This is a genomic window from Kitasatospora sp. NPDC048194, from assembly GCF_043202455.1.
In the GTDB taxonomy this organism is placed as follows: domain Bacteria; phylum Actinomycetota; class Actinomycetes; order Streptomycetales; family Streptomycetaceae; genus Kitasatospora.
Genome location: NZ_JBIDAK010000009.1, coordinates 1 through 57,671, shown reverse-complemented (window position 1 = coordinate 57,671; position 57,671 = coordinate 1). Strand labels below are relative to the sequence as shown.

At 73.6% G+C, this 57,671-nt stretch carries 43 protein-coding genes, 2 tRNA genes, 1 pseudogene and 1 riboswitch; of the genes and pseudogenes, 35 read left to right on the top strand and 11 right to left on the bottom strand.

From position 1 onward, the window contains the following. Nucleotides 1-26 precede the first annotated feature (26 nt). The 6 genes from ACGF07_RS13880 to ACGF07_RS13855 all read left to right on the top strand — a co-directional run bounded on the left by ACGF07_RS13880 (nucleotide 27) and on the right by ACGF07_RS13855 (nucleotide 7,127). Nucleotides 27-458: a hypothetical protein gene (locus ACGF07_RS13880; RefSeq protein ID WP_350739278.1), complete on the top strand. Its 432-nt coding sequence runs from the start codon at nucleotides 27-29 to the stop codon at nucleotides 456-458. Nucleotides 459-614: 156 nt separating this feature from the next. Next, nucleotides 615-2,234 carry a methionine--tRNA ligase gene (metG, locus tag ACGF07_RS13875; RefSeq protein WP_392898334.1) on the top strand — a complete coding sequence of 540 codons (1,620 nt, stop codon included), beginning with the start codon at nucleotides 615-617 and terminating at the stop codon, nucleotides 2,232-2,234. After that, entirely contained in the window at nucleotides 2,234-3,142 is a 909-nt protein-coding gene (locus ACGF07_RS13870) for a TatD family hydrolase (RefSeq protein ID WP_392898331.1), read from the top strand. The genes metG and ACGF07_RS13870 overlap by 1 nt, the downstream gene beginning before the upstream one ends. Nucleotides 3,143-3,281: 139 nt before the next feature. Continuing rightward, on the top strand, nucleotides 3,282-4,187 hold the full coding sequence (gene rsmA, locus ACGF07_RS13865; protein WP_392898328.1) for a 16S rRNA (adenine(1518)-N(6)/adenine(1519)-N(6))-dimethyltransferase RsmA: 906 nt from the start codon (nucleotides 3,282-3,284) through the stop codon (nucleotides 4,185-4,187). Next, complete coding sequence (locus ACGF07_RS13860; protein ID WP_392898325.1) at nucleotides 4,184-5,101, top strand: 4-(cytidine 5'-diphospho)-2-C-methyl-D-erythritol kinase; 918 nt, start codon at nucleotides 4,184-4,186, stop codon at nucleotides 5,099-5,101. The genes rsmA and ACGF07_RS13860 overlap by 4 nt, the downstream gene beginning before the upstream one ends. A gap of 202 nt (nucleotides 5,102-5,303) precedes the next feature. Then, nucleotides 5,304-7,127, top strand: coding sequence for an ABC-F family ATP-binding cassette domain-containing protein (locus ACGF07_RS13855; RefSeq protein WP_392898323.1), 1,824 nt, complete (start codon nucleotides 5,304-5,306; stop codon nucleotides 7,125-7,127). A 136-nt stretch (nucleotides 7,128-7,263) separates the two neighbouring features. On the opposite strand, the gene ACGF07_RS13850 is transcribed toward ACGF07_RS13855, so the two are convergent. Next, complete coding sequence (locus ACGF07_RS13850) at nucleotides 7,264-9,138, bottom strand: FUSC family protein (RefSeq protein WP_392898320.1); 1,875 nt, start codon at nucleotides 9,136-9,138, stop codon at nucleotides 7,264-7,266. Nucleotides 9,139-9,454: 316 nt separating this feature from the next. On the opposite strand from ACGF07_RS13850, the gene ACGF07_RS13845 reads away from it, so the two are divergent. The 4 genes from ACGF07_RS13845 (at nucleotide 9,455) to ACGF07_RS13830 (ending at nucleotide 14,689) form a co-directional block, all read left to right on the top strand. Further along, complete coding sequence (locus tag ACGF07_RS13845; protein WP_392898318.1) at nucleotides 9,455-10,021, top strand: hypothetical protein; 567 nt, start codon at nucleotides 9,455-9,457, stop codon at nucleotides 10,019-10,021. Nucleotides 10,022-10,062: 41 nt separating this feature from the next. Continuing rightward, a complete protein-coding gene (locus ACGF07_RS13840) occupies nucleotides 10,063-11,682 on the top strand; it encodes a WXG100 family type VII secretion target (protein WP_392898315.1) in 1,620 nt (539 codons plus the stop codon). A gap of 156 nt (nucleotides 11,683-11,838) precedes the next feature. Then, nucleotides 11,839-13,170, top strand: coding sequence for a S8 family serine peptidase (locus ACGF07_RS13835; RefSeq protein ID WP_392898313.1), 1,332 nt, complete (start codon nucleotides 11,839-11,841; stop codon nucleotides 13,168-13,170). Between the two features lie 184 nt (nucleotides 13,171-13,354). Further along, complete coding sequence (locus tag ACGF07_RS13830) at nucleotides 13,355-14,689, top strand: MFS transporter (RefSeq protein WP_392898310.1); 1,335 nt, start codon at nucleotides 13,355-13,357, stop codon at nucleotides 14,687-14,689. 106 nt (nucleotides 14,690-14,795) lie between these two features. Here ACGF07_RS13830 and ACGF07_RS13825 read toward each other — a convergent pair whose 3' ends face one another. Further along, nucleotides 14,796-15,392 (bottom strand): flavodoxin family protein, encoded by a 597-nt coding sequence (locus ACGF07_RS13825; RefSeq protein WP_350739246.1) that lies wholly within the window; start codon nucleotides 15,390-15,392, stop codon nucleotides 14,796-14,798. Between the two features lie 167 nt (nucleotides 15,393-15,559). On the opposite strand from ACGF07_RS13825, the gene ACGF07_RS13820 reads away from it, so the two are divergent. The 5 genes from ACGF07_RS13820 (at nucleotide 15,560) to ACGF07_RS13800 (ending at nucleotide 19,908) form a co-directional block, all read left to right on the top strand. Continuing rightward, nucleotides 15,560-16,105, top strand: a complete 546-nt coding sequence (locus ACGF07_RS13820) for a winged helix-turn-helix transcriptional regulator (protein ID WP_392898307.1) — start codon at nucleotides 15,560-15,562, stop codon at nucleotides 16,103-16,105. Between the two features lie 171 nt (nucleotides 16,106-16,276). Next, nucleotides 16,277-16,352: transfer RNA gene (locus tag ACGF07_RS13815), tRNA-Thr, on the top strand. A 226-nt stretch (nucleotides 16,353-16,578) separates the two neighbouring features. Next, nucleotides 16,579-17,247: a LuxR C-terminal-related transcriptional regulator gene (locus tag ACGF07_RS13810; RefSeq protein ID WP_392898305.1), complete on the top strand. Its 669-nt coding sequence runs from the start codon at nucleotides 16,579-16,581 to the stop codon at nucleotides 17,245-17,247. Nucleotides 17,248-17,547: 300 nt separating this feature from the next. Further along, entirely contained in the window at nucleotides 17,548-18,510 is a 963-nt protein-coding gene (gene galE, locus ACGF07_RS13805; RefSeq protein WP_350739238.1) for a UDP-glucose 4-epimerase GalE, read from the top strand. A gap of 600 nt (nucleotides 18,511-19,110) precedes the next feature. Further along, entirely contained in the window at nucleotides 19,111-19,908 is a 798-nt protein-coding gene (locus ACGF07_RS13800; protein WP_392898598.1) for a LuxR C-terminal-related transcriptional regulator, read from the top strand. Nucleotides 19,909-19,973: 65 nt separating this feature from the next. Here ACGF07_RS13800 and ACGF07_RS13795 read toward each other — a convergent pair whose 3' ends face one another. After that, nucleotides 19,974-20,471, bottom strand: a complete 498-nt coding sequence (locus ACGF07_RS13795; protein WP_350739233.1) for a MarR family transcriptional regulator — start codon at nucleotides 20,469-20,471, stop codon at nucleotides 19,974-19,976. A 111-nt stretch (nucleotides 20,472-20,582) separates the two neighbouring features. On the opposite strand from ACGF07_RS13795, the gene ACGF07_RS13790 reads away from it, so the two are divergent. Next, nucleotides 20,583-21,431, top strand: a complete 849-nt coding sequence (locus ACGF07_RS13790) for a methyltransferase domain-containing protein (RefSeq protein ID WP_392898300.1) — start codon at nucleotides 20,583-20,585, stop codon at nucleotides 21,429-21,431. Between the two features lie 80 nt (nucleotides 21,432-21,511). Here the strand turns inward: ACGF07_RS13790 and ACGF07_RS13785 are convergent, their stop codons facing one another. Next, on the bottom strand, nucleotides 21,512-22,114 hold the full coding sequence (locus ACGF07_RS13785; protein WP_350739313.1) for a TetR/AcrR family transcriptional regulator: 603 nt from the start codon (nucleotides 22,112-22,114) through the stop codon (nucleotides 21,512-21,514). 191 nt (nucleotides 22,115-22,305) lie between these two features. Further along, complete coding sequence (locus ACGF07_RS13780; protein WP_392898297.1) at nucleotides 22,306-23,418, bottom strand: fatty acid desaturase; 1,113 nt, start codon at nucleotides 23,416-23,418, stop codon at nucleotides 22,306-22,308. Between the two features lie 247 nt (nucleotides 23,419-23,665). Here ACGF07_RS13780 and ACGF07_RS13775 point away from each other — a divergent pair. From ACGF07_RS13775 to ACGF07_RS13750, 6 genes are all read left to right on the top strand, one after another. After that, nucleotides 23,666-23,736, top strand: a tRNA-Gln gene (locus ACGF07_RS13775). A 141-nt stretch (nucleotides 23,737-23,877) separates the two neighbouring features. Next, the gene (gene glmU, locus ACGF07_RS13770; protein ID WP_392898294.1) at nucleotides 23,878-25,332 is read left to right on the top strand and encodes a bifunctional UDP-N-acetylglucosamine diphosphorylase/glucosamine-1-phosphate N-acetyltransferase GlmU; all 1,455 of its coding nucleotides are present in this window, start codon (nucleotides 23,878-23,880) and stop codon (nucleotides 25,330-25,332) included. A 200-nt stretch (nucleotides 25,333-25,532) separates the two neighbouring features. Next, nucleotides 25,533-26,510: a ribose-phosphate diphosphokinase gene (locus ACGF07_RS13765; RefSeq protein ID WP_350739221.1), complete on the top strand. Its 978-nt coding sequence runs from the start codon at nucleotides 25,533-25,535 to the stop codon at nucleotides 26,508-26,510. A 362-nt stretch (nucleotides 26,511-26,872) separates the two neighbouring features. Continuing rightward, nucleotides 26,873-27,460, top strand: coding sequence for a 50S ribosomal protein L25/general stress protein Ctc (locus ACGF07_RS13760; RefSeq protein WP_392898291.1), 588 nt, complete (start codon nucleotides 26,873-26,875; stop codon nucleotides 27,458-27,460). A gap of 116 nt (nucleotides 27,461-27,576) precedes the next feature. Continuing rightward, the gene (pth, locus tag ACGF07_RS13755; RefSeq protein WP_392898288.1) at nucleotides 27,577-28,164 is read left to right on the top strand and encodes an aminoacyl-tRNA hydrolase; all 588 of its coding nucleotides are present in this window, start codon (nucleotides 27,577-27,579) and stop codon (nucleotides 28,162-28,164) included. Between the two features lie 140 nt (nucleotides 28,165-28,304). After that, nucleotides 28,305-28,628 (top strand): hypothetical protein, encoded by a 324-nt coding sequence (locus ACGF07_RS13750; protein WP_350744661.1) that lies wholly within the window; start codon nucleotides 28,305-28,307, stop codon nucleotides 28,626-28,628. A gap of 62 nt (nucleotides 28,629-28,690) precedes the next feature. Here the strand turns inward: ACGF07_RS13750 and ppc are convergent, their stop codons facing one another. Next, nucleotides 28,691-31,501 carry a phosphoenolpyruvate carboxylase gene (gene ppc, locus ACGF07_RS13745; protein ID WP_392898284.1) on the bottom strand — a complete coding sequence of 937 codons (2,811 nt, stop codon included), beginning with the start codon at nucleotides 31,499-31,501 and terminating at the stop codon, nucleotides 28,691-28,693. Between the two features lie 260 nt (nucleotides 31,502-31,761). On the opposite strand from ppc, the gene ACGF07_RS13740 reads away from it, so the two are divergent. Continuing rightward, nucleotides 31,762-33,030 (top strand): sensor histidine kinase, encoded by a 1,269-nt coding sequence (locus tag ACGF07_RS13740; protein WP_392898281.1) that lies wholly within the window; start codon nucleotides 31,762-31,764, stop codon nucleotides 33,028-33,030. 53 nt (nucleotides 33,031-33,083) lie between these two features. On the opposite strand, the gene ACGF07_RS13735 is transcribed toward ACGF07_RS13740, so the two are convergent. Both ACGF07_RS13735 and ACGF07_RS13730 read right to left on the bottom strand, forming a co-directional pair. Continuing rightward, nucleotides 33,084-33,767 carry an SUKH-3 domain-containing protein gene (locus ACGF07_RS13735; RefSeq protein WP_392898278.1) on the bottom strand — a complete coding sequence of 228 codons (684 nt, stop codon included), beginning with the start codon at nucleotides 33,765-33,767 and terminating at the stop codon, nucleotides 33,084-33,086. After that, complete coding sequence (locus ACGF07_RS13730; RefSeq protein WP_350744657.1) at nucleotides 33,695-34,156, bottom strand: YwqJ-related putative deaminase; 462 nt, start codon at nucleotides 34,154-34,156, stop codon at nucleotides 33,695-33,697. Before ACGF07_RS13730 ends, ACGF07_RS13735 begins: the two co-directional genes overlap by 73 nt. Nucleotides 34,157-34,806: 650 nt before the next feature. Between ACGF07_RS13730 and ACGF07_RS13725 the strand changes: the two genes are divergently transcribed. The 5 genes from ACGF07_RS13725 to ACGF07_RS13705 all read left to right on the top strand — a co-directional run bounded on the left by ACGF07_RS13725 (nucleotide 34,807) and on the right by ACGF07_RS13705 (nucleotide 45,843). After that, nucleotides 34,807-35,808: an SMI1/KNR4 family protein gene (locus ACGF07_RS13725; RefSeq protein ID WP_392898275.1), complete on the top strand. Its 1,002-nt coding sequence runs from the start codon at nucleotides 34,807-34,809 to the stop codon at nucleotides 35,806-35,808. A gap of 67 nt (nucleotides 35,809-35,875) precedes the next feature. After that, on the top strand, nucleotides 35,876-38,653 hold the full coding sequence (locus ACGF07_RS13720) for an SUKH-4 family immunity protein (protein WP_392898274.1): 2,778 nt from the start codon (nucleotides 35,876-35,878) through the stop codon (nucleotides 38,651-38,653). A gap of 265 nt (nucleotides 38,654-38,918) precedes the next feature. Then, nucleotides 38,919-40,268 (top strand): hypothetical protein, encoded by a 1,350-nt coding sequence (locus ACGF07_RS13715; RefSeq protein WP_392898271.1) that lies wholly within the window; start codon nucleotides 38,919-38,921, stop codon nucleotides 40,266-40,268. Nucleotides 40,269-41,067: 799 nt separating this feature from the next. Then, nucleotides 41,068-44,724, top strand: coding sequence for a transcription-repair coupling factor (mfd, locus tag ACGF07_RS13710; protein ID WP_392898269.1), 3,657 nt, complete (start codon nucleotides 41,068-41,070; stop codon nucleotides 44,722-44,724). A 78-nt stretch (nucleotides 44,725-44,802) separates the two neighbouring features. After that, complete coding sequence (locus tag ACGF07_RS13705; protein ID WP_350746347.1) at nucleotides 44,803-45,843, top strand: MazG family protein; 1,041 nt, start codon at nucleotides 44,803-44,805, stop codon at nucleotides 45,841-45,843. A 46-nt stretch (nucleotides 45,844-45,889) separates the two neighbouring features. Here the strand turns inward: ACGF07_RS13705 and ACGF07_RS13700 are convergent, their stop codons facing one another. Beyond that, nucleotides 45,890-46,315 carry an SDR family NAD(P)-dependent oxidoreductase gene (locus ACGF07_RS13700; RefSeq protein ID WP_392898266.1) on the bottom strand — a complete coding sequence of 142 codons (426 nt, stop codon included), beginning with the start codon at nucleotides 46,313-46,315 and terminating at the stop codon, nucleotides 45,890-45,892. Nucleotides 46,316-46,671: 356 nt separating this feature from the next. On the opposite strand from ACGF07_RS13700, the gene ACGF07_RS13695 reads away from it, so the two are divergent. From ACGF07_RS13695 to ACGF07_RS13665, 7 genes are all read left to right on the top strand, one after another. After that, nucleotides 46,672-47,961: a cytochrome P450 gene (locus ACGF07_RS13695; protein ID WP_392898265.1), complete on the top strand. Its 1,290-nt coding sequence runs from the start codon at nucleotides 46,672-46,674 to the stop codon at nucleotides 47,959-47,961. Nucleotides 47,962-48,171: 210 nt separating this feature from the next. Next, a riboswitch (cyclic di-AMP (ydaO/yuaA leader) is annotated at nucleotides 48,172-48,341 on the top strand. 1 nt (nucleotide 48,342) lies between these two features. After that, nucleotides 48,343-49,107 carry a transglycosylase family protein gene (locus ACGF07_RS13690; RefSeq protein ID WP_392898262.1) on the top strand — a complete coding sequence of 255 codons (765 nt, stop codon included), beginning with the start codon at nucleotides 48,343-48,345 and terminating at the stop codon, nucleotides 49,105-49,107. A 280-nt stretch (nucleotides 49,108-49,387) separates the two neighbouring features. Next, nucleotides 49,388-50,674, top strand: coding sequence for a phosphopyruvate hydratase (gene eno, locus ACGF07_RS13685; RefSeq protein WP_350746359.1), 1,287 nt, complete (start codon nucleotides 49,388-49,390; stop codon nucleotides 50,672-50,674). A 105-nt stretch (nucleotides 50,675-50,779) separates the two neighbouring features. Further along, complete coding sequence (locus ACGF07_RS13680) at nucleotides 50,780-51,277, top strand: septum formation initiator family protein (protein WP_350746362.1); 498 nt, start codon at nucleotides 50,780-50,782, stop codon at nucleotides 51,275-51,277. After that, nucleotides 51,249-51,917, top strand: coding sequence for a DUF501 domain-containing protein (locus tag ACGF07_RS13675; protein ID WP_350746365.1), 669 nt, complete (start codon nucleotides 51,249-51,251; stop codon nucleotides 51,915-51,917). Before ACGF07_RS13680 ends, ACGF07_RS13675 begins: the two co-directional genes overlap by 29 nt. Before the next feature lie 2 nt (nucleotides 51,918-51,919). After that, on the top strand, nucleotides 51,920-52,855 hold the full coding sequence (locus ACGF07_RS13670; RefSeq protein WP_350746373.1) for a Ppx/GppA phosphatase family protein: 936 nt from the start codon (nucleotides 51,920-51,922) through the stop codon (nucleotides 52,853-52,855). A gap of 428 nt (nucleotides 52,856-53,283) precedes the next feature. Beyond that, nucleotides 53,284-54,651, top strand: coding sequence for an NAD(P)/FAD-dependent oxidoreductase (locus tag ACGF07_RS13665; RefSeq protein ID WP_350746368.1), 1,368 nt, complete (start codon nucleotides 53,284-53,286; stop codon nucleotides 54,649-54,651). A 293-nt stretch (nucleotides 54,652-54,944) separates the two neighbouring features. Here ACGF07_RS13665 and ACGF07_RS13660 read toward each other — a convergent pair whose 3' ends face one another. Continuing rightward, nucleotides 54,945-57,506 (bottom strand): ABC transporter permease, encoded by a 2,562-nt coding sequence (locus tag ACGF07_RS13660; RefSeq protein WP_392898258.1) that lies wholly within the window; start codon nucleotides 57,504-57,506, stop codon nucleotides 54,945-54,947. Between the two features lie 48 nt (nucleotides 57,507-57,554). Beyond that, a pseudogene (locus ACGF07_RS13655) lies at nucleotides 57,555-57,671 on the bottom strand (ABC transporter ATP-binding protein); the annotation flags it as partial.

Genomic DNA, 57,671 nt, shown 5'->3' with positions numbered 1-57,671 from the left:
CGCCCGACGGGCACTGGGAGAAGGCTATGAGCGACACGATCGGTAGCCCCCGCAGTGGCAACGCACTGGGCGCACCCGGACTGTCCGGGCGGCCGCACACTCCCGTCGAGACCGTACGGGAGGCCTACTCCTTCGCGTGCCTGCGCTGCGGGTACGGCTGGGAGCAGGCGTACGACATCGAGCACCACGTCGCCAAGGACGGCCACGTCGTGTTCGAGTACCACGCCAACGGTGTCCGGGTACCGTCTCCGCTGCTCAAGCCGACCTGCCCGGGGTGCGGCGGCCACACCGTCCGGATCATGCGCGAGGGCCGGGTGGCCTCCGCCGACCAGCCCTGGCAGCACGCCCCCGGCTACCCGGCGCACGCCGAGCCGGCCGGGGCGCCCCCGGTGCCCAGGCCCGAGAAGGACAAGCCGCGCGGACGCTGGGCCCGGTTCTGGTCGCGGCTGCTGGGCTGACCGCCGGCACGGGGAGCGCAACCGGGCCGCCCACCGCGAGCAGCGCGGCGGGCGGCCCGGCGGGTGCGGACCGCGGGGTGCGGCCCGTTGCGCCGGGGCGATCGCGGGGGCAATGCGGTCGAGGCGGGTGTTCGGGCCCGACTAAGCTTTCCGACCATGGCGGCCACTGCAGAGCACAGCACCACCGGGGCGAGCGCCCCGGCGTACTACGTTTCCACCCCGATCTACTACGTCAACGACCGTCCGCACCTGGGCCACGCGTACACCACGGTGGCGGGCGACGTCCTCACCCGCTGGCACCGCCAGCGCGGCGAGAAGGTGTGGTACCTGACCGGCACCGACGAGCACGGCCAGAAGATCATGCGGACCGCCGAGGCCAACGGCGTCAGCCCGCAGGAGTGGTGCGACAAGCTGGTCGAGGAGGCCTGGAAGCCGCTCTGGAAGCACCTGGAGATCGCCAACGACGACTTCATCCGCACCACCGAGGAGCGGCACACCGCCCGGGTGCAGGAGTTCGTCCAGGACCTGTACGACAAGGGCGAGATCTACAAGGGCGGCTACTCCGGCCCGTACTGCGTCGGCTGCGAGGAGTTCAAGCTCCCCGCCGAACTGCTGGACGGCGCCACCGAGGACGAGAAGCTCTGCTCCGTCCACAAGCGGCCGGTCGAGTGGCTGGAGGAGGAGAACTACTTCTTCCGCCTCTCCGCCTACGGCCCCAAGCTGCTGGAGTTCTACGCCGCCAACCCGGGCTTCATCCAGCCCGCGCCGGCCCGCAACGAGGTGCTGCGCTTCGTCGAGCAGGACCTGAAGGACCTCTCGATCTCCCGCTCCACCTTCAACTGGGGCGTCCCGCTGCCCTGGGACGAGAAGCACGTCCTCTACGTGTGGGTGGACGCGCTGCAGAACTACATCACCGCGGCCGGCTACGGCAGCGACCCGGAGCGCTTCGCCGAGCTGTGGCCGGCCTCCGTCCACCTGGTCGGCAAGGACATCCTCCGCTTCCACGCCGTCATCTGGCCCGCCATGCTGATGGCCGCCGGCCTGCCGCTGCCCAAGCGGGTCGTCGCCAACGGCTGGCTGATGGTCGGCGGCGAGAAGATGTCCAAGTCCAACCTGACCGGCATCGCGCCCACCGACCTCACCTCGCACTTCGGCGTGGACGCGTACCGCTACTACTTCCTGCGGGCGATCCCGTTCGGCACGGACGGCTCGTTCTCCTGGGAGGACTTCACCGCCCGGTACACCTCCGAACTGGCCAACGACTTCGGCAACCTGGCCTCCCGGACCGCCGCGATGGTCGGCAAGTACTTCGGCGGGGAGCTGCCGGCCCCGGCCGCGCACGGTGCGGCCGAGCAGGCCGTCGCCGACGGGCTCGCCGCGGCCGTCGCCGCCGCCGACCTGAAGATCGGCGAGGAGCTGGACTTCGCCGGCGGCCTCGCGGCGATCTTCGAGTTCGTCAAGCAGGTCAACGGCTACCTCACCGAGCAGGAGCCGTGGAAGGTCGCCAAGGACGACTCGGCGGAGGGCCGGGCGCGCCTGGCGACCATCCTCTACACCGCCGCCGAGGCGCTGCGCGGCACCGCCGTCCTGCTCAACCCGGTGATGCCGGCCACCGCCGAGAAGCTGTGGGCCTCGCTGGGTGCCGCCGAGGGCCTCGGCGCGCTCGCCGAGCAGACCGTCGCCACCGCCGGTGACTGGGGCCGGCTGCCCGCCGGCGCCACCGTCACCAAGGGCGAGATCCTGTTCCCCCGCCTGGAAGAGAAGCCGGCCTCCTGATGCCCGCCAAGGACGACGACCGGTCGACCCCGCCGCCGCTGCCGGAACCCCTGGCCGTGGCGGTGGCCGACTCGCACACCCACCTCGACATGCAGGCCGGCACCCCGGCCGAGGGACTGGGCCGGGCCGCCTCGGTCGGCGTCACCACGGTCGTCCAGGTGGGCTGCGACGTGCCCGGCTCACGCTGGGCCGCCGAACTGGCGGCCCAGTACGAGCAGGTGCACGCGGCCGTCGCCCTGCACCCCAACGAGGCGCCGCGGATCTTCCTCGGCGACCATGGGGGCACCTCCCAGCCCTCTGGGGCTGGGGGAGGCTGGTCCGGCCAGCGGCGCCCGGCGGGCGGCCGCGCGGCGCTGGACGAGGCGCTCGCCGAGATCGACGCCCTGGCCGCGCTGCCGCAGGTGCTCGCCGTGGGCGAGACCGGCCTGGACTACTTCCGCACCGGGCCGGAGGGCGTGGAGATCCAGAAGGAGTCGTTCCGCCGCCACATCGAGATGGCCAAGCGGCACGGCAAGGCCCTGGTCATCCACGACCGGGACGCCCACGAGGACGTCATCGCCGTCCTGCTGGCCGAGGGCGCCCCGGACCGGACCGTCTTCCACTGCTACTCCGGCGACGCCGAGATGGCCAAGGTCTGCGCCGAGCACGGCTGGTACCTCTCCTTCGCCGGCCCCGTCACCTTCAAGGCCAACCAGCCGCTGCGCGACGCCCTGCTCGCCACCCCGCTGGACCGGATCCTGGTCGAGACCGACGCGCCCTTCCTCACCCCGCACCCGTACCGGGGGCGGCCCAACGCCCCGTACCTCATCCCGGTCACGGTGCGGTCGATGGCCGCGACCCTGGGGCTGCACGAGGACGAGCTGTCGGCGGCGATCGCGGAGAACACGGCCCGGGCCTTCGGGTACTGAGCCGGGCGGCCTCCGGTCCGGCGGGTCCGGGCGGTGATCCGGATCGGCGGGTCCGGGCGGTGATCCGGATCGGCGCGTCCGGGCGGTGATCCGGATCGGCGCGTCCGGGCGGCGCCCTCCGCGCCCGTATCCTTGGCGCGTGAGCACCACCGACCCCACCCCTGACAGCCGCCCCCAGCCCCCGGCCGGGGGAACCCCCTTGCTGGGCAGCGCCGACATCCGGGAGCTGGCGGCCGCGTTCGGCGTGAAGCCGACCAAGCAGCGCGGGCAGAACTTCGTCATCGACGGCAACACCGTGCGGCGGATCGTCCGCGCCGCCGAGGTGACGGAGCAGGACGCGGTGGTGGAGGTCGGGCCGGGGCTCGGCTCGCTCACGCTGGCGCTGCTCGAGATCGCCCGGCACGTCACGGCGGTCGAGATCGACCCGGTGCTGGCCCGGCACCTGCCGGACACCGTCGCGGCCCGGATGCCCGGTCGTGCGGACTCCTTCGACCTGGTCCTCAGCGACGCCATGGAGGTCACCGAGCTGCCCGGGCCGGCGCCCACCGCACTCGTCGCCAACCTGCCGTACAACGTCGCCGTGCCCGTCCTGCTGCACATGCTGGCGACCTTCCCCAGCATCGAGCGGACCCTGGTCATGGTGCAGAGCGAGGTCGCCGACCGGCTCGCCGCCAAGCCCGGCAACAAGGTGTACGGCGTCCCGTCGGTCAAGGCCAACTGGTACGCGGACGTGAAGCGGGCTGGGGCGATCGGGCGCAACGTGTTCTGGCCCGCCCCCAACGTCGACTCCGGGCTGGTCTCGCTGATCCGCCGCGAGCCGCCGAAGACCACCGCCAGCCGTGAGGAGGTGTTCGCGGTCGTCGACGCCGCCTTCGCCCAGCGGCGCAAGACCCTGCGCGCCGCCCTGGCCGGCTGGGCCGGCTCCGCCGCCGGGGCGGAGCAGGCGCTCGCCGCCGCCGGGATCGACCACAAGCTGCGCGGCGAGATGCTGACGGTGGAGCAGTTCGCCGCGATCGCCGAGCACAAGCCCAAGGACATCGCGTGATCACCGTACGGGTGCCGGCCAAGGTCAACGTCCAGCTCGGAGTCGGCGGACTGCGCGCCGACGGCTTCCACGACCTGGCCAACGTCTTCTTCGCCGTCGCGCTCGGCGACGAGGTCACGGCGAGCGAGTCGTCCGACGGCATCACGCTGTCCTGCTCCGGGCCGGACGCCGAAGCCGTCCCGCTGGACGACAGCAACCTCGCCGCCCGCGCGGCCCGGCTGCTCGCCGCCCACCACGGGATCGCCGACCCCGCGGTGCACCTGCACATCGCCAAGGCCATCCCGGTCGCCGGCGGCATGGCCGGCGGAAGCGCCGACGGCGCCGCCGCGCTGGTCGCCTGCGACGCGCTGTGGAAGCTGGACACCCCCGTCGGGACGCTGCTGGAACTGGCCGCCGAACTGGGCTCCGACGTGCCGTTCGCCCTGGTCGGCGGCGTCGCGCTGGGCCGCGGCCGCGGCGAGATCCTGGAGCCGCTCGCCGCCTCCGGCACCTTCCACTGGGTCTTCGCGGTCGCCGACGGCGGCCTGTCCACCCCCGCCGTCTTCCGCGAGTGCGACCGGCTGCGCGAGGAGGCCGGCACCGGCTCCGGCGACACCGACGTCCCCACCCCCGACGCCGACCCGGCCCTGCTCGCCGCGCTCGCCCAGGGCGACGCCGTCGCCCTCGCCGCCGCGCTCGCCAACGACCTGCAGCCCGCCGCGCTGTCGCTGCGTCCCTCGCTGGCGGCCACCCTGCGGGCCGGCACCGAAGCGGGAGCGCTCGGCGCCCTGGTCTCCGGCTCGGGGCCGACCTGCGCGTTCCTGGCCAAGGACGCCGACGCGGCCGCCGCCGTCGCCGAGGCGCTGCGCGCCTCCGGCACCTGCCGCACCGCGCACGCCACGTACGGGCCGGTACCGGGGGCGTCGGTGCTCTGAGTCCGTCGTTGTACGGGCCGGTACCGGGGGCGTCGGTGCTCTGAGTCCGTCGTTGTACGGGCCGGTACCGGGGGCATCGGCGCTCTGAGTCCGTCGTTCGGGTCACCGCCAGCCCATTAGGCTGGGGTGACCGGGGTGCCCCCGAGACGGGGGCGGGCCCAGCCCCCACCCCGCAACCGCCGAACCCAGGAGCGCAGCACACGTGGCCGTCAACCTCGCCACCATCGAGTCCGTCACGAAGGTCTACGGCACCCGCGCCCTGCTGGACGCGGTCAGCCTGGGCGTGAGCGAGGGCGACCGGATCGGCGTCGTCGGCCGCAACGGCGACGGCAAGACCACCCTGATCCGGATGCTCGCCAAGCTGGAGGAGCCCGACGGCGGCCGGATCACCTGGAACGGCGGCCTCCAGCTGGCCGTCCTCACCCAGCACGACTCGCTCGACCCCACGGCCACCATCCGGCACGAGGTCATCGCCGACCGCGCCGACCACGAGTGGCTCGGCGACGCCCGCATCCGCGACATCATCGAGGGCCTCTTCGGCGGCCTCGACCTGCCCGGCTTCACCGACGGCCTCGACACCGTCATCGGCCCGCTCTCCGGCGGCGAGCGGCGCCGCATCGCCCTCGCCAAGCTGCTGCTCGGCTCGCCCGACCTGATCGTCCTGGACGAGCCCACCAACCACCTCGACGTCGAGGGCATCAACTGGCTCGCCCAGCACCTGCAGAAGCGCCGCTCGGCACTCGTCTGCGTCACCCACGACCGCTGGTTCCTCGACCAGGTCTGCACCCGGATGTGGGACGTCCAGAACGGCGAGGTGCACGAGTACGAGGGCGGCTACTCCGACTACGTCTTCGCCCGCGCCGAGCGCTCCCGGATCGAGGCCGTCGAGGAGCAGAAGCGCCAGAACCTCGCCCGCAAGGAACTCGCCTGGCTCCGCCGCGGCGCCCCCGCCCGCACCTCCAAGCCGCGCTACCGGATCGAGGCCGCCAACGCCCTGATCGCGGACGTGCCGGAGCCGCGCGACAAGAGCGAGCTGAGGAAGTTCGCCAACGCCCGCCTCGGCAAGACCGTCTTCGACCTGGAGAACGTCACCGTCAAGGCCGGCCCCAAGCTGCTGCTGGAGAACCTCACCTGGCAGCTCGGCCCCGGCGACCGGATCGGCCTGCTCGGCGTCAACGGCGCCGGCAAGACCTCGCTGCTGCGCGCCCTGCGCGACGCGTACGCCTCCGAGGGCGACGTGCAGCCGGCCTCCGGGGTGATCAAGGTCGGCAAGACCGTGCGGCTCGCCTACCTGTCCCAGGAGGTCGCCGAGCTGGACCCGGCCACCCGGGTGCTGCAGGCCGTCGAGCAGGTCCGCTCCCGGGTCGACCTCGGCAAGGGCCGGGAGATGAGCGCCGGTCAGCTCTGCGAGCAGTTCGGCTTCGGCAAGGACAAGCAGTGGACGCCGGTCGGCGACCTGTCCGGCGGCGAGCGGCGGCGGCTGCAACTGCTGCGGCTGCTCATGGACGAGCCCAACGTGCTGTTCCTCGACGAGCCCACCAACGACCTGGACATCGAGACGCTCAACCAGCTGGAGGACCTCCTCGACGGCTGGCCCGGCTCGATGATCGTCATCAGCCACGACCGGTTCTTCATCGAGCGGACCACGGACGTGGTGCACGCGCTGCTCGGCGACAGGAAGATGCGGATGCTGCCGGGCGGCGTCGACGAGTACCTGGAACGGCGGGCCCGGATGGCGGCCGCAGCCGCCGCGACCCCCGCTGCCGCCGCCCCCGCCCCGGCCGCCGAGGCCGGCGCCGCCCCCGGACTGTCCGGCGGGGACCTGCGGGCGGCGAAGAAGGAGATGCAGAAGCTGGAGCGGCAGATCGCCAAGCTCGACGAGAAGGAGTCCAAGCTGCACGCCCAACTCGCCGAGCACGCCGCCGACTTCTCCAAGGTCGCGGAGCTGGACGGGCAGCTGCGCGCCGTCCGGGAGGAGAAGGAGGAGCTGGAGATGACCTGGCTGGAGCTGGCCGAACAGGTCTGAGGCGCTGCTTGCCGGGGCGGGTCTGAGCCGGTCCCTGGCGGGCCGGTACGGGCCTGGGTCACTCCCTGCCGGGCGGGTCTGAGTCACTCCTGCCGGGTCGGTACGGGTCTGGGTCACTCGGCCGAGCAGGCCTGGGTCACTCCCTGCCCAGCAGGCTCTCCAACTCGTCCGCCGCACGGCCCAGCGCGCTGAGCGCCGGGTCGTGCGGCGCCGTCGGACGGGCCGTCGGCCCCGTCGGCGGGCGGTGCTCCCGGGCCGCGGCCGCCAGTTCGTCCAGGGCCCGGCGCACCCGGTCGGTCTCCACCGGATCGGGCACCCGGCCGCCGTACCGCACCTGCGCGGCGAAAGCCGCCACCGCGCCGCCCAGCCGCTCCAACGCGGCGGTCGCCGGCAGCCACTGCTCGGCCAGCCGCCCGGTGGGCGGCGGTTCCGCCAGCCCCTGCCGCACCTCCTGACGGGCGTCCGCCAGCGAGCGGTAGGCGGTGCGGCGCAGCCAGACCCCTCCGGAGCCCTGTCCGGTCACCGCGTCGAGATAGGCCCGCAGGGCGGTGGTCGCAGCCGCCAGGCGCGGCTCGATGCGGTGCCGCGGGCGTTCCGGCCACAGCAGGTAGCCGAACAGCAGCACCACCGCACTCGCGAGGACCGAGTCCAGCACCCGGGGCCAGAACTCCACGTCACTGCGCTGCCCGCCGAGTTGGAGCAGCAGCAGCGCCATCGGGGTCATCACCACGGTGTTCAGCCCGTAGTGCGCGGCGGTGGCGTACGGCAGCAGGGCGACGCACAGCGCGGCCACCGCGAGCAGCGCCCACGGCCCGGTGGTGAGCGACAGCAGCGCCGCCGTGACGACCACGCCCACCACCGTGCCGACCGCCCGGCTCACCGCGCGCAGGAACACCGAGCCGAGATCCGGCTTCAGCACGAAGGCGATCGTCATGGGCACCCAGTAGCCCTTGCTGAGCGGGTAGTGGGCGGTGACCGCCGCACCGACGGCGATGCACAGCGCGACCCGCAGCCCGTACCGGACCGAGGGACGCGACCACAGCCGCGCCCGCAACCGCCACGGGTGGGGCGGAGGCGGGGGAGCCGTCCCGAGGTCCGCCTCCCGCCCCGCCACGACGTCCGCGGCCGCGCGCAGCGCCACGTCCAGGGCCTGCCGCGCCGGGGTGTCCGGCCGCCACCGGGGCACCACCACCTCGCCGCCGCCCTGCCGCACCGCCGCCGCCAACCGCCCGGGCACCGCGGCCACCTCCGGCGGGACGGGGCGCCAGGCCCACAGCAGACCGGTCGCGGCCTCGGTGGCGGCCAGGGCCGCCTCGTACGCGCGGTGGAGACCGCTGCCGCCGGGCGGGTTGGGCCCGAGGTCCTGGAACTGGTTCAGCCGGGCGGTCAGCACCCGGCGCGATCCGGCACCCCGGGGAGTGCCCAGGTCCGCGAGGGTGCGGCCGAGCGCCTCGTAGACGGCGGCCAGCGCACGGCGGCGGGGATCCGCCGCCGAGCGGTGGCCCGCCCCCACCGGCAGCCCGAGGACGACCACCAGCCCCGCGCCCGCCGGCATCATCGCCGCCGCCGCCCACCACGGGTGCGGCAGCGGCATCCCGCCACCCAGCGCCGCCGACACCAGCAGCAGCATCCCCGCCGCCGACCCGCGCGGACCGGTCGCGCTCACCGCCCCGGACACGAAACCGACGAGCGTCAGCGCCCCGCCCAGCACACCCGCACCCACCTGGGCGTGCTGCAACGCCGATCCGATGAGCATGCCGAGCGCGGAAGCCGACACGGCCGTCGCGATCCGGCCGATCCGCTGCCGAACCGGCTCGACCCGGTCGTTCATCGTGGCGTGCATGGCACCGAGCCCCGCGAACACCGCCAGATCCATGCGGTGCGTCAGCAGACCGACCGCCAGCGGCACCCCCATGCCGAGCGCCGCACGGACCATCAACGCCCACGGCACCGGCGGCCGGGCAGGGCGCACGGCGCGGGCCCACCAGGAGGTGGCCAGGGAGGAGCTCATGCGGTCACGTCCGTTCTGCGGCCTCGGGTCGCTGCTGTGCGACATTGCGCGGCAGATGGGGCGTACCGGACCAGTCTACCGAGGCACCTGACGGCCGCCTCCACGTGTCAGGTTCGTACCGATCGCGCCCGGGCGGGCCAAGGGCCCTGCCGGGCCGACAGGGGCGGTGGCTACGATGACGGAGGGGAAAACCGCCCCAGGACGGGCGGTCACACCGACCAGGACGGCAAGACCGAGAAGTTGACGGTGCGTAGCGGCGGGAAGCACCCGGGCATTGCCCGGAGCGCCCTGCCGTACGGGGGAGAGGTGAACTGCTGTGGCAGATGACGGCAAGCCGGTGACGACCACCAACCCGACGAATCCCGCGGGAACGGGCCCCGCACCTTCGCCCACTGACGCCAAACCGTACGTGCTGCCCACCAACCCGAAGATGTACGGCCCCACGATCAGCGAGTCGCAGACGTACGGGGACGCCAACGCGCTGGTCGCCGCCTTCGGCAAGCACGACGTCAAGGTGGAGCTGGACACGCTCACCACCTTCACGACCAAGATCGAGGCGCTTCTCTCCGCGATGGAGGGATCGGCCGCGGCGCCGTACAAGCTGGAGGAGCAGAAGCTGACCCAGGGAAGCTTCGTCAGCGGGGACAATCCCGGATCCTTCACGGAGGCAGTGGACCTCACGTCCGCCTACAGCAAGGTTCACTCCCAGCTCGTGAAGTTCCACAAGGAGTTCAAGGCCCAGATCGAGGCCATGCAGCACGCCGTCGCCACGACGGCCGGCACGTACTCGACCAACGAGGAGAACACGACGGCCGCCCAGAAGGCGGTCGCGAAGGGCGCGGACGCCGCCTCGCCCACGACGAAGGACAACACGAACCTCTGACGGCGTTACGGGAGATCCAGGGGGAGAACGGGGAGCAGGTCATGGCAGGAGAATCGAAGTACCACGCGATGGAGCACGCCGAGCTCAGGGACTTCGTCGTGTCGACGCAGCCGGACATGGTGCTGAAGCGGGCCCGTCAGCTCGAAGCCGCCGGTCGTGTCCTGGCGGAGCTCAGTAGTGCCCTTCAGACCCACCTGGGCCAGGTCCAGTGGGAAGGACAGGCGGCTGAGAACTTCAAGACCTGGGTCGGGAACCTGTACAAGTCCGCCGCGATCATCGGCCAGCACTCGACCACCGCCGGCAGCGCCATGACCCAGGCCGGCGAAGCCCTCAGCACGGCCAAGGTCGCGATGCCTCCGCTTCCCACGGAAGCGATGAAGGTCGTCGCCAAGTACGAGGGACAGGTCGTTCCGGCCGGAATCCAAGGCAAGCTTGCGGTGGGCCAGACGGTCGACGACTACATGAAGGGGACTCCGGACGGCAAGGGCTGGGTGAGCACGGCGGAGTACAACAAGGCCAAGGCGACCGTCGAGAAGGAGCATCAGGAAGCCAGCCACCAGGTGGTGAACCTGGCCCAGGCGTACAGCGCGGCCACCACCACCCTGAACGAGATTCCCACGGACGTGGTCCTGCCAGGTACGCCTGGGGAGAACGCCAATAAGGGCGGTTCCGAGTACACCGGGGGCAGCAGCAGCTACGGCGGCGACGGCGGCTCGGTGCGTAGCTCGCGATCGGGGGGTGGAAGCGGCTACACCCCGTCAGGTGGAGGTAGTCACGGTGGCGGCTCAGTGACGCCGCACATCCCGGAACCGGGTTCGACCGAGCCTTCCGGGCCGGGGCATGTGACTCCCACTCACCCGCACGGGGGCGGCCAGCTGCCGCCGGCACCACAAGACCCAGGCTCCGTGATCCCGCCGAATCATCCGTCCGGCCCGGTCAACCATCCGGGCACCGATCTGAACAGCCTGCCGACGCTTCCGACGCAAACCGGCCCTGGCGGCGGCCCCGCGCCGACGGAGGGGCCGACCGCGACCACCGTCCTTCCGGGTGGCCCCGGCGGGGGGCCCACTGGTCCTGGCGGGGGTCCGATGTCCGGCTTTCCGATTGGGCCTGGTGGGGGATCTGTCCAGGCCAAGGGCAGTGGCTCCGGCTACCTCCCCGGCAAGGGAGGCAATACCAACGCCCGCGCGCCGTTCGGCGGTCAGGCGCCGAGCAAGAACGGGAGCCCGGGTCTTCCGTCCGGGACGGTCTTCGGCGCTCGCGAAGCCGGACCGGGGGGTGGTCGGGTCGGCGGACAGAACGGCATGAACGGTATGCATCCCGGTATGGGCGGTGGCCACGGCGGCGCCGTCGGTGCGGGCGGGAGCTCGCGCGGCCGGGGCCTGGCGTCGACCGCCGGCGGGACGGTCGGCGGTCGGAAGGGTCCAGCCGCTGGTGGGGAGTTCACGCCGGGTGGCACGGGCTTGCGCAACCGGGCGGCCGCAGCGGAAGCCGCCGAGGGCAGCGGCCGCTCCGGGCAGAACGGCACGATGGCACCCGGAATGGCGGGCCACGGCGGCCGAAATGAACGCAGCCGTCGGCACCGGGCCGACTACCTGCATGAGGATGAGGAGACGTGGACGAGCGGTACTCCGCACAGCAACCCCGACGTGATTGAGTAGGACCGCAACGACTGCCCGGCCACTGGGCTCATCCCAGTGGCCGGGCATGCTTGTTCGGGGAGTCGGCCTTGCCGATTGGGACACTGACGAGGAGCTGTGATGGGGCGGACAAGGTCGCGTGCGCACGGGCGGGAATTTGCCGCAGGGCTTCTGGCTGTGGGGCTTCTGCTGGGGCCAGCCGCGTTGCCGGCGGCAGCAGCCGACTCAATCCGTGCGGATCAATGGCATCTGGACGCCATGCATGCACCGGAAATGTGGAAAGTCTCCCAGGGGCAGGGCATTACGGTCGCAGTCATCGACGGTGGCTTCAAGCTGGACCATCCGGACCTGGCGGGACAGTTCCTCCCCGGCAAGGATTTCAGCGGAAGCCCCGGCGGAGTCGGCTCCTATGCCGATGATCACGGAACGCAGATGGTCGGCCTCATTGCGGGAACTGGAAAGGCCAATGGGGGGAAAGGCGCTTACGGACTGGCGCCCGGAGTCAAGATTCTTCCCTTGAAGATCAATAATGGCTCCGTTGGTCCTCTCGTCTCGGCCGACTTCCTGGATCAGATCGGTCAGGCTGTCACCTACGCCGTCGACCAAGGGGCGAAAGTCGTCAGCATTTCCCAGGGCATCGACTCGGTGACAGCCATCCCGCCGGACGTGGCCAAGCTGAACAAGATCCTTGCGGCGGCGCGAACCAAGGGCGTGTTGATCTTTTCTGCAGTAGGAAACGAGGCGCAGACGGGAAATCCCGTCGATTATCCGGGGGCGCTCCCCAACGTCGTGGGAGTCGGCGCGGTCGACCAGAACGGCACTGTGACCGATGAGTCCGAACGCGGACCGCAGGTCGCGCTGGTCGCCCCGGGCAAGGACACGATCGCGCCTTGCCCGGGGCCGACGGGATATTGCAAGGGCCACGGTACGTCCGATGCGACCGCACTGGCGTCCGCCTCGGCGGCGCTGGTTTGGGCCGTCCACAAGGATTGGACGGCGAACCAGGTCCTGCGGGTGCTCATCAACACCGCCGGTAGGTCGAACGGTGGCACGGGCCGGACGGATGGTGCCGGGTGGGGTGCCGTTCGGCCGCGCATCGCGTTGACGGATCCCGGTGATCCGGGGCCGGCCGATGTGTCGCCGCTTCCGGCTGACGCGGCTTCGCCTTCGGCGCCTCCGTCGGCTTCGGCGTCCGCCTCCGCTCCCGCGTCGTCGGTGCCGAGCCCTGCCGCGACCCCGAGCGAGGTGGCCGTCGGCGCTCCGTCCGCGCAGCCGACGGCCGGTGCGTCGTCCGGGTCGGGTGGCGGCGGCGCGCTGCCGGTCGTGGCCGGGGTGGTGGCCGGGCTGGTGGTGGTCGCCGGTGCGGTGTTCGCGGTGTTGCGGCGGCGGGTGTCTGCGGGGCCGTCCGGGGACGTCGTCGTTCCGCCGGTGCCTGCGCAGCAGCCGATGGCGCCGCCGCCGTCGTACCAGCCGCCGGTGCCGCCGGAGGACAACCCGTACGCGCGGTAGCGGGACGGGCGTTGGGGCCGCGAGGGCGCCGGGGTGCCCGGTGTCCTCGCGGACGTGTGTCGGCCGGGGGTGCCCGGGTCGCGGGGAGCGGGGAGTGGCGCCCCGGCGTGGGCCGCGTGGTGTGCGCCCGGGTCACTCGGGTGGCGGCTGGTGGGCGACGTCGAGGCCTGGCGAGGGTGGTGGTATGGATGCGGAGGGTGCTTGGCGGGTAGGGCAGTTGCGGCGGGCGGCGGCTGCGGCGCTGATCGGGACGGCGATCGAGTTCTACGACTTCTTCCTGTACGGGACGGCGGCCGCGCTGGTGTTCGGGCCGGTGTTCTTTCCCGGGCTCGGCACGGTGGGCGCGCTGTTGGCGGCGTTCTCGGTGTACGCGGTGGCGTTCCTGGCACGGCCGTTGGGGGCGGTGGTGTTCGGGCACTTCGGTGACCGGGTGGGGCGGAAGGCGACGCTGGTGGTGTCGTTGCTGTCGATGGGGTTGGCGACGGCGGCGGTGGGGTTGCTGCCGGGGTTCGCGGCGTGGGGGTGGTGGTCGCCGGCGCTGCTGGTGGTGTTGCGGGTGTGCCAGGGCGTCGGCCTGGGCGGGGAGTGGGGTGGGGCGGCGCTGCTGATCGCGGAGAACGCGCCGGCGGAGCGGCGGGGGCGGTACGGGGGGTTCCTGCAGCTGGGGCCGACGGGTGGGTTCGTGCTGGCGAACGGGGTGTTCCTGGCGCTCCAACTCGGCTTGGACGGGCGGACGTTCCGGGAGTGGGGCTGGCGGGTGCCGTTCGTGGCCTCGCTGGTGCTGGTGGCGGTGGGGCTGTTCGTGCGGCTGCGGTTGGAGGAGTCGCCGTTGTTCCGGGCGGCCGGGCGCGGGGAGCGGCCGCCGGTGGTGGAGGTGGTGCGCGAGCACTGGCGGCCGGTGTTGGCGGGCGGTGGCGCGATCACCGTGGGGTACGCGTTGTTCTACCTGACCACGACGTACGCGCTGGCGTACGCGACGTCCGGTCTCGGGCTGGCGAGCACGGTGGTGCTGTCGATGCTGCTGGTCGGTGCGGCGGGGATGGCGGCCATGGTGTGGCTGAGCGCCTCGCGCAGTGACCGTTGGGGCCGGCGGCGGACGTTGCGGTGGGCGACGTGGCTGGCGGCGGGCTGGTCGCCGTGGGTGTTCCCGCTGTTGGAGACGACGCGGCGGCCGCTGGTGTTCGTCGGGCTGGCGGGGGCGATGGTGGTGCTGGGCTGCATGTTCGGGCCGCTGGCGGCGTTCCTGCCGGAGCTGTTCCCGACCCGGGTGCGCTACACGGGCGCCGCGCTGACGTACAACCTGGGCGGGGTGGTCGGCGGTGCGACGACGCCGCTGGTGGCGACCAGGTTGACGGCGGCGTACGGGACGGCGCAGCCGGTGGGTTGGTACGTGGCGGGGTTGGGCCTGCTGGCCCTGGCGTGTCTGCGGCTGCTGCCCGAGACCACGGGGGCCGAGCTGGCCGCGGTGGACGGCGGACGCCGCCGGGCGCCCGTTCTGGGGGCGGATCCGGCGGCGTAGGCGCACCCGGGAGGCCGGCCGGCGAGGCCGGCGGGTCGACCGGTCAGTCGGCCAGGGCGGCGAGCCGGCCAGGGCAGCGAGCCGGCTGGGCCGGTGGGTCGACCGGTCAGCCGGCCAGGGCGGCGCGGCCGGCGAGCACGACGGCGGTGTGCTGGGCGACGCGTCCGCCGAGGTGCTCGGCGGTCGCGATGTCGGCCTTGTGGACGGCCTCGGCGCCGGCGTCGGCCGGCGTGGAGGCGGCGGCGCCGTTGAAGAAGCCGAGGCGGTTGATGTCGTTCTCGCTGGCGGTGGTGGCGTTCCAGCCGGGCTTGAGGCCGAGGTTGACCCAGTTCATGCCGTGCTGGGCGGCGAGGGTCTGGAAGAAGCCCAGGGTGCCGGCCTTGTCGCCGCTCTTGGAGGCGGAGTTGGTGAAGCCGGCCGCGACCTTGTCCTTCCAGGCGTCGGCGAACCAGCGCTTGCTGCTGGCCTCCGCGAAGACGTGGAAGGCGCCGGAGGCGGTGCCCATGTAGGTGGGGGAGCCGAAGACGATCGCGTCGGCGGCGTCCAGCTGGGCCCACTGCTCGTCGGTGATGGTGTCGACGGCGATCGAGATGACCTCGGCGCCGGCGTCGGCGGCGCCGCGGGCGACGGCCTCGGCGATCACGGCGGTGTGGCCGTAGCCGGAGTGGTAGGCGATCGCGACGGTGGGGCGGATGGCGGTCATGCGGGCGCTCCTGTACGGGACGGCGGTGAGCCGGATGGAAGTGGCGGGGACGGGCCGGCCAGGGCGGAACCTGCGGGCGTCCGGCCCGGTTGGCGGTCACCAATATAGACCAAGTCTCTGTTGGTTACCAAGGATGGATTCGAGACCGAAGGACTACCCTGGTCCGTATGACGACCGAGGACACGACCCGCACCCCCGCCGGGCGGTACCAGGAGCCGCAGCAGGACCGCGGGCCGGGGCGGGGGCGGCAGGAGCACGAGCGGCAGCGGGACGGGCGCGAGCCCGCGCACGAGCGGGGGCGGGGGCGGGCGGAGTGCGAGCAGGAGCAGGGCCAGGAGCAGGATCAGGAACTCAACGTCTTCGCCCAGCTCTGTCCGAGCCGCGAGATGTTCGCCGAGCTCGCCGACAAGTGGTCGCTGCTGATCCTGATGAGCCTCTCGGCCTGCGGGCCGCAGCGCTTCTCCGAACTGCAGCGCGGGATCGGCGGTGTCAGCCGCAAGATGCTCACCCAGTCGCTGCGCACCCTGGAGCGCGACGGCCTGGTGCTGCGCACGGTCTTCCCGGAGACGCCGCCGCGGGTGGTCTACGACCTGCTGCCGCTCGGCCGGGAGCTGGCCGAGCTGGTCTCCCCGATCGGTCGCTGGACGGAGCGGCGCGCCCGGCAGATGCTGGAGGCCCGTGAGGAGTTCGACGCGGTGCACGCCGAAGGCTGAGCGGCCGGAGGCGGGTCAGGGCGGTCCGTGGGTGCGGTCCGGGTGGTCCGTGGTGCGGCCGGGGGCGCAGTCGGAGGGCCGACGAGCGCCGGGCGGCAGCCGATTTCCCTTCCGGGCCGACGGCCGTGTAATGTCTTCCTTGTTCGACCGGCCCGGCGAAAAGCCCGGCAAGCCCCTATAGCTCAGTCGGTAGAGCGTCTCCATGGTAAGGAGAAGGTCTGCGGTTCGATTCCGCATGGGGGCTCCACTGAAAGACCCTCGCCTCTCGGCGGGGGTCTTTCGCTGTGTCCGGGGCCGATCCGCACGAGCCCGCCCGAACCTGCCCGATCCATCCGGAACCGCCCGGGCCCGCCCGGTGCCGGCCGACACGCGGTGGCCTAGCGGGCCGGGTGCGGAATGCGCTGTGATGGGGCGTCATCGGCCGCCCGCCCGACGGGCGCGGGCGCGAGCCGGACCCCGACCGGGAGGGCGTCATGGGCGTTCGACTCGTGGTGGTCGACGACCACCGGCTGCTGGCCGAGGCGCTGGCCACCGCACTCCAGCTGCGTGGCCACCGGGTGCTCGCGGTCGGTTCCCCGGCGGGCGTCGCCGCCGACCTGGTGGTCGGGCGGCGGCCGGAGGTGTGCCTGCTGGGCGTGGCCGCGCCGGGGGAGCCGGGGGCCTTCGAGGGGTTGCGCCGGATCCGCCGGGAGCGCCCCGAGGTGGCCGTGATCGTGCTCGGGCCGGTCGGCGAACTGCGCGGGGTGGCCGGGGCGTTCGCGGCCGGGGCGGCCGGGTACGTGCCCAGCGACGAGCGGATCGAAGTGGTCGAGCGGGCGATCGGACGGGTTCGTGCCGGTGAGGCGGCGGTGGCCGTGGACGTCCTGCGCGGGGCCTTCGACCAACTGCTGCGCCCGGTGGCCGAACCGGACGACGAGGCGGTCCGGCTGCTGCGGCTGCTGACCCGGCGTGAGGTGCAGGTGCTGGCCCGGATCGCGGACGGCGAGGACACCGCGGCGATCGCCGCCGGGATGCGGATCGCCGCGAGCACCGCGCGTACCCACGTCCAGCGGGTGCTGATGAAGCTGGGCGCCCGCACCCGGCTGGAGGCGGCCGCGGTGGCGGCGCGCACCGGCCTGCTGGAGCGGATGGCCGGCGGTTGAGGAGGACGGCAGCCGGGGACGGCAGCCGAGGACGGCGGCCGAGGAGGTGACCGAGGGCGGCGGCCGAAGAGGTGACCGAGGGCGGCGGCCGAGGGACGGTTGGCCGGGGCAGCGGGCGGGGGCGGCGGCCGACGCGGCGGCGGACGGGCACAGCCGCGCAGGGTCGGCTGAGGAAGCCCGGGAGCGACCGCCCCGGTGGTCGGGAGCACCTCACCGAGCAGGGACAATTGAGCGCAGTCGTACGCATCCACCGATGGGCCGCCGACCGGGCGGGCCATCGCCCGCTGGAGGGGTCCCATCATGAGTAAGTACCTGGTCACGGGTGGCGCCGGTTACGTCGGCAGTGTGGTGGCCGCCCACCTGCTGGAGGCGGGGCACCAGGTGACCGTCCTGGACGACCTCTCGACCGGCTTCCGCGAGGGCGTGCCGACCGGTGCCGAGTTCGTCGAGGGCCGGATCCAGGAGGCCGGGAAGGTGCTGGACGGCTCCTTCGACGGGGTGCTGCACTTCGCCGCCTCCTCGCAGGTCGGTGAGTCCGTCGTGGACCCGGAGAAGTACTGGCGCAACAACGTGGCCGGTTCGCTGGAGCTGATCAGCGCGATGCGCGCGGCCGGCGTGCGCAAGCTGGTGTTCTCCTCCACCGCCGCCACCTACGGCGAGCCCGAGGCGGTGCCGATCGCCGAGACCGCCCGGACCGCGCCGACCAACACCTACGGCGCCACCAAGCTCGCCGTCGACCACCTGATCACCAGCGAGGCCGTCGCCCACGGGCTGGCCGCCGTGTCGCTGCGCTACTTCAACGTGGCCGGCGCGTACGGCGCCTACGGGGAGCGCCACGACCCGGAGTCGCACCTGATCCCGCTGGTCTTCCAGGCCGCGCTGGGGCAGCGCCCGCACATCGCGGTGTACGGCGACGACTACCCCACCCCGGACGGCACCTGCATCCGGGACTACATCCACGTCGCGGACCTGGCCGAGGCGCACCTGCTGGCGCTGGACGCGGCCAAGCCGGGCGAGCACCTGATCTGCAACCTGGGCAACGGCAGCGGCTTCTCGGTGCGCGAGGTGATCGAGTCGGTCAAGCGGGTCACCGGCCGGGAGATCCCGGTGCAGGTGGCCGGTCGCCGGGCCGGCGACCCGGCCGTGCTGGTGGCCTCCGCGGAGCGCGCCCACCAGGCGCTGGGCTGGACGCCGCGGCGCCCGAACCTGGACGACATCGTGGCCGACGCCTGGAAGTTCACCCTGGAGAAGAACGCCGGCTGACGGCGGGCGGGTCGCGGTGGCCCGGGGCGCGGACGGCGCCCGGGGCCGCCCGCCCGCACGGGTCCGGCCACCGGGCCCTGCCATCGGCCCTGCCACCGGGCTTGTCACCGGCCCTGCCCCGGCCGTGCCGGCGCCTGCTGGCGGAACTTCACCAAACCACCACGACGGGGGTTTCCCGGCCCGTACGCTGAGTCCGGTACCGGTGGGGGCCGGCGCCCTTGCGGCTCGGCCGACCGACCGGTGGGCGGGCGGAGCGGCGGGTCCGGAGCACGGCTGCCGGACCGGTCCCCGTTCCCGGGCTCGGGCGCTCTGAGCAGGGCAGGGGGAGTGACGATGGGGCGGATCCGGGTCCTGGTGGTCGACGACCACCGGATCTTCGCCGAGGCGCTGGCCGCGGCCCTCGCCGCCGAGCCGGACGTGGAGGTGGGCGCGGCCGGCAGCGCGGCCGCCGCCGAACGGGCGCTGGAGCGGGCGGCTGCCGAAGGCCGGGCCTATGACGTGGTGCTGATCGACGCGGACCTGGGAGCCGAGGCCGCGGGCTCGCGGGCGCGCAGTGGCGCCGACCGGGCCGAGGAGGCCCGCCGCCACCCGGTTCCGGCCGTGGCGTCGCCCCACCGGCCCGCGGCCCAGGCGACCGTCGCCCGTCCGTCGGACCACCCGGGCCCGGAGCAGCTGCGACCGGAGCAGCTGCGCCCCGAGCAACCGCGCGCCGAACAGCAGCGCGGGGGCCACCCGCGCGGGGCCCACCTGCGGGGGGACCAGCTACGTGGCGATCAACCGCGAGCCGAGCAGCCACGTGCCGAGCAGCAGCGCGGCGACCGGCTGCGCGGCGACCAGCTGCGCGCCGACCAACCGCGCGGCGACCAGCTCGGCGCCGTCTCCCCGCCCCCCGACGGCATCACGCTGCTCGGCCGACTGCGCCGCGCCCACCCGGGCCTGCGCGTCGTCGTCCTGGCCGCCGCCGACGACCCCCGCCGGGCGGCCCGGGCGCTGCACGCGGGCGCCACCGGCTGGGTGGCGAAGGAGAGTTCGCTGGCCCGGCTGCTGGCGGTGGTCCGGGGCGTGCTGCGGGACGAGACGCACGTGCCGCCCGCGCTGCTCACCGGGGTGATCCGCGAGCTCACCACCGCCCGGCGGGACCGCACCGAGAGTGAGCGCCTGGTCGACGCCCTCACGCCGCGGGAGAAGCAGATCCTGCGCTGCATGGTCGCCGGCCTGGGCCGGCAGGCCGTCGCCGAGCGGCTGTACCTGTCGCCGCACACCGTCCGCACCCACATGCAGAACGTGCTCGGAAAGCTCGGGGTGCACTCCACGCTGGCCGCCGTCGCGGTCGCCCGCCGGGCCGGGATCAGCCCGGCCGAACCGGCCCCACCGCCGTCCGTCGCCTCCACCAGCTGACGCCCCGCAGCCGGGGGCCGACCAGGCGGCGGCGTGGCAGCGGCGTGGCAGCGGTGCGGCGGGGCTCAGCCCGGGATGTTGTCGAACGGTGCGACCAGCAGCCGCAGCAGGGCGGCGAGTTCGCCCTGTTGGTCGGAGCTGAGCTGGGCCAGTAGTTCGCGCTCGTGCGCGAGCAGTCCGGCCAGCGCCTGGTCGGCGCGGTCCCGGCCGTCGTCGGTCAGCCGGACCAGGACGCCGCGTCGGTCGTCCGGGTCGGGCAGGCGCTTGACCAGGCCCTTGCCGGTGAGGCGGTCGATCCGGTTGGTCATGGTGCCGGAGGTGACCAGGGTCTGGGTGAGCAGCTGGCCGGGGGAGAGCTGGTACGGGGAGCCGGCCCTCCGCAGGGCGGTGAGGACGTCGAACTCCCAGGGCTCCAGGCCGTGCTCGGCGAAGGCGGTGCGGCGGGCGCGGTCCAGGTGCCGGGCGAGTCGGCTGACCCGGCTGAGCACTTCGAGCGGTTCCACGTCGAGGTCGGGGCGCTCCCGACGCCACGCTGCGACCAGCCTGTCGACCTCGTCCTCCATGACGATCAGTGTATCGGTGGATGTGTCGATGTGAAGTCTCTTGACATCGAGAAAAGTGGCGATGAGGCTGTCGAGAGATATCTTGACGTCGAGATACCCGTGAGGTGAACCATGACCACCCCGGCCTGGGACCCGGCGCAGTACCTGCGCTTCGCCGACGAACGCACCCGCCCGCTGCGCGAACTGATCGCCCGCGTTCCCGCACTCCCGGACAGGGCCGACACCGTCGTCCTCGACATCGGCTGCGGCCCCGGCAACTCCACCGCCGTCCTGCGCGAACGCTGGCCGCGGGCCCGGATCACCGGCATCGACAGCTCCGCCGCGATGATCGCCACCGCCCGCGCCGAGGGCGAACCCACCGCCGAGTACCTGCTTGCCGACGCCCGCGCGTACGACCCGGCTCCCGCCCGGCCCGACCTCATCGTCTCCAACGCCACCCTGCAGTGGATCGACGGCCACCTCGACCTGATCCCGCGGTGGGCCGCCGCGGTGCGCCCGGGCGGAGCGGTGGCCTTCCAGGTCCCCGGGAACTTCGACGCCCCCAGCCACACCCTGCTCGCCGACCTGTGCCGCAGCCCGCGCTGGCGCGACCTCCTCGGCACCGGCACCGGAGGCACCGCAGACACCGGCACCGCAGACACCGACGCCGGAGGCACCGGCACCGTGCGCGCCGGCGTCCACCCGCCCGAGCGCTACCTCGACGCCCTGGCCGCCGCCGGCTGCCTCCCCGACGTCTGGGAGACCACCTACCGCACCCTGCTCCCCGGCCCGGACCCGGTCCTGGAGTGGGTCAAGGGCACCGCGCTGCGGCCCGTCCTCACCGCGCTGACCGATCCGGCCGACCGGGACGACTTCCTCGCCGAGTACGGGCGGCTGCTGCGCGAGGCCTACCCGCCCGGACCGTACGGAACGGTGTTCCCGTTCCGACGGATCTTCGCGGTCGGGGTCAAGCGGCGGTGAGACGGAGCAGCAGGGCGGAGCGGTAGGGCGGAGCAGCGGCGACGAGAGGGGACGCGGCGGCGATGGGAGGGGCGCGGGGTTCAGGCCGTGCGGTCGCCGACCAGCCGGGGGTGCCGCTCCAGCCCCTCCAGCCCGTGCCAGGCGAGGTTCACCAGGTGCGCCGCCACCGTCGCCTTGTCCGGCTTGCGGACCTCCAGCCACCACTGGCCGGTCAGCGCGACCATGCCGACCAGCATCTGCGAGTACATCGGGGCCAGCCGGGCGTCGAAGCCGCGCGACTTGAACTCCAGGCCGAGGATGTCCTCGACCTGGGTCGCGATGTCGCTGATCAGCGAGGCGAAGGTGCCGGTCGACTGGGCCACCGGCGAGTCCCGGACCAGGATCCGGAAGCCGTCCGTCGAGGTGTCGATGTAGTCCATCAGCGCGAACGCGGCCTGTTCCAGCAGCTCGCGCGAGTGGCCGCCGGTCAGCGCCCCCGTCACCATGTCCAGCAGCAGCTGCATCTCGCGGTCCACCACCACCGCGTACAGGCCCTCCTTGCCGCCGAAGTGCTCGTACACGACGGGCTTGGAGACCCCGGCGCGCTCGGCGATCTCCTCCACCGAGGTGCCGTCGTAGCCGCGCTCCGCGAAGACCGTCCGGCCGATCTCGAGCAGCTGCTCCCGGCGCTGCTTGCCGGTCATCCGGACCCGGCCGCCCCGGCGTCGGGGGGTCGCGGCGGCCGCGCCCCCGTCGGCGGGTCCGCCCACCGGTGCAGCGGCCCGCGGACGGGCGGGCGCCGTTCCGGGCGCCGCGTCCGTCCGCGTGCTCTGGTGACCGCCTGTGCTGTCTTCGCTGCTCCCGTTCACCCCTACATCATGCTGGAAGCGCCGCCTCATGCGGCGCGGCGGGCGGCGATCCGCTGAGCGTCCGGCCAGCGGACGTCCCGCACCCAGCCGGCCAGCTCGAACCAGCGGATCAGCCGGGCCGAGGAGTCGATCTGCCCGCGGAGCACGCCGTGCCGGGCCGCGGTCGGGTCCGCGTGGTGCAGGTTGTGCCAGGACTCGCCGCAGGAGAGCACCGCGAGCCACCAGACGTTGCCGGAGCGGTCGCGGGAGCGGAACGGGCGCCGGCCGACGGCGTGGCAGATGGAGTTGATGGACCACGTCACGTGGTGCAGCAGGGCCACCCGGACCAGGGATCCCCAGAAGAAGGCGGACAGCGCCCCCTCCCAGGACAGGCTCACCAGGCCGCCGACCAGGGCGGGCAGCAGCAGCGAGATCGTGGTCCAGAGCCAGAACAGCCGGGAGATCCGCCGCAGGGCCGGGTCGCGGACCAGGTCGGGGGCGTACTTGAGCTGAGGGGTCTGCTCCTCGTCGAACATCCAGCCCATGTGCGCCCACCAGAGGCCCTTGATCAGCGCCGGGACGCTCTCCCCGTAGCGCCAGGGCGAGTGGGGGTCGCCGTCCTTGTCGCTGAACCGGTGGTGCTTGCGGTGGTCGGCCACCCACCGCACCAGCGGGCCCTCGACGGCCAGGCTGCCGACGATCGCCAGCACCAGGCGCATCGGGCGGCCGGCCTTGAAGGCGCCGTGGGTGAAGTAGCGGTGGTACCCGACGGTGATGCCGTGACAGGTGAGGAAGTACATGGCGACGGTGATCGCCACGTCCGTCCAGCCCAGCCCCCAGCCCCAGGCCACCGGGACGGCGGCGAGCAGCGCGGCGAACGGGACGAGGATGAACAGCCCGAGCGCGACGCGCTCGGCGAAGCCCTGCTTCTCCCCGCCGCGGGTGGCGGACAGCCGGGTCGCGGCGTCGGCCGACGGATCGGCCGAGGGATCGGCCGACGGATCGGCCGTCGGATCGGTGGACGGGCCGGCCGAGGTGCCGGCTGACGCGCCGACGGAGGGATCGGCCGTGCGGGCGAGGGAGGGGTCGACGGAGGGATCGGGAGAGGTTTCGGGAAGCGCGGCGCCATCCGCGTGCGCCTCGTCTGCCTGGGTGGTCATGGGGGGCGTCCCTTCGCGGTGTCCCGGTACGGGACAGCGGACCTACGTTTGCGTAACCTACGGCATCGTAGGTTGCGTGTCGTGTCCAGGGGAACACACCGCCACGCGGCGCTCGGGTGAATTCACCCGACTGGATGGATGAACCGGACGGCGGCGGTGTTCGACCCGCGGCGGCGGATCCGGCCCGGCGGATCGCGTCGGTTGATACCCACGGGAGGGTCGTCTCGGGTAGGGTCTGACACGACTGTCCGCCGTGGTGTAATGGCAGCACAGGGCCCTTTGGAGGCCTTTGTCTGGGTTCGAATCCTAGCGGCGGAGCCTCTTCACGCCTCAGGTTCGGGCGTTTCCCGCCTCGCCGGTATTGTCGGTGCTGCTCGGCGGACTGTGCGAATGGCGACCGGCCTGGGTCCGGGCCGGGCTGCTCTGCCTCTCTGTGAACCTAATGAGGAGCCTCCCCGCATGGCTGCCAATTCGCTTGCCGCCGTTGTCGTGCTCGCCGCCGGTGGCGGGACCCGGATGAAGTCGAACAAGCTGCCCAAGGTGCTGCACGAGGTGTGCGGGCGCTCGCTGGTGGGTCACGCCGTGGCGGCGGCCGGGGAACTGACGCCGGAGCAGCTGGTCGTGGTGGTCGGTCACCAGCGCGAGCAGGTCGAGGAGCACCTGGCGGCGCACTATCCGGCGGCGCGGCCGGTGGTGCAGGAGGAGCAGAACGGGACCGGGCACGCCGTGCGCACGGCGCTGGAGGCGCTGGCCGCCGACGGCGTGGTGCTGGACGGGACCGTGATCGTCACCGCCGGGGACTCGCCGCTGCTGACCGGGCGGACCCTGCTCCGGCTGGCGGACGCCCACGCCGCGCAGCAGAACGGGGTCACCGTGCTGACCGCCGTCGTCCCCGAGCCCTTCGGCTACGGCCGCATCCTGCGGGACGAGGACGGCACCGTCGCCGCGATCGTCGAGGAGCGGGACGCCAGCGACACCCAGCGCGCGATCACCGAGATCAACTCGGGCGTCTTCGCCTTCGACGCCAAGCTGCTGGTCGAGGCGCTGGCCGAGCTCACCACGGACAACTCGCAGGGCGAGGAGTACCTGACCGACACCCTGGCGATCCTGCGCAAGGCCGGGCACCGGGTGGGCGCCGTGGTCGCCGAGGACCACCAGGACATCCTGGGCATCAACGACCGGGTCCAGCTGGCGCAGGCCCGCCGGCTGCTGAACGACCGCCTGCTGGAGCGGGCGATGCGGGCGGGCGTCACCGTGGTGGACCCGGCGACCACCTGGTTCGACGTACAGGTCTCCTACGAGCCGGACGCCGTGGTGCTGCCGAACACCCAGCTGCAGGGCGCCACCCACCTGGGCGAGGGCTGCGAGGTGGGCCCGAACTCGACGCTGAAGGACACCCTGGTCGGCGCCGGCGCCCGGGTGAGCAACACCACGGCCGACCGCGCCGAGGTCGGCGAGCTGGCCACCGCCGGCCCGTACGCCTACCTGCGGCCGGGCGCGAAGCTGGCCCGCAAGGCGAAGGTCGGCACCTACGTCGAGGTGAAGAACTCCGAGCTGGGCGAGGGCGCCAAGGTGCCGCACCTCTCCTACATCGGCGACGCCGTCATCGGCGAGGGCAGCAACATCGGGGCGGCCTCGGTCACCGTGAACTACGACGGGGTGAACAAGCACCGCACGGTCATCGGCGCGCACTGCCGCACCGGCTCGGACAACATGTTCATCGCCCCGGTCACCGTCGGCGACGGCGCCTACACCGCGGCCGGCTCGGTGATCACCGGCGACGTCCCGGCGGGCGCCCTGGGCGTGAGCCGGGCGCAGCAGCGCAACATCGAGGGCTGGGTCGAGCGCAAGCGCCCCGGCACGACGTCCGCCCAGGCCGCGAAGGCCGCGAAGGACGGGGCCGCCGAGGCCTGACCGGGCCGGCCGGGCACCGGCGGGCGGTCCCGGGGCGGACGGTTTCCGCACGGGCGCGTAACCTTGGGGTCATACGTGCGCCACTGGGCTTGCCGCCCGTGTCCAGGCGTACCGACAAACTCCCTGACCCCCGCGGGTGCGGCTGCGCCTGCCCTCCGCGGGGGAGGGATTCAGCGTCCGCAACGCGAGGAGACGGTGCAGTGAGCGGGATCACGACGTCGGGTGAGAAGAAACTGAAACTCTTCTCCGGCCGTGCCCACCCGGAACTGGCGAAGGAGGTGGCCGCGGCGCTGGGGACCGAACTGGTTCCGACCAAGGCCCTGGACTTCGCCAACGGCGAGATCTACGTCCGCTTCCTGGAGTCGGCGCGTGGCGCGGACTGCTTCGTGATGCAGAGCCACACGGCTCCCATCAACCAGTGGATCATGGAGCAGCTGATCATGATCGATGCTCTGAAGCGGGCCTCCGCCAAGAGCATCACCGCGATCCTGCCGTTCTACGGGTACGCCCGGCAGGACAAGAAGCACCTCGGCCGCGAGCCGATCTCGGCCCGGCTGATCGCCGACCTGCTCCGCCAGGCCGGTGCCGACCGCCTGATGGCCGTGGACCTGCACACCGCGCAGATCCAGGGCTTCTTCGACGGCCCGGTGGACCACCTGTTCGCGCTGCCGCTGCTCGCCGACTACATCGGCGAGAAGGTGGACCGCTCCAAGCTGACCGTCGTCTCGCCGGACGCCGGCCGGGTGAAGGTCGCCGACCAGTGGTGCGACCGGCTGGACGCGCCGCTGGCGATCATCCACAAGCGCCGCGACATGACGCAGGCCAACACCATCCTGTCCGCCGAGGTCGTCGGTGACGTCAAGGGCCGCGTCTGCGTCCTGGTCGACGACATGATCGACACCGCCGGCACCATCTGCGCCGCCGCGGACGCGCTGTTCGAGAACGGTGCCGCCGACGTGCTGGTCGCCGCCACCCACGGCGTGCTCTCCGGCCCGGCCGCGGACCGGCTGAAGAACTCCCGGGTGAGCGAGTTCGTGTTCACCAACACGCTCCCCACCCCGGCGCAGCTCCAGCTGGACAAGATCACCACGCTGTCCATCGCCCCCTCGATCGCGGCCGCGATCCGCGAGGTGTTCGAGGAGGGTTCGGTCACGAGCCTCTTCGAGGGCGTGCACTGACGCGTGCGTCCACGGTGCACTGAAGCGTGCACCGGCGGTGCACCGGCGAGTGCGTGACGCGTGCGCCGATGGTGCGCTGACGAAGGCCCCGTGCGGCGGCCCCGGTTCCTCGCGGACCGGGGCCGCCGCCGATTTCACGGGAGGGCACCGATGAGGTTAGACTCGTGAAACTGCTCGGCGAGGGATGCCGTGTGCCCGCTCGACGGGCGCCGTCACCGTGATCGACGCGCTGCCGGTAGCGGATTCCGTCCGCCGGCAGAGGACGTTGCCGCCGAGTGACCCCCGAACGTACTGAGGGTGTGGTCCCGGCGGTTTTTCGCGTTGCCTGCACCCCCGCGCCAGTCTTCACGAGGAGTGCAGTCGTGTCCGAGATCCGCCTTGCCGCCGAGACCCGTACCGAGTTCGGCAAGGGTGCCGCCCGTCGCGCCCGCCGCGCCGGCTTCGTCCCCGGTGTCGTCTACGGCCACGGCCACACCCCGGTTCACCTGAACCTGCCCGGCCACGACCTGATGATGGCCCTCAAGACCCCGAACGCCCTGCTGGTCGTGCCGATCGACGGCAAGGACGAGTACGTGCTGCCGAAGGCCGTCCAGCGCGAGGCCATCAAGCGCACCATCGAGCACGTCGACCTGCTGCTGGTCAAGCGCGGCGAGAAGGTCACCGTCGAGATCCCGGTCCACACCGAGGGCGAGCTGGCCCCCGGCGGCAACCTGCTGGAGCACGTCCTGCAGGCCCTGCCGATCGAGGCCGAGGCCACCCACCTGCCCGAGGCCGTCACCGTCTCGATCGAGGGCCTGGAGGCCGGCGCCTCGATCCACGCCAAGGACATCGCCCTGCCGTCCGGTGTCTCGCTGGCCGTCGACGCCGACGCCGTCGTGCTGCAGGTCATCGCCGCCCAGGCCGCTCCGGCCGAGGAGGAGGCCGCCGAGGCCGAGGGCGCCGAGGCCTGAGCCTCGTAGCACTCCACAGCTGAGACCGCTGCCCCGGTCGCTCCCGCTGGAGCGACCGGGGCAGCGGTGCGTCCGGGATGATGACGTCGAGCGCGACGGTGACGAGGAGAGTGGGCATGGGCGAGCGCATCGAGGAGTACGACGGGCCCTGGCTGGTGGTGGGCCTGGGCAACCCGGGGGAGCAGTACGCCCGGAACCGGCACAACATCGGCTTCATGGTGGTGGACCTGCTGGCGCAGCGGGTGGGTGCCAGGTTCAAGGCGCACAAGAGCCGGGCGCAGGTGGCCGAGGGCCGCTTGGCGGGCAAGCGGGTGGTGCTGGCCAAGCCGATGTCCTTCATGAACCTCTCCGGCGGCCCGGTGACGGCGCTGCGGGACTTCTACAAGGTGCCCGCCTCGGCGCTGATCGCCGTCCACGACGAGCTGGACATCGACTACGCGGCGCTGCGGCTGAAGCTGGGCGGCGGGGACAACGGCCACAACGGGCTGAAGTCGATCACCAAGTCGCTCGGGCCGGACTACTACCGGGTGCGCTGCGGGATCGGCCGCCCGCCGGGCCGGATGGAGGTCGCGGACTTCGTGCTGAAGGACTTCTCCTCGAGCGAGCGCAAGGAACTGGACTGGTTCGTGGACCGCTCGGCCGACGCCGTGGAGGCGCTGCTGTCCGAGGGGCTGGAGCGGGCGCAGAGCACCTACAACTTCTGACGCGGCGTCATGGAGGGGCTGTGCGGGCTACGCAACAGTCGTACAACGCTTGCCGGCCCAAACCTGAATCCGTGTGAGAACCCTGTGCGGGATCGGATAGCGTCGGTCCGGGTACGCGAACGGGTCCTGGGGAGTTCTCGATGCGGAGATTGCGTCCGGTCCGCCGACTTCGGCGGCTCCGGGTGGTCCGGCTGAAGCAGTTCGGACGGCGGGTCGGCGCGGCCGGTGCGCTGGGGGCGGCCGGTGTGCTGCTGTCGAGCGGTGCGGTGGCGCACGCCGATCCGGTGGCGGAGCCCGATCCGGCGGTCTCGCCGGAGCCCGCGGCCGCGCAGTTCGGTCCGGTGCTCGGCGATCCGGTCGGTCCGGACGCCGGGCTGCTGGCGGTCGGCGGCGGCCTGGTGGTCGCGGCCGGCGGTGCGGCGCTGTGGCTGAAGCGTCGGCGCGCGGGCGAGTCCGCGGAGTAGCGGTTCGCGAAGGGCCGGTGTCCCCTGGCGGGACACCGGCCCTTCGGCGTTCCCGGGCGGCGTCAGCCGGTGTTGCGCAGGCCGGCGGCGATGCCGTTGACGGTGAGCAGCAGCGCGCGGGCGCGCAGCGGGTCCTCGCGCCGGCCGGCCGCGACCTCCTCGCGCTGGCGGCGCAGCAGCGCGACCTGGAGGTAGGAGATCGGGTCGAGGTAGGCGTCGCGGACGGTGAAGGTCTGCTTCAACACCGGGTTGTGCTCGAGCAGTTCGCTCTCACCGGTGAGCCGGAGCACCTCGCGCAGGGTGAGGTCGTGCTCGGCGACGATCTGGTCGAAGACGTGGTGCAGTTCGGCGGGCACCAGGGTCTCGACGTAGTGCCGGGCGATCCGCAGGTCGGTCTTGGCGAGGGTCATCTCCACGTTGGACAGGAAGTTGCGGAAGAAGTGCCACTGGCCGTACATCTCGTCCAGCACGTCGCCGAGACCGGCCGCACGGGCGGCGGCGAGGCCGGAGCCGACGCCGTACCAGCCGGGGACGATCTGGCGGGACTGGGTCCAGCCGAACACCCAGGGGATGGCCCGCAGGCCGTCCAGCCCGGCGCCGGAGTCGGGGCGGCGGGACGGGCGGGAGCCCAGGTGCAGCGAGGCGAGCTGGTCGACCGGGGTGGCGGCGAAGAAGTACTTCGGCAGGTCCTCCTGCTCGACCAGGGCGCGGTAGGCGGTGTGGGCGGCCTCGGAGACGCGGTCCATCGCGGCGTCCCAGCGGGCCAGCTCCTCGGGGGCCTGGCGCGGGGCGGTGTGCAGCGCGGAGGCGGCGAGGGTCGCGGAGAGGGTCAGCTCCAGGTTCTCCCGGGCCAGCGAGGGCAGCAGGTACTTGTCGGAGATGACCTCGCCCTGCTCGGTGACCTTGATCTCGCCCTCCAGGGTGCCCCAGGGCTGGGCGAGGATCGCCTCGTGCGAGGGGCCGCCGCCGCGGCCGACGGTGCCGCCGCGGCCGTGGAAGAGGCGCAGCCGGATGCCGTAGCGGTGGGCGACGTCGCGCAGTCGGCGCTGGGCGCGGTGGATCTCCCACTGGGAGGTGGTGATGCCGCCGAACTTGGAGGAGTCGGAGTAGCCGAGCATGACCTCCTGGACGTCCCCGCGCAGCGAGACGAGCAGCCGGTAGGACGGGTCGGAGAGCATCTCGTCCAGGATGCGGTCGGCCTGCTGGAGCTCGTCGGTGGTCTCCAGCAGCGGCACGATGCCGATCTTGGCGATGCCGGCGTGGAGGTCGATCAGGCCGGCCTCGCGGGCCAGCACGGTGGCGGCGAAGACGTCGTCGGCGCCCTGGCACATCGAGATGATGTAGCTCTCGACGATCTCGTCGCCGAAGCGCTCCAAGCCCTCGCGGATGGTGTTGAAGACGCCGAGGGTCTTGGTGCCGGCCTCGTCCAGCGGGGCCGGGGTCGGGGCGAGCGGGCGGCGCGAGCGCAGTTCCTTGGCGAGCAGCTTCTGCCGGTACTCGCGGGGCATGTCGGCGTAGCGCCAGGCCTCCTCGCCGAGGCGGTCGAAGAGCTGGCCGAGGGCGTGGTGGTGGGCCTCGGCGTGCTCGCGCACGTCCATGGTGGCGAGCTGGAGGCCGAAGGCCTCGATGGTGTTGATGGCGCGGGCCAGGCGGCCGTCGGCGATCAGCTCGCCGCGGTGGGCGCGCAGGGAGTCCTGGATCAGCCGCAGGTCGGCGATCAGCTCGCGGGTGCCGAGGTAGTCGCGGCCCTCGACGTGCGGGGTGCCGCCGGCCAGGCGCTCGCGGGTGTTCTCCAGCTTGAGCCGGATGCAGGTGGCCTTCAGGCGGTAGGGCTCCTCGGCGTTCATCCGCTTGTAGCGGGGGCTGAGTTCGGGGAGCCGGTGCAGGTCCGTGTTGAGCGAGGCGAGCAGTTCGACGGAGGCGCCGGCCAGCCGCTCCGAGGTGGAGAGGGTGTTGCGCAGGTCGTCGACGGCGGCGAGGGCGTCCTTGATGCCGTACTCGTGCTGGAGGTTGAGGACGTCCCAGGTGACCTGCGGGGTGACGTTGGGGTTGCCGTCGCGGTCGCCGCCGATCCAGGTGCCGAAGGTGAGCGGGCGGACGCCGTCGGGCAGGCTCAGGCCGACCCGGGCGAGCTCCTCGTGGAGTTCCTCCAGGACCTCGGGGACGGCCTCGCGGTAGAGCTCGTCCAGGTAGTAGACGGCGTTGCGGGCCTCGTCGGTGGGCTCGGGGCGGGCGATGCGCAGCTCGTCGGTCTGCCAGAGCAGGTCGATGACCTCGGCGAGGCGGCGGTCGGCGGAGCGCTTGGCGCTGCTCGTGCGGGCCGGGTCGGCGGCGACCAGGCCGGAGGTGAGCTCCTCGCGGTGGATGCGGTCGAGGAGTTCGCCGATCCGGCGCAGCTTGTTGAGCACGCTGCGGCGGGCGGCCTCGGTGGGGTGGGCGGTGAAGACCGGGCGGACCGCGAGGTGGGCCAGGGTGTCCTGGAGGTGCTTGGGGTCGGCCTGGGCGAGCTGGTCGGCGGTCTGGGCGAGCAGCGAGCCCTCGCGCGCGCGCCGGGTGGCGAACTCGCGGCCGCGGTGCACCTGCTCGGTGACGTTGGCGAGGTGGAAGTAGGTCGAGAACGCGCGCACCAGCTTGGCGGCGGTGTCCAGGTCGATGTCGGAGAGGAGCTCGGCGGTGGCCTCGCCGTCGGTGCGGCTGAGGAGTCGGACCTGTTCGACCAGGCCCAGCAGCTGGGGGCCCTCCTGGCGCACCAGCGTCTCGCCGAGGAGGTCGCCGAGGCGGCGGATGTCCGCACGCAGGGCCGAGTTGTCTGCGGCGGCGCCGGCGGCGAGGACAGCGGGGCTGTCCGCCGGCGTGTTGACCGGAGCGGTCACGGCTGGCTCCCTGTGGTGGTGGGGTTCGGCAACGGCTCATCGTCACAGCTCCACGCGCAGTGTGGCGGGCGTGACGCGTGCGGACCGCGCTGTCCGACGCGACCAGCATAGGTGTCGGGGCGGGTGCTGTCCGCGAGGTGGCCGGATGGCGGACAGCCCCGCCGGAGCACACCTGTGGTCTGGACCACTTGAGCGCTGCGCGAGGTGTACGGGGCAATACCGGTGGGGAGGGGAAGGGGTTGCCGCATAGGCTGTCGCCCATGAGCAAGTCGCCTGGGGAGCGCGCGCCGGTCCGGTCGTTCTGGTGGTGGAAGCGGCCGCGCAGCGCCTTCCTGGACATCGGGTTGGCGCTGCTGGCCGCACTGGAGTGTTCGGCCGGCACGGTCGCCTTCCTGGACGCCCGGTTCCAGCTGTCCGGCGCGGGCATCGCCGTGGTCGCGGCGCTCGGCACGCTGGCCGGCGGCTCGCTGGTGCTGCGCCGGCGGTGGCCGGCCGTCCCGGTGGTGGCGACCCTGGTGCTGATGCCCGGGATGCTCGGGGTGCTGCTGCTGGTGGTGTCGCTGTACACGCTGGCGGCGACCTGGGAGTGGCCCTCGCGGCGCCGGCGGGTGGTGGCGCTGTCGGTGCTGGCCTTCGCCGAGGCCGTCGCGGTGATGATGGTGTCCATGCTGACGCCCGGCGACGCGTCGGTGGAGCAGCCGCCGCTCTGGGTCCAGGTGCTGATAGCGGTGCTGGTGGCGGTCGGGCTGACCGTCCCGCCGGTGGTCACCGGACTGTACGTGGGCGCGCGGCGGCGGCTGATCGAGTCGCTCAAGGACCGCGCGCACGGCCTGGAGACCGAGCTGGACCTGCTGGCCGAACAGGCGCAGGAGCGCGCCCGCCGGGCCCGGCTGGAGGAGCGCACCCGGATCGCCAGGGAGATGCACGACGTGGTGGCCCACCGGGTGTCGCTGATGGTGGTGCACGCGGGAGCGCTGGAGCGGATCGCCCTCAAGGACCCGGAGAAGGCCGCCCAGAGCGCCAAGTTGATGGGCGAGGTGGGCCGGCAGGCGCTGAACGAGCTGCGCGAGATCCTCGGCGTGCTGCGGATGGACGACGAGCGGCCGCCGGAGCAGGACTCGCTGGCCGGGCTGCCCCGGCTGGTCGACCAGTCCCGGGCGGCCGGGATGGCGGTGACGCTCACGGTCAGCGGCAGCCGGCAGGAGTTCACCGGCGAGGCCGAGCAGACGGCGTACCGGGTGGTCCAGGAAGGGCTGACCAACGCGCACAAGCACGCGGGCGGGGCGCAGGTGTCCGTCCTGCTGGCGTACGCGCCCAACGGGGTGCGGGTGAGCGTGGTGAACGCCTGCCCGGGCGGCGAGCGGGGCGCCGCGCAGCTGCCGAGCGGGGGCAACGGGCTGCTGGGGATGCGGGAGCGGGTGATCGCGCTGGGCGGCACCTTCTCGGCCGGGCCGGAGGCGGACGGCGGGTTCCGGATAGAGGCGGTGCTGCCCTCCAGGCTGGTGGTGCGCGCGGACCGGCTGGGCTGATCCGGGGCGCGCTCAGCCCTCCCCGGCGGTGCGCAGCCGCTCCGGGGGCGTGCTCAGCCCTCCCCGGCGGTGCGCAGCCGCTCCGGGGCGGTGCCCAGGACCAGGGTGTTGATGGCCTGGTCGATGCCGTGGCCGAGGAACCACTCGCCGGTGTGGTCCAGGCTGTAGACCCGCCCCTCCTCGTCGACGGCCAGCAGCGCCTGCCCGTACGACTCCTCGCCGAGCGGGGCGAGCTGGGTGCCGAGCGCCCGGCCGAGGTCGAACAGGGTGCGCGGCTGGTGCAGGCCGCACAGCGGGTCGATCAGGAACGGCGTGCGGGCGAGCTGGCGGCCCGGCCCGGACAGGTCGAAGGCGAGCCCGCCGAACTCGGCCCAGGCCTCCACCGCCGCCGGGAACACCGCGTGCCGGACGCCGTCGGGGCCGCCGTGCGCGACCAGGGTGTCGGCCCACTCCTCGGCCCGCTGGATCTGCCAGCGGCCGGGGTGCCAGCCGGCCGCCTTGAGCTCGGCGGCGACGTCGGCGGGGAAGCGCGGGCGGGTCCGCCCGAGGGTGCCGGTCGCGGTGGGGGCGGCCTGGGACGGGATCGGGCTGGGCGGGTTCAGGGCGGACTCCGGGGCTCGGGGACAGTGGCCGTACGGCGGTGGGGCGGGCGGCGCGCGGCCGGTCAGCGCGCGGGCGGGCCGACGGCGACGCTCTGCACCGTGAAGTGCTCCAGCATCGGCGCGCAGGAGCGGCACGGCGGGGCGTGGGTGCCGTGCGCCGGGTCCCCCTCCTCGCGGATCCGAACGGTCGTCATCCGGGAGCCCTTGAGCGCCTTGCGGGCCTCGTGCAGGGACAGCGGCTTGCGGGCGGCGCGCTTGGACCGGTTGCCGTCGACCGTGGCCAGGTACTGGGAGAGCAGGACGGCCTCCGGGCAGCGCCCGGTGAACCGCTCGCGGGCCTCGACCGGCAGGGTGTCCAGGAACTCGCCGACCAGCGGGTGCAGGACCGGGCGCCGCTCGTCCTTGCCGCCCGCCAGGGTGTGCACCTCGCCGCCCTTGAGCGACAGCGCGGCGGCGACGGCGGGCAGCAGGCTGTCGCGGTGGTGGCGCAGCACGGGCGGGCCCGCCGGCTCACCGGTGGTCATGCGGTGTCCTCCTCCTCGTTCCCGGCGGTGCGGCCCGGTCGGGTCCTGTCGGGTTGCGTCCGGTCCGGGGCAAGCCTGTCACTTGACACCCACGAGTGCACAACCGGGGTACGCGCACGGTCGAACGCCCGTACGGCCGTTGGCGGGCCGGCCGGGCGTCCGCCGGCATCCTGGCCCGTCGCGGGCCGGATCCGCACACCGCCGTCACGACTTGTCCGCTGATTTCCCGAAACACCCCCGGGGCCGCAGCCACGGCCGGTACGGTTCCGGGCGACGGACCGGGGCGCCGCACCGGCGGGCCGGGCGCGGGCCGGGCGCGACCGGGCGCCGGCCGGGCGTGGGCCGACTGGGGTGTCGGCGCCGGAGGTTGGGGCCCGGCGCTCGGGAGCGGTACGGGCCGGACCCGGCCCCTCGCCCGCCCCTCCCGGGTGCCGCCTGCCGCCGCCAACCCGCCTGTTTCGAAACGGCTTTGCGGACGAGCCGGCCCGGACGCTGCGCGTGCCGACCCGCGGCCCCGGGGCGCGGCGGCCGCCGTTCGTGGAGGTGTCGGGGCGGGCGCCGGATGCGGGGGTTCGGCCGACGGGGTGAACCAATAGGCTGGTGCCGAGAAAGCGCACCGAGAGTTTGCAGCAGCCAGTGGGGGCTCCCAGATGACGACAGGTCGGCCCGGCGTCGCCGCCGCACCGAACGCGGCGTACGCAGGTCAGGTGGTGCAGTTCCCGGACCCGGTCCGAGCGGAGCGGCACCCGGCCGGGGTCCGGGTGGACGAGTCCGGCTACCCGGACTTCGGCCCGTACGCCGCAGCGGCGGCCGAGGTCGCCGACCCGCCGGACGGTTTCGGCGTGGACGAACTGCGGCTGACCGACTACGTCTCGGCCAACGCCGCGCTGTTCACCCAGGGCCACCCGCTCTGGGCCGACCTGGAGACCGCGGTCGCCACCCCGCCCGGCTGGACCTGGCACCACGCCGTCGGCCGGGCGGCCCCAGGCTGGCGGCGGATGGAACTCGTCCCGGTCGAGGTCAAGGCCCTGCTGCGGCACCACGGCGGCCTGGCCACCTCGCCCGCCGACCACTCCCGGCGCGGCACCCGCCCGCTGCAGGAGCGCCGGCCCGTCCACTTCTCGCTGGCCAGGGACGGCGGCGACCCGATCGGCGTCTCCGAGGACCTGGTGCAGCGGGCCGAGGAGCGCCTCGGCTACCGGCTGCCCGGCGCCTACCGGACCTTCCTCAAGCTGGGCGGCGGCCGTGCCCCGGCCGGGGTGGCGCTGGACACCGAACTCGGCATGCTGCTCGACCAGCCGTTCCTCACCCTCACGGAGGAATACGGCACCGAGGACGTGGTGTACGCCAACAAGTGCCTGCGCGACCACCTCACCAAGGACTACCTGGGCATCGCGTACGCCCAGGGCGGCATCGTCGCGCTCAAGGTGCGCGGCGACCGGATCGGCTCGGTCTGGTTCCACCTGTACGACGACGCCCGCGACTCCGGCGCCCCGGAGGCACCGGAGGACCGCTGCGCCCGCCTGCTGCTGCCCTGCGGGGACGACTTCGACGCCTTCCTGCTGCGGCTGGCCGGCAGCCCGCCGGAACTGGAGACGGTCGCGGAGCTGATGGTGGACGGCGGGTTCGCCCGGGCCGTCCCGGTGGGCTGACGCGGATGGGCGCCGTGGTGCAGGTGGAACGGGGGACGACGAGGATGCGGACAGGGGTGAACCGGGCGTGGTGACGTACGCGCAGGCGCAGGAGCTCGCCGAGGAGTGGGTCAACGGCGGCGTGCCGCAGGCGCAGCAGCGCGAGGTGCGGGTCCGGGAGTTCGACCTGGGCTTCGTCTGCTGGGCCGTCGCGCCCGCGGACGCGGCCGGCGGTCCGGGAGACCCGGCCGGGGCCGGCCCGTCCGGCTCGGGTGAGGTGCGACTGGTGATCGCCCGGGACTCCGGGGCCAGCACGCTGTGGCCCGCGCTGCCGGTCAACGAGGTGGTGCGGCAGTACGAGGAGGTCTACGGGCGGCCGGTCGCGGCCAACCCGGCCGGGGCGGCGAAGCCCGCGCCGGGGCCGGTGGAGGCCACCTCCTTCCTGCTCAGCCCGCCGCAGTGGCTGCAGGAGGCGGGGGCCGCGGCGATCGCGGCGGAGGCGCAGAAGCTGGGCGGCGCGGCCGCCCCGGCTCCGGCCGCCGCTCCGGCCCCGGGCCCTGCTCCGGCGCCTGCTGCGGTCGCGGCTGAGGAACCGCCCGCGCCGGTACCGGCCGCTCCGGTGCCGCCCGCGCCCGCCGTGCTGACCGAGCCGCCGGTCTCCGACCGGCCCGCCGGGGACGCGCCGACCATGCTCGCCCCGCCGCCGGGCGACGAGCCGGCCTGCCCGCCCCAGCCCGCGGCAGCCGCACCGGCACCGTCGCCGGTCGCGCCGGTCGCGCCGGTCCCGCCGGTCCCGCCGGTCCCGCCGGTCCTTCCGGCCCCCGCCGCGCCGAACGCTCCGGTCGGCGCCGAGGCGGCGACCGTCCTGATGCCCGAGGGCCTGCGCACCTCCGGATCGGACCTGCCGGACGCGCCCGCCCCGGCCGGCGCCGAGGCCGCGACCGTGCTGATGCCCCCGGGCAGCGGTGGCTACGGAATGCCGCCGGTCCCGCCGCCGGGCGCGCAGCCGCCGGCCGGTCCGCCCGCCGCGCCCGCCGGTTCGGCGGCCCCGGCCCCGGCAGCGGCGGCAGCCGTCGAGCCGGCACCGACGCTGCTCGCGCCGCCGGACGCCGTACCCGGCCTGATGGGCCTGCCCGGTGCCCCGGCCACCCCGCCCTCGGGCGGTGCCCCGGTCGAGCAGGCGCCGACCATGCTCGCCGCGCCGGGCAACCCGCCCGCCCCGCCGTCGGCCGGTGCCCCGGTGGAGCACGCTCCGACCATGCTGGCCTCGCCCGGCGGTCTGGCCGGCCTGCCCGGCGGCCCCGGCGCGCCCGCCGCCACGCCGGCCGGTGCACCGGCGCCGGGCGGCCCCGGCCGCAACCCGAACTCGGCCCCGCCGCCGCCCCCGCCGGCCGCACTGCGCGGCGGTCCGTCCGGCGCCTCCGGCAGCCCGTCGGGGTCCGGGCCGGGCGCGCTGGGCCGCAATTCCGGCTCGGCCCCGCCGCCGCCCCCGCCCGCCGAGCTCCGGCACACCCCGGGCCCGGCCGCGCCGGGTGGCGGTGCCACCGGGCGGGCGGCCGGTTCCACCCCGCCGCCTCCGCCCCCGGCGGGCCTGCGCGCCGGCGCCGCCCCGGCCCCCGCCGCGCAGGGCACCCCGGCGGCGCCCGCGGCCGGGATCTCGTACGAGGCGACCCAGCTGGCCGGCGCGATCGACCCGGCCCTGCTCGGCGGCCCCGCAGATCCGGGCACCCCGCCGTCCGGCGGCCCCGCCGTCCCGCCGCCGCCCGGCGGTCCGGCCGCCCCCGCCGCCGGCGCGGCCGGCTACGGCTACCCGAACGCGGGCGCCGCGCCCGGCGTCGTCCCGCCGACCCCGGTGACCGGTCCGCCGCAGGGCGGCGCGCCCGTCCCGCCCGGGGTCCCGGCGGTCGGTCCGGGCTACTTCGCCGCGCTCAGCTACCGCGGCCCGGACGGCTCGGAGCAGAAGCTGCTGCACCGTAGCGAGCCCGGCACGCCGCACCCGGAGTGGAAGATCCTCCAGGACCTGCGCCGGCTGAACGTGCCGCCGGAGCAGGTGCTCGAGCTGTACACCGAGCTGGAGTCCTGCGACCTGCCTGGCGGCTACTGCAACCGCATGATCGCCGCTTCCTGGCCGAACGTGCGGCTCACCCACACCGCGCCGTACGGCCGCGACCACGCCTCCCGGCAGGCCGGGATGGCCGAGCTGCTCGACCACCTGGACGAGCTGCACCAGCTGGCCTCCGGCGCCCAGCGGGTCCGCCCGTTCCGGGTGCCGCTGCCCGCGCCCGGGACGGTCCAGCCGCTGCCCCCGCTGCCGCCGCAGCAGCTCGCCCAGGAGGTCGGCCAGGCCTTCGGGCAGAACCTGTTCCGCTACGAGCAGCGCGCGGTCGCCCGCCAGGGCGTGCCGGAGCCGGTGGCGCAGACCCTGATGTGGGCCGGGCTGCCGCGCGACTTCGGACCGTTCTTCTGGGCCCAGGCGCAGGAGGGCCGGCCGATCCCGACCCTCGCCGAGCTGGCCGCCGAGCGCGGCCTGCCGGCCGGCCCGGACTTCGGCGGCTACCTGGTGCTCGGCAACGACTACGGCCGCCAGCTGTGCGTCCAGTACGGCACCGCGAACGTGGTCGCCGTCGACGTCGACGGAACCGGCCAGCCGCCGCGGTTCGTCAACAGCGGTGTACCGGAGTTCGTCCGCGCGCTGGCCCTGCTGGGCCGGATGTGGCGGCTGCGGTACGGGCTGACGCCCGAGCAGGCCGGTCGTTGGACGACCGACTTCCAGGCGCAGCTCGCCGCGATCGACCCGGCGGCCCTGCAGAACGCGGACACCTGGTGGGCCGTGCTGCTGGAGCAGTTCTGGGACGGTCTGCTGTAGCGGACCGTCGCGGATCCTCGCAGGTGGGGAGGGGTCGTCCCGGTGTCCGGAACGGCCCCTCCGGCATGCCCGGGCAGCTGTGCCTCATTGGGGTTTCGTCCGGATCTGCGCAAAATAGGTCAAGAGGATGGGTCTATTCGGCCGGTCCTCGACCGTTCCGGTCCGCACGACGACCGAATCCGGCCCCGGTTTCCGAACCGGTTCCGGATCCGTCCGTTCCGTCCGATCATGGGCTCCGCAGCCCGCGATACGAGGGGAAGAGCCCATGAGCGATGCCGTCCCCCAGCACGGCTTCAGCCAGGCCCGGCGCGGTTACGCGCCCGAGCAGGTCGACCGGGCGCTCGCCGCCCTGACCGCGCAGCGCGACGAGGCGTGGGAACGGCTGAGCGTCCTCGGCGCCGGGATCCGGCAGATGGAGGCCCGACTGGCCGACATCCGCCGCGCCGCCGACGAGGCCCCCGAGCCGGACTACCAGGTGCTCAGCGAGCAGGCCGCCGGACTGGCCGCGATGGCGCAGAACGAGGCCCGGGCGGTGAAGGAGCGGGCCGAGCGCTTCGCCGAGGACCTGCGGGACGAGGCGTACGAGGCCGGGCAGGCGCTCGCCGCGGCGGCCAAGGAGTACGCCGCCACCGTCCGGGCGGAGGCCGACGCGGCGGTGCGGCGCACCGAGGAGCGCACCCGCGCCGAGGCGGAGAGCATCCGGGCCGAGGCCGACCGGGAGAGCCGGGCCACCCGGGACGCCGCCACCGCCTACGCCGCCAAGGTCAGGGTGGCCGCCGCCGAGACGAGCGAGCACGCCGAGGCGGAGCTGGCCGCCAGGCGCCGCCAGGCCGACGAGGCCTTCGCCGAGGCCGAGGCCAGGGCCGAGGCCGAGGAGGCCGAGGTCTCCGCGACCGCCGAACGCCGGGTCAGGGAGGCCGAGCAGCACCGGGAGGCGGTGCTCGGCCGGATCAAGCAGGTGGAGACCGACGCCCAGGCCAAGGCCGACCAGCTGATCGACCGGGCCCGCCGCGAGGCCGAGAAGATCAACGCGGCGAGCGAGCAGGAGCAGCGCGAGTACGACGCCCGGCTGGAAACCGTGCAGCAGCACCTCGACCACATCAAGGCGACGCTGGCCTCGCTCACGGGTGCCGCGGTCGGCCAGATCGAGGCGGTGGAGGAGGCGGCCGACGCCGAGGAGGCCGCCCCGGCGGACGCGGCGGCCGGGCCGCTGCCGGTGGACTCCGAGGCGGACACGGGGGAGATCCCGGTCCCGGACCCGGTGAAGGACGCGGCGAAGGACGCGGCGCAGGGCCAGGCCCCGGGCCGTGCGCCCGAGGCGGCGGCCCCGCGGCAGCCGGTGGTCGGCGGGGCCGCCGCCGGTATCCGGGCCGATGCGGCGAACGGCGCCGCCGGGCCCGTGGTGACCGGCCCGGTCGCCGTACCGCCGAAGCCGGTCGCACCGCCCGCACCGGTGGCGGGCCCGGGAGAAGCCGAGGACCGCGGGGACGCCGAGGGCGGCACCGGAGCCGGGACACAGCCGGAGGACGAGACCCGGATCGTCCCGAAGATCGTCATCGTGGACGACGGCAGCGGCTACGCCGCCCCCAACACCGTCTCCTACCGCCGCCGCTGACCCGCGCCCCCGCCGGTGGTCAGCCGGTGCGGGCCGGACGGGTTCGGTGTCCGGGGCCCTGATCGCCTCCGTGCTGGTGCGGGCGGTCAGGGCCTCCGCGTTGCGGTCGATCGACCGGAGTCGGTAGTCGGCCGGGACGGCGGAACGGTGGCCGGCCGGTCGGGACCGGTCGGTGCGGTCCTGCGGCCCCGGCGGTCCTGCTGCCTCAGCGGTCCTGCGGTCCTGCGGTCCGCGTAGGCGCGGGCGGCGGCCGGGTGGGCGAAGCGGTGAGGCCGAGACCCGTGGCGCCCTCCAGGAAAGGGCGCCACGGTTCCCGGCGAACGGGCGGGCGCCCCCACCCAGGGTCGCCCGGCCTCGCACCCCCGACCCCCATCGGTGGTGCGACAGTGCCGCCACAGCCATCCCCCACGGTTGGGTGCGGCGGGCACGTTCACCATGGTGCGCGATCTCCATGGACGGCCAGTGACCGGAGTATGTCCAGTTCGTGGCGGATGGCGGAGCCCGGCGCCGCCCACGGCCCGGGCGGCCCGTCCACCGCGCGACCGGTGTTCCGTCCAGTGGTTCGTCCGCGGTCGCGTCCCGGGCGGCGGCCCTGGCAGCCGGGCCCCGGCGGCCGGGCCCCGGGCCGTGGATCCCTCCTGCCCGGCCCCGCCGGGGGCCGTACGCCGCGTGCCCGTCGGTGCCGCGGCGTAGGCTGGAGACCCCCGGCCGCTCGGCGCGCCGGGCCGTTCGCGTTGCCCCGGCGGGCCTTCCGCCGCCCGGAGGCAGCACCAGCCACGGCACGAAGAAGAGACCTCTGATGAGCCTGACCGGACTGCTCGATGTCGTCGCGCGGGACGCGGCGCTCGCCGAGGCGATCGGGGCGGCCACCGCTGCCGGCGCCCCGGCCGGCGGCCGCCGCCACCTGGACCTGGTCGGACCGCCCGCCGCCCGGCCGTTCGCCATCGCCGCGCTGGCCCGCGCGCTGGCCGCACAGGCCGCCGGCGACCGGGGCCGCCCGGTGCTCGCCGTCACCGCGACCGGCCGGGAGGCCGAGGACCTCGCCGCCTCGCTGCGCTCGCTGCTGCCCCCCGATGCCGTCGCCGAGTACCCGGCCTGGGAGACCCTGCCGCACGAGCGGCTGTCGCCCCGCTCGGACACCGTCGGCCGCCGGCTGGCCGTGCTGCGGCGGATCGTCCACCCGCGGGCCGACGACCCGGCGGCCGGGCCGGTGGAGGTGGTCGTCGCCCCGGTCCGCTCGGTGCTGCAGCCGCAGGTCAAGGGGCTGGCCGAGCTGGAGCCGGTGGCCGTCCGGCGCGGCGAGTCGCACGACCTGGAGGAGGTGGCCCGCCGGCTCTCCGCGGCCGCCTACGCGCGGGTCGAACTGGTGGAGAAGCGCGGCGAGTTCGCCGTGCGCGGCGGCATCCTGGACGTCTTCCCGCCGACCGAGGAGCACCCGCTGCGGGTGGAGTTCTGGGGCGACGAGGTCGAGGAGATCCGCTACTTCAAGGTCGCCGACCAGCGCTCGCTGGAGATCGCCGAGCACGGCCTGTGGGCGCCGCCCTGCCGCGAGCTGCTGCTGACGGACGAGGTGCGGGCACGAGCGGCCGAACTCTCGGCCCAGCACCCGGGGCTGGCCGAGATCCTGGACAAGATCGCCGAGGGCATCGCGGTCGAGGGCATGGAGTCGCTGGCGCCGGTGCTGGTGGACGACATGGAGCTGCTGCTCGACGTGCTGCCGCTCGGCTCGGTGGCGGTGCTCTGCGACCCCGAGCGGGTCCGCACCCGGGCCGCCGATCTGGTGGCCACCAGCCAGGAGTTCCTGCACGCCTCCTGGGTCGCGGCGGCGGCGGGCGGGGACCGGCCGATCGACCTGGAGGCCATCGACGTCTCGGCCGCCTCGCTGCGCTCGCTCGCGGAGGTGCGCGAGCACGCCGACGAGATCGGGCTGCCCTGGTGGTCCGTCAGCCCCTTCGCGGCCAGCGGGTCCACGGCCGACGCCTCCCTCGCCGTCCCGGGCGCGGACGCCGACCGGCTCGGCGACGCCACCACCCTGACCCTGGGCATGCACGCCGTCGAGGCGTACCGGGGCGACACCGCCCGGGCGATCGCCGACGCCAAGGAGCGGCTGGCCGCCGACTGGCGCGTCGTCATGGTGACCGAGGGCCACGGCCCCGCCTCCCGGCTCGCCGAGGTCCTGGGCAACGAGGGCATCCCGGCCCGACTGGTCGCCGACCTCGCCGAGGCACCCACCCGGGACGTCGTCCACGTCTCCTGCGGCTCCATCGAGCACGGCTTCGTGGACGAGCAGCTGAAGCTCACCGTCATCACCGAGACCGACCTGTCCGGCCAGCGGTCCTCCACCAAGGACATGCGCCGGATGCCGTCCCGACGCCGCAACGCGATCGACCCGCTGGCCCTGGTGGCCGGCGACTACGTCGTCCACGAGGCGCACGGCGTCGGCAAGTACGTCGAGATGGTGCAGCGCACCGTCCAGGGCGCCACCCGCGAGTACCTGGTGCTGGAGTACGCCCCCGCCAAGCGGGGCCACCCCGGCGACCGGCTGTTCGTGCCGACCGACCAGCTGGACCAGGTCACCAAGTACGTGGGCGGCGAGGCCCCGACGCTGCACCGGCTCGGCGGCGCGGACTGGGCGAAGACCAAGCAGCGGGCCAAGAAGGCGGTCAAGGAGATCGCCGCCGACCTGATCAAGCTGTACTCGGCGCGGATGGCCGCCCCCGGGCACGCCTTCGGGCCGGACACCCCCTGGCAGCGCGAGCTGGAGGACGCCTTCCCGTACGCGGAGACGCCGGACCAGCTGACGACCATCGCCGAGGTCAAGTCGGACATGGAGAAGTCCGTCCCGATGGACCGGCTGATCTGCGGCGACGTCGGCTACGGCAAGACCGAGATCGCCGTGCGGGCCGCCTTCAAGGCGGTGCAGGACGGCAAGCAGGTCGCGGTGCTGGTGCCGACCACGCTGCTGGTGCAGCAGCACTTCTCCACCTTCGCCGAGCGGTACGCCAACTTCCCGGTCACCGTGAAGGCGCTTTCCCGCTTCCAGACCGACACCGAGGCCAAGGCCGTCCTGGAGGGGCTGTCCGAGGGCTCGGTGGACGTGGTCATCGGCACCCACCGGCTGTTCTCCTCCGAGACCAGGTTCAAGGACCTCGGCCTGGTCATCGTCGACGAGGAGCAGCGCTTCGGCGTCGAGCACAAGGAGCAGCTGAAGAAGCTGCGCGCCAACGTGGACGTGCTCACCATGTCCGCGACCCCGATCCCGCGCACCCTGGAGATGGCCGTCACCGGCATCCGGGAGATGTCCACCATCACCACCCCGCCGGAGGAGCGCCACCCGGTGCTGACCTTCGTCGGGCCGTACGACGAGAAGCAGATCTCGGCCGCGATCCGGCGCGAACTCCTGCGCGAGGGCCAGGTGTTCTACATCCACAACCGGGTGGAGTCGATCGACAAGGCCGCCGCCCGGCTGAGGGACCTGGTGCCCGAGGCGCGGATCGCCACCGCGCACGGGCAGATGGGGGAGACCCAGCTGGAGAAGGTCGTCGTCGACTTCTGGGAGAAGGAGTTCGACGTCCTGGTGTCGACCACGATCGTGGAGTCCGGCATCGACATCTCCAACGCCAACACCCTGATCGTCGAGCGCGGCGACACCTTCGGCCTCTCCCAGCTGCACCAGCTGCGCGGCCGGGTCGGGCGCGGTCGCGAGCGCGGCTACGCCTACATGCTGTACCCGCCGGAGAAGCCGCTCACCGAGACCGCCCACGAGCGGCTGGCCACCATCGCCCAGCACACCGAGATGGGCGCCGGCATGTACGTCGCGATGAAGGACCTGGAGATCCGCGGCGCGGGCAACCTGCTCGGCGGCGAGCAGTCCGGGCACATCGCGGGGGTCGGCTTCGACCTCTACATGCGGATGGTGGGCGAGGCGGTGGCCGAGTTCCGCGAGTCGCTGGCGAACGGCGGCGAACCGGAGGAGGAGCCGCTGGAGGTGAAGATCGAGCTGCCGGTGGACGCCCACGTGCCGCACGACTACGCGCCCGGCGAGCGGCTGCGGCTGCAGGCCTACCGTTCGATCGCGGCGGTCAACTCGGAGGCGGACATCCAGCAGGTCCGGGACGAGCTCACGGACCGCTACGGCAAGCTGCCGGAGCCGGTGGAGAATTTGCTGATGGTCGCGGCGCTGCGGCTGTACGCCCGGCGGTGCGGGATCTCGGACATCACCCTGCAGGGCGCGAACGTCCGCTTCGGCCCGGTGGAGCTGCGCGAGTCCCAGCAGCTGCGGCTGAACCGGCTCTACCCGCGCAGCCAGGTCAAGGCGGCGGCCCGGCAGCTGCTGGTGCCCCGCCCGAGCACCGGCCGGATCGGCGGCAAGCCGCTGGTCGGCCGGGAACTGCTCGGCTGGTGCACGGACTTCCTGTCGGCCATGTTCGACGACCTGGCGGGGGCGAAGAAGTAGCGGGACGCGCTGCCGGCGGCGGCCCCGGGCACCCGCCCGGGGCCGCCGCGCCGCCTCCCGGGCGGGTAGTTTCGAGGTGTGACGACGAATGCTGTGCCGACGGACGCCCCGGGCGCGAAGTTGATCCTGCTGACCACCACCCACCGGGTCGCCCCCGGGTTGCTGGCCTGGCCGGCCTGGGAGGCCCTGCGGTCGGCGGGCCGGGTGCTGGCGGCGGACGAGCGGCATCCGCAGGTCGCCGCGGTGCGCCAGGCCGGGGTGGCGGTCGAGGTGGTGGCGGCGGATTCGGCGCCGGCCCTGGCGCGGCTGCTGACCGGGCAGCCGGCCGGGACGGGGCCGACGGTCTGGCTGGGCAGCCCGGACGGGGACCCGGGGCTGACGGACGCGCTGGCACGGCTGGCGGTGGAGCGGGCCGGCGAGGTGCCGGAGATCGAGGTGCTGCCGGGCTCGTACGACCTGCCGGGCTCGCGGCTGCTGGACCTGGTGTCGGTGATGGACCGGCTGCGTTCGCCGGGCGGGTGCCCGTGGGACGCCGAGCAGACGCACGAGAGCCTGGTGAAGTACCTGGTCGAGGAGGCGTACGAGTTGGTCGAGGCGATCGAGGAGGGGGATCGGGACACCCTGCGCGAGGAGCTGGGCGACGTGCTCCTGCAGGTGTTCTTCCACTCCCGGATCGCCGAGGAGCACCCGACCGGGCCGTTCACGATCGACGACGTGGCCGGGGACATCGTCGAGAAGCTGGTGTACCGCCACCCGCACGTGTTCGGGGACGCGGAGGCCGAGGGCGCCGCCGAGGTGGAGGCGAACTGGGAGCAGCTGAAGGCCGCCGAGAAGGCGGACCGGGAGTCGGTGCTGGACGGCGTCCCGGCCGGGCTGCCGTCGCTGGCGTACGCGGCGAAGCTGGTGTCCCGGGTGCGCCGGGCCGGCTTCGAGGGCGTGCCGGACGAGCCGTACGAGCTGCCGGCGGAGCTGACCGCGGAGTCGGCGGGCCGACTGCTGCTGGCGGTGGCGCAGCGGGCGCACGACGCCGGGGTGGACGTGGACGCGGCGCTGCGCTCGGCCGCGCGCGGCTACCGGGAGGCGGTGCGCGCGGCCGAGGGACTCGGGCAGCAGTCGTAGCGGGGCGCGAGCGCGGGCAGGAGCGGGCTCTCGGGCCGCGGCGGCGTCAGGCCGCCGTGGCGGCCGACTCGGCCGGGCGCCGCTGCGGGGGGACGAGCTCGCCGATGGCCTCGCCGACCAGGGCGACGAGTTCGGCGAGGCGCTCCAGGTCGAGGTGGGCGGGCAGGTCGGCGAGGGAGACGATCCGCTCGCCGTTCGGGCCGGCCACGCAGAAGAGGTCGATCGGTCCGAGGTGCTTCTCGGCGGTGTCGACCAGGGCGGCGACGTCGCTGGGCCGGCGGATGTCGCCGGCGACGCCGACGACGGGGCACCCGGGCCGGTCGAGTTCGGCGGCGAGGTCCTCGGCGACACCGACGTTGGTGTCGGCGATCAGCACCCCGGCGGCGCCGGCCGCGGTGAACCGGCGGGCGAGGTCGGCTCCCGAACCGCCGTCGAGCACCGCGATGACGACGACTGCCCCGCTGACCCGCATGGTCTGCTCCTCCCTGTGGGCGACACCGCACCGGCGCCCACGCACACTGCGGAGGATCGTAGGCACGACCTGACCCTCCGCAACAGGGATTACCCCGCAGGTGACCAGGCTCACGCCCGCCGTCCGGCCAAGCTCTGTCCAAGAGCCGTCCACGTCCCGTCCACGGGCCGTCCACGGAGGGGCGGCGCACCGCACGCGCGCCGTCGGCGACCGGCTCGCGCCCCCCACGGCGCCCGAACGGCGCCGTCCCCGGCACCCCCTGGCGCCCGCCCGGCGAGCCGTCCGCGACCGGTCCGGACGCCCTCGACGGCCGCCGGTGGGCCGGACGCGCCCGGGGCAGCGGTTACGGTCGACCCATGCCTGCTCAGCCCGACGCCGTCCAGCCCGCCCCGCAGCTCTTCACCTGGGAGTTCGCCGCCGATCCGTACCCCGCGTACGCCTGGCTGCGCGAGCACGCCCCGGTGCACCGCACCACCCTGCCGAGCGGTGTGGACGCCTGGCTGGTGACGCGGTACGCGGACGCCCGGCAGGCGCTCGCGGACAGCCGGCTGTCGAAGAACCCGGCGCACCACAGCGGGCAGGCGCACCGCACCGGCCGGGTGGGCATCCCGGGGGAGCGGCAGGCGGACCTGATGACCCACCTGCTGAACATCGACCCGCCGGACCACACCCGGCTGCGCCGCCTGGTGTCCAAGGCGTTCACCCCGCGCCGGGTGGCCGAGTTCGAGCCGCGGGTGCAGCAGCTCACCGACCGGCTGATCGACGGCTTCGCGCAGCGCGGCTCGGCCGACCTGATCCACGAGTTCGCCTTCCCGCTCCCCATCTACGCGATCTGCGACATGCTGGGCGTCCCGGCCGAGGACCAGGACGACCTCCGGGAGTGGGCGGGCATGATGATCCGCCACCACGGCGGGCAGCGCGGGGGCGTGGGCCGGGCGGTCAAGCGCATCCGCGCCTACCTGGTGGACCTCATCCACCGCAAGCGCGCCGACCTCGGGGACGACCTGATCTCCGGCCTCATCCGGGCCAGCGACCACGGCGAGCACCTGACGGAGAACGAGGCCGCCGCGATGTGCTTCGTGCTGATCTTCGCGGGGTTCGAGACGACCATCAACCTGATCGGCAACGGGACGTACGCGCTGCTGCGCAACCCGGGCCAGCGGGCGCTGCTGCAGGAGTCGGTGGCGCGTGGGGAGACCGCCCTGCTGGAGACCGGGATCGAGGAACTCCTGCGCTACGACGGGCCGGTGGAGCTGGCGACCTGGCGGTTCGCGACGAGCCCGCTGAGCATCGGCGGGGTGGAGATCCCGGTCGGCGATCCGGTGCTGGTGGTGCTGGCGGCGGCCGACCGCGACCCGGCCCGGTTCGCGGACGAGAACACCCTGGACCTGGCCCGGACGGACAACCCCCACCTGGGGTTCGGGCACGGCATCCACTACTGCATCGGCGCCCCGCTGGCCCGGCTCGAAGGGCGCTCCGCCCTGGCCGCGCTGCTGTCGCGGCTGCCCGATCTCCGGCTCGCCGAGAGTCCGGAGAATCTGCGCTGGCGGGGTGGCCTGATCATGCGTGGGCTGCGCGAACTTCCGGTCGAATTCAGTCCCGAGGCGACGTCTCCGGACCCGGTTCCTGAGGCTCCGACACGCTGACGGATGGTCGTCCCGCGGCCCTCCGGCACCGTATGAACGCCCATCAAACCGGACAAACAGGTGCCGTTGGTAGGCGATTGGTCACCTGCCGTGATTTCCGTGTGATGTCGACGATATGAGCTTGTGATCGGTCTGAGGATCTGTCTAATCTCCCTGGAGTTCGCAGCTGCGGACCTCGTGCGCGGAACGCCGAATCCTGCCCGCCGCGTCACGGGAAACCGACCAGAACCCTGGGCAGGGGCGGGGGAACCAGGTTTGTTGCCGCCCCCACGGCTTGGGGTGAAGCCGCCCGAGCGGGAACGTCTCCGCGCACGGCGGCCGGGCCACCTCCCCGGTCCGAACCCGACAGCTCACCTCGCAGGCGTGCGGAGAGGGACCTTCATGCTGTTCGTTGGAACCGGCCGTCACCGTCGTCGCACCCAGGCCGAGAAGGCCGTCGCCGTGGCCGGTGTGGCCGGCGTCGGACTCGCGCTGCCGCTCCTCACCGCCACCGGTGCCTCCGCCGCCCCGGCCTCCACCTGGGACTCCGTCGCCCAGTGCGAGAGCGGCGGCAACTGGAGCATCAACACCGGCAACGGCTTCTACGGCGGGCTGCAGTTCACCTCCAGCACGTGGAAGGCCTACGGCGGCACCGCCTACGCCCCGCAGGCCAACCAGGCCAGCAAGGCCCAGCAGATCTCGGTCGCCGAGAAGGTGCTGGCCTCCCAGGGCCCGGGCGCCTGGCCGGTCTGCTCGCAGAAGGCGGGCCTGACCAAGGGCGGCGCCCCGGCCGCCGTCGACACCTCGTCGGACGCCAAGCCCCGGTCCGCCCCGCAGCAGGCGCCCAGGACGCAGGCTCCCGCTCCGGCCGCAAAGCCGGTCCAGCCGTACGCGCCCAAGCACGCCGCGCCCCGGCAGGCCGAGAAGCCCGCCGAGCAGCCGGTCCAGCAGTACACCCCCAAGCACGCCGCCCCGCGCGCCGAGCAGTCGGCCCCGACCGCCCCGGCCGGCCACGACTACACCGTGCGCTCCGGTGACACCCTGTCGACCATCGCCGCCGCCCAGGGCGTGACCGGCGGCTGGCAGGCGCTGTACGACGGCAACCGCTCCACCGTCGGCGGCGACCCGGACCTGATCATGCCCGGCCAGGTCCTGCACCTCGGCTGAGGACCGACGAGGGGGCCGGCCGACGGGTCGGCCCCCTCGTCCGCTTCCGTCCGGTTCCGTCCGGGTCCGTCCGTGCCGGTCCGGGTCCGTCCGCGCCCGGGGGACAAGCTGGGACAAGCAGGTGAACTACCGGGGGGTAGCAGGGCCACACGTTGAGACGGGGCCGAGGCCAGCGTGGCCCCGGGAGCCCGGGCGGTTAGGCTCTGGTCGTAACGACTCCGCAATCGTCCCGCCGACATCACCACCGTCAGCCGGACCAGCTTCCGCAAGGAGATGCCTCGTGCCGTCCATCGATGTCGTCGTAGCCCGTGAGATCCTCGACTCGCGCGGCAACCCCACGGTCGAGGTCGAGGTCGGCCTCGACGACGGCAGCACGGGTCGTGCCGCTGTCCCGTCGGGTGCCTCGACCGGTGCCTTCGAGGCGCTGGAGCTGCGCGACGGCGACAAGAACCGCTACTTCGGCAAGGGCGTCGAGAAGGCCGTCCTGGCCGTCATCGAGCAGATCGGCCCCGAGCTCGTCGGCTACGACGCCACCGAGCAGCGCCTGATCGACCAGGCCATGCTGGACCTGGACGCCACCCCGGACAAGTCCTCGCTCGGCGCCAACGCCATCCTGGGCGTCTCGCTGGCCGTCGCCCACGCCGCCTCCGAGGCCAGCGACCTGCCGCTGTTCCGCTACCTGGGCGGCCCGAACGCGCACGTCCTGCCCGTCCCGATGATGAACATCCTCAACGGCGGCTCGCACGCGGACTCCAACGTCGACATCCAGGAGTTCATGATCGCCCCGATCGGCGCGGAGTCCTTCTCCGAGGCCGTCCGCTGGGGCGTCGAGGTCTACCACACTCTCAAGGGCGTGCTGAAGGAGCGCGGCCTGTCCACCGGCCTCGGCGACGAGGGCGGCTTCGCCCCGAACCTGGACAGCAACCGCGAGGCCCTGGACCTGATCACCGAGGCCATCCAGAAGGCCGGCTACGTGCCCGGCCGCGACATCGCGCTGGCCCTGGACGTCGCCGCCTCCGAGTTCTACCAGGACGGCGCCTACCAGTTCGAGGGCAAGGCCCTGTCGGCCGCCGAGCTCATCGAGTACTACGCCGAGCTGGTCGCCGCCTACCCGCTGGTCTCCATCGAGGACCCGCTGGACGAGTCGGACTGGGACGGCTGGAAGGCCATGACCGTCAAGCTGGGCGACAAGGTCCAGCTGGTCGGCGACGACCTGTTCGTCACCAACCCGCAGCGCCTGGCCAAGGGCATCGAGACCGGCACCGCCAACGCGCTGCTGGTGAAGGTCAACCAGATCGGTTCGCTGACCGAGACCCTGGACGCCGTCGAGCTGGCCCAGCGCAACGGCTACCGCTGCATGATGTCGCACCGCTCCGGCGAGACCGAGGACGTCACCATCGCCGACCTCGCCGTCGCCACCAACTGCGGCCAGATCAAGACCGGCGCCCCGGCCCGCTCCGAGCGCGTCGCCAAGTACAACCAGCTGCTGCGCATCGAGGAGATCCTCGACGACGCCGCCGAGTACGCCGGCCGCGGCGCGTTCCCGCGCTTCCGCTCCGCGGAGTGATGAGCACGGCGAGCCAGCCGGCCGAGCACGCCTGACCGGTGCCCCGCCGTTCACCCCGTAGGGTTGACGGCGGGGCACCGTCGCGACCAGGAGGGGATACGGGAGATGGCTGGCTGGAGGATCCCGGGCTTGGCGGCCCGGCCCCGGTTCACGAGCCGGGCGACCGTCCTCGTCCTGGTGCTCTGCTCACTGGTGGCGATCCTCGCCTACCCGACGCGGCAGTTCATCTCCCAGCGCGCCGAGATCTCCGCCCAGCGGGCGAAGGCCGACCACGCGCGCCAGCAGGTCGAGCAGCTGCGCCGGGACAAGGCCCGCTGGCAGGACCCGGAGTACGTCAAGGCGCAGGCCCGCGCCCGGCTGCACTACGCGGTGCCGGGGGAGACCCCGTACATCGCGGTGGACCCGGCCGGCTCGGCCGCCCGCCCCTCGGCGCCCGCCGCACCCGCCTCGGCCGGCGGCTCGGCCAGGGCCGCCGCCAAGCCCTGGTACGCCAGCATCTGGGACTCGGTGGACGCCGCCGACCTCGCCGCCGCGCCGCCCTCCGTGACCCCCCGTCCGCTCCCCCCGTCCTCCGTTGGAGACCCCACCCCCCATGACCACTGAGAACCACCCCGCCGTCTCCGACGCCGACGTCGCGGCCATCGCCGCCCAGCTCGGCCGGGTGCCGCGCGGCCTGCGCGGTGTCGCGCACCGCTGCCCCTGCGGCAACCCCGACGTCGTGGAGACGGCCCCCCGGCTGCCGGACGGCACGCCGTTCCCGACGCTGTACTACCTGACCTGCCCCAAGGCCGCCTCGCTGATCGGCACCCTGGAGGCGGACGGCGTGATGAAGGAGCAGACCGCCCGGCTCGCCGAGGACCCGGAGCTCGCCGCCGCGTACCAGAGGGCGCACGAGGACTACATCGCCCGGCGCGACGCGATCGAGGTGCTGGAGGGCTTCCCGAGCGCCGGCGGCATGCCGGACCGGGTGAAGTGCCTGCACGTGCTGGTCGGCCACTCGCTGGCGGCCGGCGAGGGCGTCAACCCGCTCGGCGACGAGGCGCTCGGCATGCTGGAGGACTGGTGGGCCAAGGGCCCGTGCGTCTCCCCGGCCGAGGTCGAGGCGGCCGGGGAGCGGGTCGCCCGCAACCGCGCCAAGGAGCAGGACCACGAGGCCGTGATCGCGGCCAAGCAGCGGAAGGCGGCCGAGCGCGCCGCGAAGAAGCGCGCCGCCGAGGACGCCGCGGAGCAGGAGTCCGAGTGACCATGACGCGTGTGGCCGCGATCGACTGCGGCACCAACTCGATCCGCCTGCTGGTCGCCGACCTGGACCCGGAGACCGGCGGGATCACCGACCTCGACCGCCGGATGATCGTCAACCGGCTGGGCCAGGGCGTGGACCGGACGGGCCGGCTGCACCCGGACGCGCTGGCCCGCACCTTCGCGGCCTGCCGGGAGTACCGGGAGATCATCACCGGCTTCGGCGTCGGCCCCGAGCGGATCCGCTTCGTCGCCACCAGCGCCTCCCGGGACGCCGAGAACAGCGACGAGTACGTCAAGGGCGTGCGCGACATCCTGGGCGTCGAGCCCGAGGTGGTGAGCGGCGAGGAGGAGGCGCACCTGTCCTTCGTCGGCGCCACCAAGGAGCTGACCGGTGGACAGTTCCCGGCGCCCTACCTGGTGTTCGACCTCGGTGGCGGCTCGACGGAGTTCGTGCTCGGCGGGACGGACGTGCAGGCGGCGCGCTCGGTGGACATCGGCTGCGTGCGGCTGACCGAGCGCCACTTCGGCGGTGCCGAGCTGCCCTCCGAGGAGCAGATCGCCGAGGCCCGGGCCCACGTGCGGGCCGAGCTGGACAAGGCCGAGGAGGTGGTCCCGCTGACCGGCGCGGCCACCCTGGTCGGCCTCGCCGGTACGGTCACCACGGTGTCGGCGATCGCCCAGGGCCTGTCGGAGTACGACAGCGAGCGGATCCACCACTCCCGGATCAGCCGCGAGCGGGTCGCCGGAATCGCCCGCGAGCTGCTCGCCGCGACCCACGCCGAGCGCGCGGCCATCCCGTCGATGCACCCGGGCCGGGTGGACGTGATCGCCGCCGGGGCGCTCGAACTGCTGGAGATCATGGAGCGGACCGGTGCCGCCGAGGTGGTCGTGAGCGAGCACGACATCCTGGACGGCATCGCCTGGAGTATGGCCTCCTGACGGTCTGCAGGGCTTACCGAACCGGCTCCGGCGCCCCCGGCGGGGCACCGGAGCCGGGGCGCGCCCGGGCGCGGGCGGGAATGTTCGTGAATTTCTTCACATGGCGATCCAGTCATTCGTCGCACCCCGGGGCCCGCTACGCCCGAATTGTGAGACCGAAGGCCTGCCCCTGTCCGGGCCCGCTGGATCGCAGGTCAGGCCTCGTTCGGGGTTTGAAAATCGAAATCACGCGCGGGAACGCGGGAGCTGTGCGGATCGTTGCTGCTCAGCAGGGTGGTGCTCCGGCGCGCGTTCACGGCGCCCCCCTGAGGCCTGTGAGCCGCCCGGTGGGGGCCGTTTTTGTGGGCGCGGAGTGTAGCACGGGGTGTCCATGAGCTTGTGACCGGGCTCACGAAGGCTGCTCCGAACGGTGCTGGATACTTTCGGATATGAGCACCACGGAGCGTCCTCGCATCCTCATTGTCGGCGGTGGTTACGTCGGCCTGTATGCCGCGATGCGCATCCTCAAGAAGATGCGTTACGGCGAAGCGACCGTCACGGTCGTGGACCCGCGGTCGTACATGACGTACCTGCCCTTCCTCCCCGAGGCGGCCGGCGGCAACGTCGCGCCCCGCAACCTCGTCGCGCCGCTGCGCAGCGCCCTCAAGAAGGCGGAGGTGCTGACCGGGTCCGTCACCGGTATCGACCACGCCCGCAAGGTCGCCACCATCCAGCCCGCGGCGGGCGACAGCTACGAGCTGCCCTTCGAGTACCTGGTCGTCGCGACCGGCTCGGTCTCCCGCACCTTCCCGATCCCGGGTCTGGCGGAGAACGGCATCGGCATGAAGACGGTCGAGGAGGCCATCGGCCTCCGCAACCACGTCATGGCCCAGCTCGACAAGGCCGAGTCCACCACGGACGAGGAGGTCCGCCGCAAGGCGCTGACCTTCGTCGTCATCGGCGGTGGCTTCGCCGGCGTCGAGACGATCGCCGAGATCGAGGACATGGCGCGCGACGCGTCGAAGCTGTACAAGACCGTCAGCCGTGACGACATGCGCTTCGTCATGGTCGAGGCGGCCAACCGCATCCTCCCCGAGGTCGGCCCGGACCTGGGTCTGTGGACCAAGGAGAAGCTCGAGGAGCGGAAGATCGAGGTCTACATCGAGACCTCGATGGACTCCTGCATCGACGGCCACGTCATGCTGAAGAACGGCATGGAGATGGACGCCTCCACCATCGTGTGGACGGCCGGCGTCAAGCCGAACCCGGTGCTGGCCAACTTCGGCCTGCCGCTGGGCCCGCGCGGCCACGTCGACACCGCGCCGACCCTCCAGGTCCAGGGCTTCGACTACGTCTGGGCCGCCGGCGACAACGCCCAGGTGCCGGACCTCGCCGCCGGCGAGGGCGCCTGGTGCCCGCCGAACGCGCAGCACGCCTGCCGTCAGGCCGTCGTCCTCGGTGACAACGTGATCTCCGGCATGCGGGGCTTCCCGCAGAAGGAGTACAAGCACAAGAACCTGGGTGCGGTCGCCGGTCTCGGCCTGCACAAGGGCGTCGCGATCCTGTTCGGCAAGGTCAAGCTGAAGGGCCGTCTGGCCTGGTGGTTCCACCGTGCCTACCACGGCGCGATGGTGCCGACCTTCAACCGCAAGGTCCGCGTCTTCACCGACTGGACCCTCGCGATGTTCCTGAAGCGCGAGATGGTCGGCCTGGCCCAGATGGAGCGGCCGCAGCTGCCGATCCAGGAGGTCACGCCGCCCACCAAGCCCGTCGAGGCCGCCAAGCCGGCCGCCGACAAGGAGCTCGCCAGCAAGTAGCGACCGGACCCCGGTGTGGGAGCGCCGGGGCATGAGTCGGAGGCCCTCCGCCCGGCAGTGACGCCGGACCACGACCTCCGTGGTGCTCAGCCGGCCGTGTGACCGGGCGGAGTACAGAAAACAGAGGAGCCCCTGCCGAAACCCTCCGGCAGGGGCTCTCTGTTGTTCGCTCGCTGGGCGGTCCGCCCGCTGGCTCGTCCGACCGCTGGGTGGCCCGACCGCTGGGTGGTCCGTCCGCTGGGTGGTCCGCCCGCTCGACGCCGGGGCGCTCCGCCCCGGCGCCGCGGCGGGCGTCAGTCGGTCTTGATGCTCGACAGGATGTCCAGCCCCGCGGCCCGGCGGGCCGGCCAGATCGCGGCCACCAGCCCGACCAGCCCGGCCAGCGCCAGGAACAGGGCCAGCTGGCCGTACGGCAGGACGGTGGTCAGCCCGGTCAGGCTGGACTTCAGGGTGCCGTTGACCGCCCAGGCGATGAAGCAGCCGAGCAGCAGGCCGATCCCCGCGCCGAAGAGCGAGATCACCACCGACTCCAGTCGGACCATCCGCTTGATGCCCCGGCGGTCCAGGCCGATCGCCCGCAGCATCCCGATCTCCCGCTTCCGCTCGAACACCGACATCGCCAGCGTGTTGATCACGCCCAGGACCGCGATCAGGACCGCCATTCCCAGCAGGCCGTACATCAGGTTCAGCGCGAAGGTGATGATCTGGCTGAAGTCGTCCCGGACGTCCTGCTTGGACTTGACCTCGATCACCGGGTTGGCGCCGGTGGCGTCCTTGAGCGCCTGCTTGAGCGCGGGGGTGGCGCCGTTCTCGCCCGTCACCAGCACGTCGGCGACGTAGGGCTTCGGCTCGTGCTTGGCGATCTCGCTGTTGGCCAGCAGGACCGGGCCGAACATGCCGCCCCCCTCGTACACGCCGCCCACGGTGAGCCGCCCGGTCGAGCCGTCCGGGAAGCCGGCGGTCATCGTCGAGCCGGTGGTGACGCCGGACTTCGCGGCGACGTCCTGGTCCACCAGCAGCTGGCCGCTGCGGAGCGCGGCGGTGGACCCGCTGGTCAGCTTGACCTCGGCGATCCGGTCGAAGGCGTCCGCGTCCAGACCCGTGATCGACCTGGTGGTGCCGTCGAGCTTCCAGTACGCGGAGGTCATCGGCGAGGACGCCGCCACCCCGGGCGCCTTGGCGATCTGGGCGGGCAGCTGCCCGGACAGGTTCATGCCGTTGGCGGACGAGACGATGTAGTCGGACTTCATCGACCTGGTGACGGCCCGGTCGACGGTGTCGCCGACCGAGGTGCCGATCACGGTGAGCCCGGTGACCAGGGTCAGGCCGATGGTCAGCGCGGCGGCGGTGGCCGCGGTGCGGCGCGGGTTGCGCACCGCGTTCTGCTGGGCGAGCCGGCCCGGGGTGCCGCCCAGCGCCCGCAGCAGCGGACCGACCAGGGCGACCACCGGGCGGGAGAGCAGCGGCAGCAGGACGAACACGCCGATCAGGGCGAGGAAGGCGCCCCCGCCGACCGGCAGTCGGCCGCTGTCGTCACCGGTGGACGCGCCGTAGCCGATCAGCGCCAGGCCGCCGCCCGCGAGCACCGATCCGATGGTGTTGCGGACCACCAGGCTCTTCTGGGTGGCCGGTTGGTCGCCGCTGCTCATCGCGGCGACCGGCGCGATCCGGGCGGCGCGCAGGGCGGGCAGCAGGGCCGACAGCACCGTCACCAGGACGCCGACCGCGACGGTCACCACGACGGTGAGCGGCTTGATCACCAGCGAGCCGCTCGGCATGTTCTCGTTCAGCGAGCCGATCAGGGACTGCATCCCGGCGCCGATCCCGATGCCGGCCAGCAGGCCGGCCACCGCGGAGACGGTGCCGATCAGCAGTGCCTCGGCCAGCACGGAGCGGGTGACCTGCCTGCGGCTGGCGCCGATCGCCCGCAGCAGCGCGAGCTCCTTGGTGCGCTGGGCGACCAGCATGGTGAAGGTGTTGGCGATGATGAAGATGCCGACGAAGAGCGAGATGAACGCGAAGACCAGCAGCATGGTGCGCATCGCGTCGGTGCTCCGGGCGATCTGCGCCTGCTCGTCGGCCTGGAGCGCGGCACCGGTCTTGATGACGAACTGGTGGTCCGACGGGATCACGGGCTCGGCCTGGGCGAGCAGCGCGTCCTGGGAGGTCCCCGGCTTCGCGGTGAGCACGATGCTGCTGTAGCGGCCCGGCTCCTGGAGCAGTGTCTGCTGGGCGGTGGCCCGGTCGAACAGGGTGAGGGTGCCGCCGGTGTTCACCACCGGGTCGTCGGTGGTGAAGAGCCCGGTGAGCCTGGCCTCGATCACCGGCCCGTTGACGGCGATCCGGACGGTGTCGCCGACCTTGTACCCGGCCCGGTCGGCGGTCCTGCGGTCGAGGGCGATCTCCTTGGCGTTCTTCGGGCCCTGGCCCTCGACCATCGGGTAGCGCGGGTCCCTGCCGTCCTGGCCGGGCGCGAAGTTGGCGCCCCGGGCGGCCCAGACCTGGCCGATCAGGTCGCCCTTGCGGTCGGCGACGCCGGTGAAGCCGCTGACCACGCCGCGGGCGCTCGCGGCGCCGGGCAGGGCGGCCAGCCGCTGGACGGTGGCGTCGCCGAGGACGGTCGGGCTGCTCTCGCTCTTCTGCCTGGCGGAGGCGTCGGAGGCGGCCGCGTTGTCCACGACCTGGACCGACACGTCCGAGTAGCTCTTGGAGTTGCTGTCCCGCAGGGCCTTGCCGAAGGTGTCGGAGAAGACCATGGTGCCCGCCACGAAGGCGGTGCCGAGCAGGACGGCCAGGGCCGTCATCAGGAGCCGGCCCTTGTGGGCCAGCACGTTGCGCAGAGCGGTGCGATGCATGAGGTGTCCTGGGGAGGTTCGGTGAGGCGGGCTGAGGGGCCGGGCTGGTCAGCTGGTGCGGCCCTTGGCCTCGAAGCGGCGCATGCGGTCCAGGACGGTGTCGGCGGTGGGGGCGTGGAGTTCGTCGACGATGCGGCCGTCGGCGAGGAAGACGACGCGGTCGGC

Bases quoted from the DNA above. Each gene is read 5' to 3' on its own strand.
- ACGF07_RS13880 (WP_350739278.1), top strand. From the start codon at position 27: ATGAGCGACACGATCGGTAGCCCCCGCAGTGGCAACGCACTGGGCGCA.
- metG (WP_392898334.1), top strand. From the start codon at position 615: ATGGCGGCCACTGCAGAGCACAGCACCACCGGGGCGAGCGCCCCGGCG.
- ACGF07_RS13870 (WP_392898331.1), top strand. From the start codon at position 2,234: ATGCCCGCCAAGGACGACGACCGGTCGACCCCGCCGCCGCTGCCGGAA.
- ACGF07_RS13850 (WP_392898320.1), bottom strand. From the start codon at position 9,138: ATGAGCTCCTCCCTGGCCACCTCCTGGTGGGCCCGCGCCGTGCGCCCT.
- ACGF07_RS13840 (WP_392898315.1), top strand. From the start codon at position 10,063: ATGGCAGGAGAATCGAAGTACCACGCGATGGAGCACGCCGAGCTCAGG.
- ACGF07_RS13830 (WP_392898310.1), top strand. From the start codon at position 13,355: ATGGATGCGGAGGGTGCTTGGCGGGTAGGGCAGTTGCGGCGGGCGGCG.
- ACGF07_RS13825 (WP_350739246.1), bottom strand. From the start codon at position 15,392: ATGACCGCCATCCGCCCCACCGTCGCGATCGCCTACCACTCCGGCTAC.
- ACGF07_RS13820 (WP_392898307.1), top strand. From the start codon at position 15,560: ATGACGACCGAGGACACGACCCGCACCCCCGCCGGGCGGTACCAGGAG.
- ACGF07_RS13810 (WP_392898305.1), top strand. From the start codon at position 16,579: ATGGGCGTTCGACTCGTGGTGGTCGACGACCACCGGCTGCTGGCCGAG.
- galE (WP_350739238.1), top strand. From the start codon at position 17,548: ATGAGTAAGTACCTGGTCACGGGTGGCGCCGGTTACGTCGGCAGTGTG.
- ACGF07_RS13795 (WP_350739233.1), bottom strand. From the start codon at position 20,471: ATGGAGGACGAGGTCGACAGGCTGGTCGCAGCGTGGCGTCGGGAGCGC.
- ACGF07_RS13790 (WP_392898300.1), top strand. From the start codon at position 20,583: ATGACCACCCCGGCCTGGGACCCGGCGCAGTACCTGCGCTTCGCCGAC.
- ACGF07_RS13785 (WP_350739313.1), bottom strand. From the start codon at position 22,114: ATGACCGGCAAGCAGCGCCGGGAGCAGCTGCTCGAGATCGGCCGGACG.
- ACGF07_RS13780 (WP_392898297.1), bottom strand. From the start codon at position 23,418: ATGACCACCCAGGCAGACGAGGCGCACGCGGATGGCGCCGCGCTTCCC.
- glmU (WP_392898294.1), top strand. From the start codon at position 23,878: ATGGCTGCCAATTCGCTTGCCGCCGTTGTCGTGCTCGCCGCCGGTGGC.
- pth (WP_392898288.1), top strand. From the start codon at position 27,577: ATGGGCGAGCGCATCGAGGAGTACGACGGGCCCTGGCTGGTGGTGGGC.
- ACGF07_RS13750 (WP_350744661.1), top strand. From the start codon at position 28,305: ATGCGGAGATTGCGTCCGGTCCGCCGACTTCGGCGGCTCCGGGTGGTC.
- ACGF07_RS13740 (WP_392898281.1), top strand. From the start codon at position 31,762: ATGAGCAAGTCGCCTGGGGAGCGCGCGCCGGTCCGGTCGTTCTGGTGG.
- ACGF07_RS13730 (WP_350744657.1), bottom strand. From the start codon at position 34,156: ATGACCACCGGTGAGCCGGCGGGCCCGCCCGTGCTGCGCCACCACCGC.
- ACGF07_RS13725 (WP_392898275.1), top strand. From the start codon at position 34,807: ATGACGACAGGTCGGCCCGGCGTCGCCGCCGCACCGAACGCGGCGTAC.
- ACGF07_RS13715 (WP_392898271.1), top strand. From the start codon at position 38,919: ATGAGCGATGCCGTCCCCCAGCACGGCTTCAGCCAGGCCCGGCGCGGT.
- mfd (WP_392898269.1), top strand. From the start codon at position 41,068: ATGAGCCTGACCGGACTGCTCGATGTCGTCGCGCGGGACGCGGCGCTC.
- ACGF07_RS13700 (WP_392898266.1), bottom strand. From the start codon at position 46,315: ATGCGGGTCAGCGGGGCAGTCGTCGTCATCGCGGTGCTCGACGGCGGT.
- ACGF07_RS13695 (WP_392898265.1), top strand. From the start codon at position 46,672: ATGCCTGCTCAGCCCGACGCCGTCCAGCCCGCCCCGCAGCTCTTCACC.
- ACGF07_RS13690 (WP_392898262.1), top strand. From the start codon at position 48,343: ATGCTGTTCGTTGGAACCGGCCGTCACCGTCGTCGCACCCAGGCCGAG.
- ACGF07_RS13680 (WP_350746362.1), top strand. From the start codon at position 50,780: ATGGCTGGCTGGAGGATCCCGGGCTTGGCGGCCCGGCCCCGGTTCACG.
- ACGF07_RS13670 (WP_350746373.1), top strand. From the start codon at position 51,920: ATGACGCGTGTGGCCGCGATCGACTGCGGCACCAACTCGATCCGCCTG.
- ACGF07_RS13665 (WP_350746368.1), top strand. From the start codon at position 53,284: ATGAGCACCACGGAGCGTCCTCGCATCCTCATTGTCGGCGGTGGTTAC.
- ACGF07_RS13660 (WP_392898258.1), bottom strand. From the start codon at position 57,506: ATGCATCGCACCGCTCTGCGCAACGTGCTGGCCCACAAGGGCCGGCTC.